Consider the following 52,662-nt stretch of genomic DNA (forward strand, 5'->3'; position numbering starts at 1 on the left):
ACGATTCCACCGTCACTCCGGGCCACGCGCGACTGCCCACCATCACGGCGGAACGTTGCCCGCGATCACGATGGAACGCTGCCCGCCATCGCGTGGAATGGGTGCCCGCGATCAGTGGAATAGGCAAACTCGGCCAAGAAAGCTCCTCCTATAACGAAAAAGGGTAGCCACGGGACACCAGGAGAACGGATGACACCGGGATCGCATTCGAAGCGTCGGCGCCCCGCCGCATTCGGTCGGGTCACCCTCGTCTCCGTGCAGAGCACTCCCCAGTCGCTCGCCTACGGCGAGTACGCCCGGGGCGAGTTGAAGCCCGTGCGGGCCGGGAGCCCGAGCGCGCTGGAATCCGGCCACGCCTGGAAGGTGGCCCCTGCTGGACCGTTGACGCTCTCGTACGCATTCACGCCACGCAGCCTCGGCGGTGTCGCGCCCGTGTGGATCGCCTTCGGCGATCGCGACAGGGAGGTGGTTCGCACGGTCCTCGACCACGTCGAAGCGGTCGCGAACGTGAGATTTGTCGAGGCGTCCGCGGGCCAGCCCGCCGCCATCAACTACACGTATTCGCCGGAACTGGACGACAAGAACATCGGCGGCTGGGCGTTCTACCCGGGCAGCGCCCGAGGTGGCGAAGTCGAGATCGCGACATTCATCGCATCGCCACAGTGGGACTTCTACCGCAGTGGCCTCTTCCTGCACGAGACACTCCATGCGCTCGGTCTGAAGCACCCGTTCTCGGACACGCCGCAACTGGCGGACGCCGACGACACGATCCTCAACACCGTCATGAGCTACACCGGGATCGCGGGGGTGGAACACGCCAGCCTCTCGGTCTACCCCGACGAGCCCATGCCGCTCGACATCGAAGAACTCGCCGCGCTGTACGGGCCCGCCACCGCATCGCCCGGCGACACCCTGTACGACGCGTCTCAAGGGCCTTGGGCGAAGAACTTTCATGCGATCTGGGACAGCGGCGGTATCGACACCCTCGACGCCAGTCGTTCGAAGGCAGCCGTCATGCTCGATCTGCGGCCCGGATTCGCAAGTGACGTCGGCGCGCGGGTTTATGCCTCGGGCATCGATTCCGTGACCCGGGCACCCGTCTTCGTAACGTATTCCCGCACCGTGGACATTGCACAGGACACGACCATCGAGAACGCGACCGGCTCGCCATTCAACGATCTGCTCGTGGGCAACGAGCGCGCGAACCTTATCCTGGGCGGCGCCGGCGACGACATCATCGACGGCCGAGGCGGCTCCGACACGATCGTGGGCGGTCCCGGCATCGACGTCGTGCTCTTCGACGGCGCGGCGTCGATGTACGTAGTCGCGAACAAGGGCAACACCTGGCAGGTGAGAGTCGCCGCCGACGTGGACGAGCTCACCAGCGTGGAACGTCTGCTCTTCGACGATGGCGCGCTGGCGCTCGACGTTGCCGAAGCCGCTGGAACGGCGGCGCGGCTCCTCTCGACCGTGCTCGGCCCCGAGTCCGTCCGCAACCCCACCGCCGTAGGCATCCTCATCGCAGCTCTGGACTCGGGAAAGACCGCTCATGACACCGCGCTGCTCCTGCTCAACGTCGTGGCAAGGGGCGAGACGAATGTCGCTTTCGTCGAGCGTGTCTTCGCCAATGTCACCGGGAGCGCGCCCTCCGACGCGACGACGGCCGCGCTCGCGAGCCTGATCGACGGCGGGGTGTTCACTCAGGCCACGTTCGCCGAGCGGGTCGCCGATCTGCCGCTGACCGCGGATCGCATCGATCTCGCGGGATTGGTGGAACACGGTCTGCCCTACTTACCTTTCGCCTTCTAAGGAGCACATATGCCGCGAACCCTCGACACCGAATCGACCGAAGAGACCTGGGAACCCCTGCCACCGCAGGCGTTCGTCGCGAGCGACGTCGGCTCCGCCTTGCTGGGGACTCGCGGCGCCGACCTTCTCTTTGGCGGGAAAGGCGACGACACGCTCGTTGCCGGCGATGGCGACGACCGGCTGGTCGGCAGCGGCGGCGACGACCGGATCGACGGCGGGGATGGACTGGACCACGCCGCCTTCGCGGGGCCACGCGCCGCGTACGTTGTCGCCTCCAGCGCCGGCGCGCTGCGCGTCGCCGATGCCTCGGGCAGGGACGGCGCCGACGTGCTCTCGGGGGTGGAACGGCTGGTATTCGGGGATTCGAAGCTCGCCTTCGACCTCGACGGCAACGCCGGAAGCGCCGTCCAGATCCTGGGCGCGGTGCTTGGACGGGAGTCGATCCGCGATCCGGCCATCGTCGGCGCCGGGCTCGCGATGGTGGACCAAGACATGCCGCTGGCGCAGATTGCGCAAAAATTGCTCGACGTACGGCTGGGAGCGGACGCCGGCCATGCCGAAATCGTCGCCCTGCTCCTGGGCAACCTCGCAGGTACCGACTACTCACCGGAGCTCGCGGCAAGCCTCGTGCAGATGCTCGACGAGGGCCAGGCGAGCGCTGCGGCGCTCGCCGTCGCGGCGGCGCAAACCCCCTTGAACAAGTCGAATATCGATCTCATTGGCCTGGCCGTGCATGGCGTCGGCTATCTCTGAACCGAATCCCAGATGTCTCTCATCCCGTCTCCCGACACGCTCGACGTACCGACCCGCCCCGTGCCCGAGCCTTCGCCGCGCTGGCCCGCGCCGCACCACATGCGCGTGGTCGACGAACGTGCCACCGACGAGCCAGAGCGATGCCTTGTCACTCTCCTCGGCGGCGACCGGATACAGGGGACGGTACTGACCATCGACTTCGACGGCGGACGGTTGCGATTCCAGCCCGAGCGGAGCGGCCCCCGTGAACTCCTGTTCGGCGCGATCCGGTCGCTGTTTCTGTCCCGCTCGGTCGGCCTCGAACCGGTGCCGCTCGACCTGCCCGTCGGCGGTCTGAGGCGCAAGCCCGTGAGCGAGCGGCGTCCATGCGAACTGCATTTCGCCGACGGCGCGACTTCGCAGGTCGACGTCGTCGCGCTGCTGCCGCGGCGTGCAGGGCTCTTCCTGTTCGTCGCGCATTACGCGGACGAGGTGCTTCGATGGTTCATTCCCGCGTCCAGCCTCGTGCAGTACACGGTTGCCGGCTCACCCCCGATGACGCTGTCGGACGCCGTCGAGCCCCGGGCCGAGCCCGTGCCGCCGGAAGCGCCGCCCACGGGGGCCGCATTGCAGACACGCGACGACGTCGAGGACGCGCTCGAGCGCCGCAGGCGCAGCCGCCCGCCGCTGCTCGAGGAGGTGCTGCTGCGCGAAGGTCTCATCGATCGAGAGCAACTGCTCGCGGCGACGCAGGCGCAGGCGCAGGCGAAGCAGCCGCAGAAGCACATCGGCGAGTTGTTGGTGGACGCCGGTGCGATCAAACGCGAAACCCTACGCGAAGTGCTCGTCAGCCAGCTCGGTCTGCCGAGCGTGCGGCTCAATCGCTTTCCTGTGGATTTCTCGGCGGTTAAAAGCCTCTCGCCCGAGCTCGCACGAAGGTACACGGCGGTGCCGCTCTACCGCGAAGGCCGACGCTTGGTCGTGGGGATCGAGGACCCGCTGTCCTGGCAGGCGCTGCGCGAACTCGAGTTCGCCACCGGCCTCAAGGTGGAGCCGGTGCTTTGCGCAGCGGACGACCTGCAGCGTGCATTGAAGCAGTTCTACGACAGCGACGCTCCTGCCGAGAAGGTCGCGCAACTCGTCGCCGAGCTGGGGGAGGAAAGCTCGCCCGCGCCCGCGCAGCAGGACGAGCGAAACAGCGAAGCGGACACGACGCTCGTGCGCCTCGTCAACAAGATCATCGCGGATGCCTACGACCAAGGCGCGTCGGACATCCACATCGAATCGCGGGGCGAGGGCCGACCGAGCCAGGTCCGCCTTCGCATCGACGGTGTGTTGCGTCCCTACATCGAGATCCCGGCTGGCTTCCGGTCGGCCTTGATCTCGCGCATCAAGATCATGGCCGAGCTCGACATCTCGGAGCGCCGCAAGCCGCAGGACGGCAAGATCCGCTTCGCCGAGTTCTCCACGCTCAGGATCGAGCTGCGGGTGCTGGTTCTCCCGACCTTCGGCGGCTTCGAAGACGTCATCTTGCGGATCCTCGCAGCGCCGAGGGCACTCACGATGGAAATGCTCGGCCTCGCCCCCAGGGAGCTGCAGGCCCTGCGGACCGCACTCCACCGGACCTTCGGACTCATCCTCGTCTGCGGTCCTACGGGATCGGGCAAAACCACGACGCTGCACACGATGATCGGCGCGATCAACACGCCCGACCGGAAAATCTACACCGTCGAGGACCCGGTCGAGATCACGCAGCCGGGGCTTTCGCAGGTGCAGGTGAACGCGAAGCTCGGTCTGACTTTCCCGGAGGTCCTGCGCAGTTTCCTGCGCGCGGACCCGGACGTCATCATGGTCGGCGAGACACGCGATCAGGAGACCGCCCGCACCGTCGTCTCCGCGGCGCTCACGGGGCACCTTGTCATGACGACAATGCACACAAACAGCGCCGCAGAAAGCGTGACCCGTCTGTTGGACTTCGGCCTCGATCCTTACAACTTCTCGGACGCCCTGCTCGCAGTGGTCGGACAGCGGCTGGTTCGCAAGCTTTGCGCCTGCAAGAGTGCCTACGCCGCCTCGGACGAAGAACTGGAAACCATGGCGCAGGAATATGGCCGCAACGCGGACCCGTGGCCGGAAGCGACGATCGAGCGCTGGAAATCGAGGTATGCGCAGGCGGACGGCACCGTGCGCCTTTTCGCCCCCAAAGGCTGCGCTACGTGCGAGAACACAGGCTACAAGGGCCGGCTCGGCGTGTACGAAGTCATGATTGCGACGCCGCGACTCAGGTCCGCCATTCAAGCGCAGGCCCCCACGCGAGAACTGCTGAAGATCGCCCAGGAAGAAGGGACGTGCTCTTTAGAACAGGACGGTATCGAAAAAATTCTTCGGGGGGAGTTCGATCTTAAACAGGTCCTCGCCGCGTGCCGCTAGTGGAGCGGTCTCGTCGGGGGGCACCGAAACGTTGCGGCGCCTGGGCAGCGAACCGCTACAACATCGCGCGAATACGGCTCGCCAACTGCTCCATCGCGAACGGCTTGGTGATCAGTTCCATGCCGGGGTCGAGGAACCCCTTCGACAGCGCCGCGTTCTCGGCGTAGCCGGTCATGAACAACACCTTCAGGCCGGGTCGCCGGCTCGCGGCCGCATCGTAGACCTGCCGGCCGTTCATGCCGGGCAGTCCGACGTCGCTCACGAGCAGGTCGATGCGCTGTTCCGACTGCAGGATGCGCAGCGCCGAAGGCCCATCCACCGCTTCGATGACGCGAAAGCCCAGGCTCTCCAGCACGTCCACGACGAGCGTGCGCACCACCGGTTCGTCTTCCACGACGAGCACGATTTCGCTGCGGCCCTCATGGTCCTCGGCGCGCAAGGTCGCGTTCGGTTCGAGTTGCACCGGCTCGGCATGGTGCCGGGGAAGATAGAGCTTCGCGGTGGTGCCGTGCCCGGCTTCGCTGTACAGCTTGACGTGGCCCGACGACTGCTTGGCGAAGCCGTACACCATCGACAGGCCCAGGCCGGTGCCCTGCCCGATGGGCTTGGTGGTGAAGAAGGGTTCGAAGACGCGCGACAGCACGTCGGCCGGTATGCCCTGGCCGCTGTCGGTCACGCTGATGCACACGTACTGGCCCGGCACCAGGTCTTCCTTGGCGGCATACGCCGCATCGAGCCAGGCGTTGGCCGTCTCGATCGTGAGCGTGCCGCCGTCGGGCATGGCGTCGCGCGCGTTGATGCACAGGTTCAGCAAAGCGCTCTCGAGCTGGACGGGGTCGCACAGCGTCGTCCACAGTCCGCCCGACAGCACGAGCTCGATGCGGATGTTCTCGCCGACCGTGCGGCGCAGCAGTTCCTCCATCGGCGCGATGAGCTGGTTGGCCTTCACCGGCTTGGGGTCGAGGGGCTGCCGCCGCGAAAACGCCAGCAGGCGGTGCGTGAGGCCCGCGGCCTTGTGCGCCGACGACAGCGCGCCCGTGATGAGCCGGTCGATGTTGTCCAGCTTGCCCAATTGCAGCCGCAGCTTGAGCAGGTCGAGCGAGCCGGTGATGCCTTGCAGCAGGTTGTTGAAGTCGTGCGCGATGCCGCCCGTGAGCTGGCCCACCGCCTCCATCTTCTGCGCATGGCGAAGCGCTTCCTCGATCGCCTCGCGTTCCCGGGATTCGGACCGCAGGCGCTCGAGCGCCTTGGCGAGGTCGTTCGTGCGCTGCGCGACACGCGCCTCGAGTTCCGTGTTGAGGTGCTTGAGTTCCTGCTCCGCCCGGAACTTCTCCGTCACGTCGTGGCCTTCGACGAAGATGCCCGAGGTGCGGCCGGTGCTGTCGAGGATAGGCTGATAGACGAAATCGAGAAAGCGCTCGGTGGGCGGTGCGCCCGGCTCGGTATGCAGGGTGACCGGAACGCCCGAACCGACATACGTCTCGCGCGACGCATACACCATGTCGAGCAGCTCGAAGAAGCCCTGCCCGCGGATCTCGGGCAAGGCCTCGCGCACGCTCTTGCCTTCGACCTCGCGGTGCCCCACGAGGCGCAGGTAGCTGTCGTTCGCCAGCTCGAAGACATGCTGCGGCCCGCGCAGGATCGCGATGAAGCTGGGCGCCTGCAGGAACATGTTGCGCAGGCGGTCGCGCTCGGCGATGCGCGCTTCGTAGTCCTCGGCATTGGAGAGGCTCGCCGCGATCTGGCCGGCGAGCAGCTGCACGAAGCCGATGAAGTCCTGGTCCGTGGGGCGATACGGGTTGACCGCGCACGCCAGGAAGCCCGCCGGGCCGCCCGCGCCCTGCCGCGCCAGCGGCACGACGATCGCTCGCGCCGCGGGCTTGTCCCAAGGGCCGCAGGGCACGCCTTCCAGGGTGGCGAGCGGCACGACGAAAGTGCCGTCGCCCGCGCGCACGCGCTCTGCATCCCAGTTGCCGCCGCGCTGCGCGGGGGCCGGCGCGAGCGGGACGCCGGCATCGATGCCGGCCGAGGCGGCGAGGCGCGCCTCGCCCTCGTCGTCGAACAGGTAGAGCACCGAGAACGGCAGGTCGCGCATCGCGAGACGCAGGCCCTCGACGGTGGCGGCGAGCACGGCCGAGAACGAGTACGCCTTCGCGAGGCCGCGCGCCAGTTCGCGCAGCGCACCCAGCCTCCGCTCGCCGAGCACCCGGTCGGTTTCCTCCACCACGGCACAGAACAGGCCCTCGACCGCGCCCGTGTCGCCGATCAGCGGGCTGTACGAGAACGTGTGATACGTCTCCTCGGAATAGCCCGCGCGCTCGAGGATGAGCAGCAGCGCCTCGTCCCACGTCGACTCGCCGCGCTCGTACACGGTGGCGATGCGGTCCTTGATGTCGTCCCAGATCTCCGGCCAGAGCTCGCGCGTGGGCATCGCGAGCGAGCGCGGATGCTTCATCCCGAGCGTGGGCCGGTACGCATCGTTGTAGAAGAAATGAACGTCCTTGCCCCAGCCCAGCCACATGTCGAAGCGGGAGGTGAGAAGGATGCGCAAGGCGACTCGCAGCGTCTGCGGCCACTGCTCGGCCGGACCGAGCGGGGTTTGCGACCAGTCGTGGCTGCGCATGAGCTGCGCCATTGCACTGTCGCCGACGAAGATGTCATGGGAAGACCTGGGCTGCTCGGCAATTTCCGTCATCGGCACCGATCATAGGGATTCGACGCTCTGCTGAGTTGCGATTCCCGATGGAAATTCGACAGTGCCGGAGCGTCCCGCGACCGGGGCGCGAAGCGTTCCTACACCAGCTGGACCGCAGCGTCCGTAGAGTGGTCTACGAACGGAGAAACCACCCATGCCCCATCCCAAGCGCCACCTGAAACTGAGCGGCGACATCCACCTGCCCGATGTCGACGAAGACCTCGACCCCGATATCGACGGGCGCCCTGTCGCGTCGCGCCCGAGCGACACATCGCTCGAGGCGGAGAACGGACGCGAGCCGGCGGCCAACGATCTCGCCATCCTCGCGGTCCGACGCGACGACAAGCCTTTCTGGCACCGCGACACGTCGATGAAGACGATGGCCGCGTTCGGCCTGGCCATCGTGCTGCTGAGCATGTTGGCGGGGGGTCGGCGCAGGCGCTGACGAGGATCGCGAAGACCGGATAATCCGGGGGCCTCTCACGAACAAGAAGATGTGATGGACCCCCAGCCGACCCCGCCGACCCCGCCCGCCCAGCCCCTCCTGCCCCGCGTCGCCTACTTCTCGATGGAGATCGCGCTCGACGCGGCGATGCCCACCTACAGCGGCGGCCTCGGCATCCTCGCAGGCGACACGATGCGCAGCGCCGCGGATCTCGCGATCCCCGTCGTCGGCATCACGCTGGCCAGCCGCAGCGGCTACTTTCGCCAGGGCATCGTCGATGGCGCCCAGGTCGAGCAGGCGCAGTCCTGGCAGCCATCGCAGCACGCCAAGGCCGTGTCGGCGAAGGTCCCGGTGCGCATCGGCCAGCGCGACGTGTGGGTGACCGCATGGGAATACACGGTAACGAGCCGCGTCGGCTCCTCGCGGCCCGTGCCCGTCTACCTGCTCGACACCGACCTGCCCGAGAACCACGCCGAAGACCGCGCGCTCACCGGCACGCTCTACGGCGGCGACAACGACTACCGGCTGCGGCAGGAGATCGTGCTCGGCGTCGGCGGCGTGCGCCTCCTGCGCGCGCTCGGCGTGACGATCGAGAAATATCATCTGAACGAAGGCCATGCGGCGCTGCTCACGCTGGAGCTGCTGCGCCAGCACATGAGCGAAGGCGCGACGGCCGAGGAAGCTCAGAAGCGCGTGCGCGCGCACTGCGTCTTCACCACGCACACGCCGGTGCCGGCGGGGCACGACCAGTTCGAGTACGAGGCGGCCCTGCCCTGCCTCGATGGGCTCGTGCCCCCCGCGCTCGTCAAGCAGCTCGCCGGCGCCGAGCGCCTGAACATGACGCTGCTCGCCCTCGGCTTGAGCGGCTGGGTCAACGGCGTCGCGCAGCGCCATGCGGAGGTGTCGCGCGACATGTTCCCCGGCTACGAGGTGCATGCGATCACGAACGGCGTCCACCCGTGGACCTGGGCGTCCGATGCGCACCGCGCCCTGTACGACAAGCACTTTCCGCACTGGTGCAGCGAGCCGGAGGCGCTGGTGCATGCGCGGCGCATCCCGATCGAGGAAATCGCGGCCGCGCACGTTGCGGCGAAACGCGATCTGCTCGCGCACGTGTCGAGGGCGATCCCTTCGATGGCGCTGCGCCCCGACCGGCTCACCATCGGCTTCGCGCGGCGCATGACGAGCTACAAGCGCGCGGGACTGCTCTTCAGCGACATCGAGCGGCTGCGCAAACTGTCGCGCAAGTACCCGCTGCAGATCGTGCTGGCCGGCAAGGCGCACCCGAAGGACATGCCCGGCAAGGAACTCATCCGGAACCTGCATGCGTTCGCGAAGGAGCTCGCGCCCGACGTGGCGATTGCCTACCTGCCCGACTACGCGATGGATGCCGCGCGTTTCATCGTGAGCGGCGTCGACGTGTGGCTCAACACGCCGCAGCGCCCGCTGGAAGCGTCGGGCACGAGCGGCATGAAGGCCGCGCTCAACGGCGTGCCGAACCTGAGCGTGCTCGACGGCTGGTGGCTCGAAGGCTGGGAAGAAGGAATCACCGGCTGGGCCGTCGGCCCGGACGGTCCGCACGACCCGGACATCGACGTCGAGTCGCTCTACGACAAGCTGGAGCGCGTGGTCGCGCCGCTCTACTACGACGACCCGCAGGGCTGGCAGCAGGTGTGCGTGAATGCGATCAGCGACAACGCTTCGTTCTTCAATACCCACCGCATGCTGCGGCGGTATGTGCTGGAGGCGTATTCGCAGGCTTGACGCCGCGCGGCTTCAGTACGTCTCCAGGTGCAGGCGGCCCTGCGCCTTCAGCGTGGGCCCGACGGCGCTCCAGGACCGGCCCGATTGCTCGGCGATGTCCTTGAGCGCGAGCACCACGCCCTCTTCCATCGCCTTCAGCCCGCACACGAAGAAGTAGGCATTGGGGTCGTCGAGCAGCGGCGCGAGGTCGGCGGCGCGCTCGCGCAGCAGGTCCTGCACGTAGCGCCGGGGCTGGCCCGCCACGCGGCTGAACGCGAGGTTGATGTCGATGAAATCCTTCGGCAGGCTTTGCAGCGGGCCGAAGTACGGCAGCTCTTCCTTGCTGCGCGCGCCGAAGAACAGCATGAGCTTGCCGCCTTCGAACTTGCCGCTCGCGCGCAGGCGCCGGCGCCACTCCGTCATCGCGCGCATGGGCGCGCTGCCCGTGCCGGTGCAGATCATCACGATGTGGCTGCGCGGATGGTTGGGCATCAGGAAGCTCGCGCCGAACGGCCCGATCACCTGCACCTTGTCGCCGACGGCGAGGTCGCACATGTAGTTGCTGGCGACGCCGCGCACGGGCTGGCCCTGGTGGTCCTCCAGCACGCGCTTGATCGTGAGCGAGCAGTTGTTGTAGCCGGGGCGCTCGCCGTTGCGCGGGCTGGCGATGCTGTACTGGCGCGGATGATGCGGCCTGCCGTTCGCATCGGTGCCCGGCGGGATGATCGCGATGCTCTGCCCTTCGAGCAGGGGAAACGGCATGGGTCCGAAGTCGAGCACGACGTGGTGCGTGTCGTAGTCCTTGCCGACTTCGGTCACGCGAAAGTTGCCGGTGACGGTGGCGAGCAGGAATTTCTCGGCCGCCTTCGGGCCGTAGAGGTTGGTGTATGCATGCGCGGCCGACCAGGGCGGAAGCGTCGATCCGAACTGCGTGGCGCCGAATGCCTCCGCCTGCGCCACCGGCGCGACCTGCGGCGCGAGGTCGGGCACGGGCGGAGCCGCCACTTCGCCCTCGACCCCGGCCGCCTGCGCCAGTGCCTCGGCGCTCAGCTCGTCCGGCAGCACGTCCCAGGTCAGCTGCTCGTCGACCGTATACGCCTTCACGCGCGGCATGCTGCGCCAGTTGTCGATGCTGCCCGTGGGGCAGGGCGGCACGCAGGCCATGCAGAAATTGCACTTGCTCGCATCGACCACGTAGTTGCGCGAGTCGTGCGTGATCGCACCCACGGGGCACGTGGCCTCGCAGGTGTTGCACCGGATGCAGATCTCCGGGTCGATCAGGTGCTGCTTGATGACGGTGGCGGTGTCGTTGCTCACAGGCGAAGTGTCACGCAGAAAATCGGTCGCCGGCAATCAGGCAAAGCGCACGTACTCGAAATCGACCGGCTGGCGGTTGATGCCGATCGGCGGCGGCGCGATCCAGTTCGCGAACTTGCCGGGCTCGGAAACCCGCCCCATCAGCGAAGTGACGAACGCGCGGTCTTCCGCCGTCGGCAGCCATTCGCCGACCTTCGCATTCCACTCGGCTTCGCTTACGACCTTGCCCTCCGGCGACACCTTCAGGCCCGCGAGCCCGCCGATGTTGCGGTGGAACGCCTTGTGCGGCACCTTCAGGCGGAAGGGGATGCCGGCCTTCTCGATCACCTTGTTCCAGCGCTCGACGCCGGCCACGCTGTCGCGGATGTAGTCGTCGCGCAGCACCTCGTTGAGCGCGTTGAGCATCGGCACTTCCTTCTCGACCAGCTGGCCGTCCTTCGCGACGAGGATGCGATAGGTCTGGCCCTTGAGCTGGTGGTCGTCGGCCCGCTTGCCCTCTTCGAACCGGCCCTTGAGGCCGGTGTTGTAGAAGGTGGCGGCATTGCTCGACTCGTCGGCGCCGAACAGGTCGACCGTCACGCTGAAGTGGAAGTTGAGGTAGCGCTGCAGCGTCGGCAGGTCGATCACCCCCGCTTCGCGCAGCGTCTTCGGGTCGTCGGTCTTGAGCTGGTTCATCACCTGGCAGGTGCGGTTGATGACGCGGCTCACGCCCGACTCGCCCACGAACATGTGGTGCGCTTCCTCGGTCAGCATGAACTTCGTCGTGCGAGCGAGCGGATCGAACGCGCTTTCCGACAGGGCCGCGAGCTGGAACTTGCCGTCGCGGTCCGTGAAGTAGGTGAACATGAAGAACGACAGCCAGTCGGGCGTCGGCTCGTTGAACGCCTGCAGGATGCGCGGGTTGTCCTGCTGGCCGCTGCGCCGCTCGAGCAGGCCTTCGCCCTCCTCGCGTCCGTCGCGGCCGAAGTACTTGTGCAGCAGGTACACCATCGCCCAGAGGTGGCGGCCCTCCTCCACGTTCACCTGAAAGAGGTTGCGCAGGTCGTACTGGCTCGGCGCGGTCAGCCCGAGGTGGCGCTGCTGCTCGACCGACGCGGGTTCGGTGTCGCCCTGCGTCACGATGATGCGGCGCAGGTTGGCCCGGTATTCGCCGGGCACGTCCTGCCAGGCCTTCTCGCCGAGGTGGTCGCCGAAGTGGATCTTGCGATCGGCGTCGCCGGGGTTGAGGAAGATGCCCCAGCGGTACTCGGGCATCTTCACGTAGTCGAAGTGCGCCCAGCCCTGCGGGTCGACGCTGGTGGCGGTGCGCAGGTACACGTCGAAGTTCTGCGAGCCGTCCGGGCCCATGTCGTCCCACCACGACAGGAAGTTGGGCTGCCACTGCTCGAGCGCGCGCTTGAGCGTGCGGTCTTCTCCGAGGTTGACGTTGTTGGGGATTTTTTCGCTGTAGTCGATGCTGCTCATGGCTGTGTCCCTCTTGTTCAGGTTCAGACGCGGTTGAAATCGAATGCGGCGCGCTCGCCCTTGCCGTACACCTTCAGCGCGCCCTTGTCGCCGACGGCGTTGGGCCGCTGGAAGATCCAGTTCTGCCATGCCGTGAGGCGGCCGAAGACGCGGGTGAACATGTTCTCCGGGCCGTTGAAGCGCAGGTTGGCCTCCATGCCCGTGAGCGCGTCGGGGCTCATCGCCACGCGCTCCTCGATCGCCAGGCGCGTTTCGTCGGCCCAGTCGATGTCGTCGGGGTTGCTGGTCACGAGTCCCAGCGCGAACGCGGCGTCGGCGTCGAGCGGCTGGCCCGCCTTCGCGCGCACCGCGTCGAGCGCGGGCTGCTCGTCGTAGAAGCGGCGCTGCAGGCGCGACTGGCCCGTGACCATGGGATAGAGGCCGAAGTTCGCATCGCCCACCGCGATCTTCGGCGCCTTCGCCTCGTCGTCCGGCAACGCAAGGTGATAGCTGCGGTCGCAGGCAAGCGCGAGTTCGAGAAACGTGCCGGCGAAGCACGAGCCCTCGTCGATCAGCGAGAACAGGCTGCGCGAGGACACGTCGAGCCGGCTGAAGGTGCGGCGCAGGTAGCCGATGGTTTCGCGCACGAGCCAGTGGTCCTGGTTCGCGAGCAGCACTTCATCGCTCGCCAGCACGGCCGCGGCATCGCCCGAGGTCTTCAATAGCCAGGTGCCGATGTCGAGCTCGTTCGTGCGCATGGAGAGGATCGCGTCTTCGAGTTCGCGGGCCAGCGTCAGCGGAAACCAGTCGGTGCCGAGCGCTTCGATGGCTGCGATGTCCTTCGGCTGCGCCCCCTGCGGCGACTTCACCGTGAACGTCGCGACGCGGCGGGCGCGGTCGATCTCCACCTCGACATGCGAATAGCGCAGCGCATCGGCTTCGTCCGTGCGCTTCAGGGGCGTGAGCGCCACGCCCTTCCCATCGGCGGGCCGGTCGCTCTGCTTCGCGAGTTCGAGCGCGCGCTCCTGCACGCGCGCCGCGAATTGCGCGGGCTTCACGCTTTCGTCCACCAGCCGCCACTCCTTCGCTTTCGGCCCGCGCACGCCTTCGGCCGTGGTGCAGAAGATGTCGGCGAGGTCATGGCGCACGTGGCGCTTGTCGGTCACGCGCGTCAGGCCGCCGGTGCCGGGCAGCACGCCGAGCAACGGCACTTCGGGCAGGCTCACCGAACTGCTGCGGTCATCGACCAGGATGATCTCGTCGCAGGCCAGGGCCAGCTCGTAGCCGCCGCCGGCGCAGGCGCCGTTGACGGCAGCGAGGAATTTCAGGCCGCTGTGCTTCGAGGAATCCTCCAGGCCGTTGCGCGTCTCGTTGGTGAACTTGCAGAAGTTCACTTTCCAGGCGTGGCTCGACACGCCAAGCATGAAGATGTTGGCTCCGGAACAGAACACCTTTTCCTTCGCGCTCGTGACGATGACCGTGCGCACTTCGGGATGCTCGAAGCGGATGCGGTTGATGGCGTCGTTCAGCTCGATGTCGACGCCGAGGTCGTAGCTGTTGAGCTTGAGCTTGTAGCCGGGACGCAGGCCGGCGTTCTCGTCGAAGTCGGCGGTGAGAGTGGCGACGGGGCCTTCGTAGCGCAGCTTCCAGTGACGGTAGCGGGCGGGCTCGGTCCGGTAATCGACGGGGGTGGGTTCGCTCACGATGACAGTCTCCACAGTTCTGTGTGCATGCATCATAGTGCATGTTTCTGTGGCCGACAACCCCCTCGCTGCCACTCCAGTCCGGCTGGAGCGGCAGCGCGTCAATGCAGTTTATTGCACATCAGCGGCATTTTTAGTTCGGGCCGCCTTTCATCATGGCTTCGACGTCGGACCAGGCGGCCATGCCCTTCTTGTCGCGCTTCATGCGGGTCCAGGCCTTGCGGTGGTAGGCATCCCATTCCTTCTGGGACACCATGCCGTCGCCGTTGGCATCCATCGCCTTGTGGCCCATGGCCGTGGGGGCATTGGCGCTCATCGGCGAGGCGGCGGCATTGGCTTCGGCGGTCATGCCGGCCTTCGCCTGCGGTGCGCCGCCCGACTTGAGCGGATCGGTCTGCTGCGAAGGACGCGTCTGCGTTCCGGGGGGCGCCTGCGCGAAGGAAGCGGAGGCGACGACGCAGAGGGCCGCCACGAGGCCGAGCTTGAATTTCATTTGTTGTCCTTGGATGATGCGATCGATTTCGCACCCCCATTGACTCCGCGTCACGTACTCGACCTTGTAGGAAGCGGGATGACCCGGCCGTGGGAGGAAGTCGGCGACCCGGGCATGTGCATGTTCAGCCGCGATGATGTGCGCACAGCACATCGACCAGCGCCTGCGCATACGCCGGGAGCTCCTCGCGGTCGCGCATGAGGATGTAGCGCTCGCGCACGCGCCACGCATCCGCCAGTTCCACCTGCGCGAGGTTCATCGCCGCGAGGTTGCGGCGCGCGGCGCTCTCGGGCACGACGCCGATGCCGACGCCCGCGCCGATGATGCGGCACACCGCATCGAAGCTGGAAATCTGGATGCGCATCTTCATGCTGCGCCCCAGCGCCTCGGCCTGCTCGTGCAGGAAGCTCTGAAGGGTGCTTCCGTCGTGCATGCCGACCATGTCTTCGTCCAGCGTCTCGACGAAGGCGATCTGCCTGCGCCGCGCGAAGCGATGCCTGCGCGGCATGACGAGCACGAGCCGGTCGGTGCTGAAGTGGATCGCCTCCAGGCCCATCGTGTCCACGGACGTGGAGACGATGCCCAGGTCACAGCGCCCCTCCAGCACGCCCCGCGCGATCTCCGCGTTCGGTTTTTCCTGAAGGTCGACGTTCACGCGCGGATTGGCCGCAAGGTATGCGGGCAGGATCTCCGGGAGGAAGCCCGACACCGCCGTGGTGTTGGCGAAGACGCGCAGGTGTCCCCGCAGCCCCCCGCCGTAGTCGTGCAGGTCGCGCCGCAGATGGTCCGCCTGCCGCAGCAGCTCGCGCGCATGGTGCGCGAACGCCTCGCCCGGCGGCGTGAGGCGCACCCCGCGCGCCTCGCGGTAGAGCAGCGGCAGGCCGGCCTGCGCCTCCAGCGACTTGATGCGCGCGCTCGCCGCCGCGAGCGAGATGTGCTGCCGCCCGGCCGCGCGCGTGAGGTTGCCCTCCTCCGCCGCGAGGACGAAGAGGCGCAGGTCGGTCATGTCGAATTGCATCGGCGAGTCCTCATCAGCCTTCGGCCATTCCGAACGCTCGATATGGAATTGGCGCATTGTGCCGCGCTCCGCTTCGCGCCACCATCGCGGCATGGCCGCCGACACACCGACAACCGCGCTCACGCCGGACATTCTCGCCACGCTGAAGGGCTGGGTCGGCAAGACCGAGACCCTGCACGACCGGATCACGCCGACGCCCATGCGAGCGCTCATCGCGTCGCTCGACCGCGACGACCCTGCGCCGCAGGCCGGCACGGTGCTGCCGCCGCTGTGGCACTGGCTCTACTTCCTGCCGACCGTGCCCGCCAGCCAGATCGGCGAGGACGGCCACCCGAAGCGCGGCGGCTTCATGCCGCCCGTGCCGCTGCCGCGCCGCATGTGGGCGGGCGGCCGCCTCGAATGGAACAACGCGAATCCGCTGCGCGTGGGCGATGACGTCCAGCGCGTCTCCAGCATCGCCTCCGTCAACCCCAAGAGCGGCCGCAGCGGCGAGATGGTGTTCGTCACCGTGCGCCATGAAGTGAGCAACGCCGGCGGCATCGCGGTGACCGAAGAGCAGGACATCGTCTATCGCGAGGCCGCGAAGCCCGGGGACCCGGCCCCCGCGCCGACGGCCGCCGAAGACGGCGCGGTGTGGCAGCGCGAACTGACGCCGGGCGAAGTGCTGCTGTTTCGCTACTCGGCGCTCACGTTCAACAGCCACCGCATCCACTACGACCGCGGCTATGCCATCGACGTCGAGGGCTACCCCGGCCTCGTGGTGCATGGCCCGCTGATCGCATCGCTGCTGGCGGACCTCGTGCGCCGCCATGCGGCGAAGCCGCTGAAGAAGTTCGACTTCAAGGCGGTTCGCCCCTCGTTCGACGGCCGCACGCTGCGCGTGAACGCGAAGACGGCGGCCGACGGCAAGACCCTTTCCCTCTGGGCCCAGGACAACGAAGGCTGGCTGACGATGAAGGCCGGCGCGGAGATCGAAGAATGAAACACGACACCAACGACAAGTTCCAGGACATCCGCGATGCGGTGCGCGACCTCTGCGCGCAGTTCCCCGACGAGTACCACCGCAAGGTCGACGAGAAGCGCGGCTACCCCGAGGAGTTCGTCGACGCGCTCACCAAGGCGGGCTGGATGGCCGCGCTGATCCCCCAGGAGTACGGCGGCTCCGGCCTCGGCCTCACCGAAGCGTCCGTCATCATGGAGGAGATCAACCGCAGCGGCGGCAACTCCGGCGCGCTGCACGGGCAGATGTACAACATGAACACGCTGCTGCGCCACGGCTCGGACGCGCAGAAGAAGAAGTACCTGCCCAAGATCGCCGCGGGCGAATGGCGCCTGCAGTCGATGGCCGTGACCGAGCCCACCACCGGCACCGACACGACGAAGATCAAGACCACCGCCGTGAAGAAGGGCGACAAGTACGTCGTCAACGGCCAGAAGGTGTGGATCTCGCGCGTGCAGCACAGCGACTTCATGATCCTGCTCGCGCGCACGACACCGCTCGCCGACGTGAAGAAGAAGTCCGAGGGCATGTCGATCTTCATGGTCGACCTGAAGCAGGCCACGGGCAACGGGCTCGACGTGCGCCCGATCCCCAACATGGTCAACCACGAGACCAACGAACTCTTCTTCGAGAACCTCGAGATTCCCGAAGAAAACATGATCGGCCAGGAAGGCCTGGGCTTCAAGTACATCCTCGATGGGCTGAACGCCGAGCGCACGCTGATCGCCGCGGAGTGCATCGGCGACGGCTACTGGTTCATCGACCGCGTGTCGAAGTACGCGAAGGACCGCGTGGTGTTCGGCCGCCCCATCGGCCAGAACCAGGGCGTGCAGTTCCCTATCGCCGAAGCGTTCATCGAGGTCGAAGCCGCGAACCTGATGCGCTGGGAAGCCTGCCGCCTGTTCGACGCCCACCAGCCCTGCGGCGCGCAGGCCAACATGGCCAAGTACCTCGCGGCCAAGTCGAGCTGGGAAGCGGCAAACGTCTGCCTGCAGTACCACGGCGGCTTCGGCTTCGCATGCGAATACGACGTCGAGCGCAAGTTCCGCGAGACGCGCCTCTATCAGGTCGCGCCGGTGTCGACGAACATGATCTTCTCGTACGTCGCCGAGCACATCCTAGGCCTGCCGCGTTCATTCTGAAGTGAAACAGCCCCCACGCTCCCCCGCTTCGCGCGGTCCGCTGCCCCCCGAGGGGGCGTCTCAGTGCCTTCGGGCGGCCGGGCGGCACTGAGATGGCACGCCCTCTCGACGGCATCCTCGTCGTCTCGCTCGAGCACGCCATCGCGGCGCCCTTCTGCACGCGGCAGCTCGCCGACCTGGGCGCGCGCGTCGTCAAGGTCGAGCGGCCCGGCGCGGGCGACTTCGCCCGCGCGTACGACACGCGCGTGAAAGGCCAGTCCTCCCACTTCGTGTGGACCAACCGCTCCAAGGAAAGCCTCGCGCTCGACCTGAAGGACGACGGGTCGCTCGCGGCGCTGAAGAAGCTCATCGCCAGGGCGGACGTCCTGGTGCAGAACCTCGCGCCCGGCGCCGCCGCGCGCATGGGCCTCTCCTTCGAGGCGCTGCACGAGGAAAATCCGAAGCTGATCGTCTGCGACATCTCCGGCTATGGCGACAACGGCCCATATCGCGACAAGAAGGCCTACGACCTCCTGATCCAGGCCGAGGCCGGCCTGCTTTCCGTCACCGGCACGCCCGATGCGCCGAGCAAGGCGGGCAACTCGATGGCCGACATCGCGGCGGGCATGTACGCGTACAGCGGCATCCTCGCGGCGCTGCTGCAGCGAAAGCAGACGGGCGAAGGCAGCCACATCGACGTGTCGATGCTCGAATCGCTCGGCGAGTGGATGAGCTTCCCGATGTACTACGCGTTCGAAGGCGCCGCGCCGCCGCCGCGCACCGATGCGTCGCATGCGTCGATCTACCCGTACGGTCCGTTCACGACGAAGGATGGCGCGGTGATCCTGGGCATCCAGAACGAGCGCGAGTGGGCCGTCTTCTGCGACAAGGTGCTCGCGAACGCGGCACTCGCGAGAGATCCTCGCTTCGACGCCAACGCACGCCGCAACGAGAACCGGGCGGCGCTGCGCAAGATCATCCTGGAGACTTTCGCGTCGCTGTCCACCGCGCAGGTGGAGGAACGCCTCGACACCGCGCAGATCGCGAACGGCCGCATGAACGACATGGCGGGCGTCTGGGCGCATCCGCAGCTGAAGGCGCGCGGGCGCTGGCGCACCGTGGGCTCGCCGGCCGGCGAGATCCCCGCGCTGCTGCCGCCGGGGCGCAACAGCAGTTTCGACTACCGCATGGACCCTGTGCCCGCCGTCGGCGAGCACACCGAGGCCATCCTGAAGGAACTCGGAGTGTCGAAATGACGTCGCCCCTGATTCGCGCGCGCAGTTTCCTTTTCGTTCCGGGCGACCGGCCCGAGCGGCTTGGCAAGGCGCTCGCCAGCGCGGCGCATGCGGTGATCGTCGACCTCGAGGACGCCGTCGCGCCGGAGCACAAGTCGTCCGCGCGCGTGGAAGTCGCGGGCGCTTTCGGCGCGCTCGCGCCCGAGCTGCGCGCCCGCACGCTGGTCCGCATCAACTCGGCGGGGACGCCGTGGCACGACGACGACCTCGCGCTGCTGCGCGAACTCGGCGCGCAGGGGCTCGGTGCGGCGATGCTGCCCAAGTCGGAGAACGCGGCCGACATCGGCCGGTCCGCGGAGGCCGCGAACACGGCGATCGTTCCCCTGGTTGAAACGGCGCTGGGCCTTCATTCCATCGACGCCATCGCGCGCGCGCCGCGCGTGCTGCGCCTGGCCTTCGGCAACCTCGACTTCCAGGCCGACACCGGCATCCAGAGCGGTGACGAAGAGCGCGAGCTCGACCCCGTGCGGCTCGCCTTCACCCTGGCCTCGCGCCTTGCGAACCTGCCGCCGCCCATCGACGGCGTGACCGGCGCGCTCGACGACGAGACGAGGTTGACCGCCGATGCGCGACGCAGCCGCCGCTTCGGCTTCGGCGCGAAGCTGTGCATTCACCCGAAGCAGGCCGGGCCGGTCAACGAAGCGCTGGGCCCGACCGCCGCCGAGCGCGAGTGGGCGCGCCGCGTCGTCGAAGCGAGCGCGGCGGCCGGCTCGGGCGCGTTCCGCCTCGACGGGAAGATGGTGGATGCGCCCGTGCTGCTGCGGGCGAAGCGGCTGCTCGACGACTGATATCGGCCATCGCCTCGATCGCGAAGGTGCAAGGCTTCATGCTGGCGACGCGCAACGCGAAGGACTTCCGCGGCACGGTCATCGAGATCATCGATCCGTGGAAGGCGTGACCCCAGCCGCATCGCCGTACACGCTCACCCGCACCGCCGGCACGGCGAGGTCGCGCCCCACCATCGCCCGCGCGTAGAGGTAGCTGGCGCGCGCCTTCTCGCTCAGGCCGTCGAGGTCGACCACGCCGCGCTCGTCGCACGGGAACGCATAGCCGCGCCCCGCTTCGAACAGGGACTGGAAGCACAGCTCGAACCGGCGATGTTGCATGACGTTCATTGCGATACCCCTCGACTGCAGGTACCTCCATAACGTCCCGCGACCGCGAGGGGACGACGACCCGAGGGTTTGTGCGGTAAAGCTGCCGTGAAGGAGCGCAAGAAATCGTGCGCGGCGATCGCAGCGGCAGGCTCAGAAGATGTACGACGCGTCGAAGTCCCCGGGCTTCACGCCTTCGAGCGAGACGAGGATGTCGGCGACGCGGTCGCCGTCGGCGTCGAGCGAGAGCAGCGACCCGGCATAGCGGAGTTCGCCCGCGAGTCCGCTGAACGCCGCGTCGCCGATGAAGATCGGCTTGCGCTCGCCGGGGAGCACACCGGCATCGAGCGCGAAGGCCACCTTGTCGCCGGCGGCGCCGTTGAAGTCGACGATGGTGTCGCGCGCGACGAGGCCGCCGACGGCCGCATCGACGCCGAAGAGGAATCCATCCGCGCCGGCCCCGCCGCGCAGCCGGTCGGCGCCGCTGCCGCCGTAGAGAACGTCGTTGCCGTCGCCGCCATGGAGGATGTCGTTGTCGTTGCCGCCCACCAGGACGTCGACGCCCGCGCCACCTTCGAGCGAGTCGGCTCCGTTGCCGCCATTGAGGTAATTGTCGGCGGCGTTGCCGACGATCCGGTCGCTGCCGTTGCCGCCCATGGCCCGCTCGATCGTCACGCCGTGCGCGATGGTGAAGCCGCCCGCGATTCCCGCGACCCGCGACACCACGCCGCCCGCATTCGCGCCCTGCAGCGTGGCGGCCGTGAGATCGATCGTGCTGCCGAAGGCCGATCCCTCGTTGCTGATCGTGTCGATGCCGCCCGCGTCCCAGAGGCAGGTCCAGCCGGTGCCGGCCCCGTTCAACTGCGGCAGCCGGTAGACGGTGTCGCCCGTCGCCGTCGTCATGTTCGCGCCGTAGCGCGCCTGCAGCGCAGCGATGTCCAGCGCCATGAGACCCGCCTCGGCGCCGAACACCTTCGAGTTCGTCGGCGCGCCGCTCCACCCCTTGTGATGGCTCATCACCGTCCACACGCCCTGGTCGAGCGCGTCGTTGTCGAAAGTTCCGAGACCATCGGGATGGCCCAGCCCCAGTGCATGGCCGAGCTCGTGCAGGACGGTCGCGTAGCCCCGCCCGCCGGGCGCGAGGTGCGACCAGCCGGAAGCCTCGTAATTGAAGAATCCCTGGGCGCTGCTGTAGTCGCCCGTAGGGAGTTCGTGGGCGCCGACGGCGTCCTTGTCGATCTTGTCGAGCGTGGAATCGGGCGCAAGCCACCACGCGAAATTGGCGGATGCGGGCGTGGCGGCTTCGCGGAACTCCAGTTTGCAGACTGCCGCATACTGCGCCAGCGCGAGTTCGAACGCGGCTTTCTCATGCGCTTGCCAGGTGCGTCCGGTGAAATCGCCGAAGGTGGCATGCCGGGCGGCACCGTTGCCGAAGGTGTAGGTCAGCGGACCGCCGGTCCAGCCGGCATCGGACAGCACACCGTCGACCAGCGAGTTGCCGGTCCTGGAATCGAAAGTCGTCTGAGTCGCCACTGCAAACCTCGCAATGAATTTGTTAGTTCATTTGAGTTCACAAAGCGCGCAAATACTGTGTACCTAGGTACAAGACAAAGGTCGAAGGACCACGCATTGCTCGCCCGCGCCGTGGCACGGGCGCCCCGGCCCTTCCGCATGCCCGCGCTGCCGTCGGATGCGTCGGTGGCCATCGGTCTGGGTCCCGATATGGCGGTCGCGTTTGCGATGGAGGCCGCGCGTCGAGGACGCGATGAACGCGAGGTCTTCGTCGACGCGCTCGCCGCGCTGATCCGGGAAGCGTCCGTGCCGGACGCGGGCGATCCGGCGTTCCAGGCGCTGGTGATGAAGGCGAACGAACCCCTGGTTTCCGAGCACGTGCGGCTCGCGGCGCAGCGCATCGTGGACGAGCGCGCCGTTCGCGCGGTGGTCGACGCCTTCGCGCATCCGGGCAAGCTGCGCGGCCATGCGGACGCCGGAAGGCGCGAATCGCTGGCGACGCTTCATGCCCTCGCGATGGCACAGGACTGGATTGCGCTTGCCGCGTCGCTCGATGGTTTGCCCCCGCTGGCGACGCTCGCGTCGAGGGATGCCTTGCAGCGCCTGGTGCGCGCCCAGGCGCTGCGAACGCAGCCGGCCGTGCAGCGCTACATCGCGCTGTGCGAACGACGAGGGCCTGCCGCCGGCACCGCGGCGGCGAGCGAACAGGGCCGCGCATCGGCACGCGTCGGCGTCGCCGCGGAACACGCGACCGCGTTGGCGTTCGACGCCATCGCGGCGATGCTCGCGCAGCACGGGCGGGACACCTCCGAAACGAATGCATCCACATGGCGCGCCGTCCGCGGCCTTCGCATGCCGCGCGGCTTCCCCGGCGACGCGGCGAAGGCCAAGGACGAATGGGATGCGGCCCTGCTCCACGGCGACGACGTCGCACTGCTCGCCGAGGTCAAGGCGACGCCCGCCGCCGCCACGCCCGACTTCGCGCGGCTGCATCGCGGGCTGCTGCGCTTCGCGCAGGCCGATGACGCGCTCTACGTGTTCGCGACGCAGGAGGGGGAAGTCGCGGTCTCCGGCGAATCGCTGCGGGCGCTCGCGCCCGCGAGCCACGCGCTGCCGGCCGAAGTCATCTACTGCTGCTCGGCCCCGCCGGAGACGCGTCCGCCCGTGCTCGCCGCGTCGAGCAAGGCCGTGCTGCTCGCCGAGCCCGCGAGCATCGCGTTCGCGCACCGGCTCGCGCTGGGCGACACGCCCTCGCCTGCCCCACTGGCGCAGGTGTGGGAGGACCTGCGGACCGCGCCGCGCCTACGCTCCGCGCTGCACCAATATGACACCGCCCGCGCCGTGCGCGAGGCGATGCTGCGTCCGCAGGAACTCGCGGACGCGGTGCGCGAACTCAGCGCTGCCCGTGGGTCGCCGACTTGAACAATCCCTTGAACTCCGCCGGGTGCGAGCGGAAATACTGCTTCGGCGCGCTGACCTGCGCGCCAAGACGCGCGGCCGCGTGCCACGGCCAGCGCGGGTCGTAGAGCATCGCGCGCGCGAGCGCCACCGCATCGGCCTGCCCGCTCGCGACGATGGCCTCGGCCTGCGTCGCATCGGTGATAAGGCCGACCGCGATGGTGGTCATTCCCGTGGCCGCCTTCACCTGTTCGGCGAACGGCACCTGGAAACCCGGAGAGAGCGCGATCTTCTGATTCGGCGACAGACCGCCCGTGGTCACGTGGATGGCGTCGCAGCCGCGCGTCTTCAGCGCCTGCGCGAACGCGATCGTCTGCGCCGGATCCCAGCCGCCTTCGACCCAGTCGGTCGCGGAGACGCGCACCCACACCGGCTTGCCCGGCGTGAATGCGGCTCGCACCGCGTCGAACACTTCGAGCGGGAAGCGCATGCGGCTGGCGAGCGAGCCGCCGTATTCGTCGTCCCGCGCATTCGACAGCGGCGACAGGAACTCGTGCAGCAGGTAGCCGTGCGCCATGTGGAGCTCGATGCCGTCGAGCCCCAGGCGGGCGGCACGCTTCGCGGCGGCCGCGAAATCGTCGCGCACGCGCTTCAGGCCCTGCGCATCGAGCGCGGCGGGCGGAAGCTCCCCTTCGGTATGCGCGATGGCCGATGGCGCTTCGGTGAGCCAGCCCGTCGGCGCGTCCGGCGCGATCTGCTTGCCACCATCCCACGGCGCCTGGCTGGAGCCCTTGCGACCCGCATGCGAAAGCTGCACCGCGAGCGCGATGGGCGAGTGCCTGCGCACCGCGTCCACCACGCGACCGAGCGCGCGCTCGTTGTCGTCGGAGTAAAGGCCGAGGTCCGCCGGCGAGATGCGGCCCACGGGGGACACCGCCGTCGCCTCGGCGATCAGCAGGCCCGCGCCCGACAGCGCGAGCTGGCCGAGGTGGATCATGTGCCAGTCGGTCGCGCTGCCTTCCTCGGCGGAGTACTGGCACATGGGCGCGATGACGATGCGGTTGGCCAGGGTCAGCGCGCCCAGCTGCAGGGGCTCGAACAGGCGGCTCATCGCGGGCCTACTTCGCGAACAGCTTCGTGATGTCGGCGAACGCCTTCACCTCGATCGCATTGCCCGACGGGTCGAGAAAGAACATCGTGGCCTGCTCGCCGGGCTCGCCCTTGAAGCGGATGTAGGGCTCGATCACGAACTTCGTGCCCTGCGCGCGCAACCGCTCGGCCAGCGCTTCCCAATCGGCCAGCGGCAGCACGATGCCGAAGTGCCGCACCGGCACGCCGTGGCCATCCACGGCATTGCGCGCGGCGCTGCCCGCCTCGCCCGGCGCGAGGTGCGCGACGATCTGGTGGCCGTAGAAATTGAAGTCGATCCACTCGTCGGAGCTGCGCCCCTCGGAGCAGCCCAGGGTTTCGCCATAGAAGCGCCGCGCGGCGGCGAGGTCGTCCACCGGAAATGCGAGGTGGAAGGGCGACAGCGGATACGGATTGGTGGTGGGGGACGGCATCCCGGCATCGTAACCAGCGACGAAAGACCACGCTTTTCGTCCGTGCAGGCCGGCGAGCGCCCCGGCCTGCGAAAGCCGCCTACATGCGGATGAGGCCGAGCGCACATGGCTTGGACCGCGTGCGTCCGTAAGCTCCTCTTCCATGCGAAAACTCATCGTGCTGGGCGGGCTGGTGGCGGTATTGGCCGGCGTCGTCCATTGGCAGCTGCGGGATGCGGACGAATTCGGCCCCCTCGCCCAGGGGCCGGAATCCACCGCACCGGCCGAGCAGGCGGCCTCCGCCCCGGTCGCCGGCGCATCCGGCGCGGCCCAGCCCGAGCAGCCGCAGGCCGAGGTCGTCCAGGAATCGAACGACACCGAGACCACGCTCGAGAGCTTCATCCCGCGCCGCTCCGAAGGCCACGCGCAGAACCTGCACAAGACGCCGTCGCCCATCCTGCTGGGCTCGAGCGCCGTCTACGTGATGGATGCGTCCGACCGCAAGGTGCTGCTGGAGAAGAATCCCGACGCGGTGCTGCCGATGGCCTCGATCACCAAGCTCATGACGGCGATGGTGGTGCTGGAGGGCAGGCAGGCGATGGACCAGCCGCTCACGATCACCGAGGACGACATCGACCGCGCGCGCATGAGCCGCTCGCGCCTTCGGGCGGGCACCGTGCTGTCGCGCGACGAGGCGCTGCACCTCGCGCTGATGTCGAGCGAGAACCGCGCCGCGCATGCGCTCGGCCGCACGTATCCCGGCGGCATGCCCGCGTTCGTGGCCGCGATGAACCGCAAGGCGAAGCAGCTCGGCATGGCAAGCACGACGTACATCGATCCGACCGGCCTGTCCGAGAAGAACCGCACCACCGCCCGCGATCTCGCGACGCTGGTGCTGGCGGCTTCGGAGTATCCGGTGCTGCGCGAATACTCCGTAACCCAGAACCGTCGCGTTCAGTTCGGCAAGCGCGCGCTGATCTACGTGAACTCGAATGCCCTCGTGCGCGACGATTCCTGGGACATCACCCTGCAGAAGACCGGCTACATCGTGGAGGCCGGCCACTGCGTCGTGCAGCGCGCCCGCATCGGCAGCCGCGACGTCGTGATGGTCCTGCTCGACGCGGGCGACAACAGGACCCGCAACGGCGATGCCCGCCGCATCCGCAACTACGTGGTGCCGGGCTTCGAGGAGGCATGGGCGAAGGCGCATCCGCCCGCGACGAAGGCCCAGGCGAAGGCGAAGGCAAAGGAGAAGAACGCCCGCGACAAGGACACGAAGACCGCGGCCGCGAAGAAGGGCGACAAGAAGGAAGACAAGTCGTCGAAGTCCGCCGCGGCCTCGAGCCGCGACGACAAGCCGGCGAAGTCGCGCGCCACCGAGAAGGCCCGAGCGAAGGACGACGACAAGCCCGCGCGCGTGACCAAGACCTTCAAGAAGGATGGCGAGGACACCTGAGCCGACACCGGACGCGGCGTCTTCGCCTACATGGACGTAGGCATCGCGAGCGCCCCGACGTAGGACGAGGGCCCGACCGGGAACTTCCCTCGACATTCGCGAATCCGGCCGACGCTCGGCGGCGTATGCGCCTACAGGATCGGCGACGCCGGTCCGACAACGATGAAACACCTTGTATCGGGAAACGGTTTCCCGATGCAGGTGCTCATCCAACGACAAGGAGCATCCCCATGAGATTCCGCTCGCCGCTCAGCGGCGCGATCCTGCTCGCATTCGCCGCCACGGCCGCGATGGCGTCCAGCCACCGCGAGGGCCCGTTCATCGCGACCCAGCGCCACGTCGACGCGACCGATCTCTACATGTTCCGAAGCTACGAGGCGGGCCGCCAGGACTACGTGACGATCCTCGCCAACTACATCCCCTTCCAGGATCCGCAGGGCGGCCCCAACTTCTACCAGTTCGACAACAACGCGCTGTACGAGATCCACATCGACAACAACGGCGACGCGGTCGAGGATCTCACCTTCCAGTTCCGCTTCAAGAGCACCTCGAAGGACGCGGCGCTCAACGTCGGCGGCAAGTCGGTCAAGGTTCCGCTCATCGCCGCCGGACAGATCACCTCGGTCAACGCCGCGACGCTCAACGTTCGCGAGACCTACTCCATCGACGTCGTGCGCGGCAACCGCCGCAGCGGCACGCGCGCGGGCGCCGTGACCAACACCGTCACCGGCGGCGCGGCCTTCGACAAGCCGGTGGACAACATCGGCGAGAAGACCTTCCCGTCGGGCTACGCGGCCTACGCCAACCAGCACATGTACAACGTGACGATCCCCGGCTGCGCCACGCCGGGCCGCGTCTTCGTGGGCCAGCGCAAGGAGCCGTTCTACATCGCGGTCGGAAAGACCTTCGACCTGTTCAACCTCAATCCGCTCGGCCCGGAGTCCGCCGGCAACAACAACGACCTCGAAGGCAAGAACATCAGCACGATCGCGATGGAACTGCCCATCGCCTGCCTCACCGCGGGCGGCGATCCGGTCATCGGCGCGTTCACCACGGCCAGCCTGCGCCAGGGCCGCATCGTCAACGGCGCGCCGGCATCGGGCATCAACAACGCAACCCGCGAGGGCGGCGCGTGGGCGCAGGTCTCGCGCCTGGGCATGCCGCTCGTCAACGAAGTCGTGATCGGCCTGGCCGACAAGGACCGCTTCAACGCGGGCAAGCCGACCGGCGATGCCGCCCTGCTCGACTATGTGACCAACCCGGCGCTGCCCGCGCTCATCGAGTCGCTGTTCCCGTCCGCCAAGGCGCCGACGAACTTCCCGCGCACGGACCTGGTGGCCGCGTTCCTCACGGGCATCTCGGGTCTCAACCAGCCGCGCACGGTGGTTCCTTCGGAGATGCTGCGCCTGAACACGTCCATTGCCGCGACGCCGGCCGCGACGCAGAACGCGCTCGGCGTGGCCGGGGGCGACCTGGCCGGCTTCCCCAACGGCCGCCGTCCGGCGGACGACGTGGTCGACCTGTCGCTGCGCGTCGCGATGGGCGCGCTGTGCGTGCTCACCGGCACGGCCGACACGTTCAAGGTCGGCTGCAAGCCGGGCGATGCACCCGCGGGCGCCCTGGCGCTCACCGACGGCGTGCGCAAGACCGCGGCGAATTTCGGCAACGCGTTCCCCTACCTCACGGCGCCGCTGCCGGGCAACAGCAACCCGGCCGTCGCGGCGGGCACGACCTTCCCCTGAGCCCGGAGCACCGTTCATGAAACCGAAGATCGCAATGACGATACTCGCGGCCGCGCTGCTCGCGGCCGGGTGCGGCAGCGGCGGCGGCGACGATGGCGTCGCCACCGTGCCGCCCACCACCACGCCGCCGACGACGACACCGCCGACGGCCACCACCGACGTTCCCGCGTCGGCGATGGCGAGCGTCGACGGCTTCATCGCCTACCTGCGGCAGGTGCTCGCGTCCTCGAACGAAGTGTCCGAGCCGCTGCTGGTCGGCACCGCGGTCGCGCCGACCGACGAGACGAGCGAGCCCGCGCCGTAGATGCGGCTCGGGCGCCTTTTCGCAGGGCTCCTGCTTCTCGTGGGCGCGGCGCTTCCTGCCGTGGCCCATGAGTTCTGGATGCTGCCTTCGAGCTTCCAGCTGCAGCGACCCGGCCGCGTGCCGGTGTCGCTGTGGGTCGGGGAGCAATTCGAAGGCGAACGCGTGGGCATCCACGCCGGGCTCGTGGCGTCCCTGCGCCGCCACGACGCCGCGGGCGCGGTGGATCTCGCGGCGGCCGTGCCCGACCACGCCGTCGCCGACTGGCCGGTGATCGTGCGGCGAGCCGGCACGTCCCTCATCGCACTCGACACGCATCCCAGCAGCATCGAGCTGCCGGCCGACACGTTCCATGCCTACCTGCGCGAAGAAGGTCTGGAGTTCATCGTCGAGGCCCGCAAGAAAGCGGGCACGGCCGCGAAGCCCGCGCGCGAACGCTATCGCCGCAACCTGAAGGCGCTGGTGCGCCTCGGCAACCAGCGCGATGCGGTGGCGATGCAGCGCATCGGACAGAAGCTGGAGATCGTGCCGCTTGCCGACCCGCAGCGGCTGCCGGCCGACGGGAAGGTCGAGATGCAGGTGCTGTTCGACGGCGCGCCGCTGCCCGCCGCGCTGGTGAAGCTATGGCATCGTCGCGACGGCCAGCTGCTGACGATTCGCGCCCGCACGCGAGCCGACGGGCGCGTGACGGCCACCCTCCCCTGGACCGGCGTGTGGATGGCGAGCGTCGTGCATATGGTGGCCGCGCCGGATACGCAGGATTTCGACTGGGACAGTTATTGGGGGAATTTGATGTTTCAGGCGGGGCGCTGATCCAGCTTTGCTGTAATTCTTCTTTTCTGCAAAAATACAGCATGCAGACCACCGTGACCATCACGCCCCGAGGGGTCATTACCTTGCCGGCGCCGCTTCGCAAGGAGCTGGGACTCAAGGGCAATGACTTGCTCATTGCCGAGACGACCTCCGAAGGGCTTCTGCTTCGGCCGGCCGTTACCTTGCCGATCGAAATCTACACAGCGGAACGCGAGCGAGAGTTCGACGCTGCCGAAACCGAACTCGCGCAAGTACTGGCGAAGAAGAACAAGCGGTGACGCGGGGCTCGCGCGTCTTTCTAGACGCGAACATCCTGCTCTCCGCCGCGCGCAGCGACGGTGCGATCCGCGCGCTGCTCAGGCTGCTGCGCGAGGCCGGGCACCAACTCGTCGTCGACGCGTTCGTGATGGAGGAAGCCCGGCGCAACCTCGAACGGAAGGTGCCCGACGCCCTGAGTTCCCTCGAGCGGCTCACGACGGTACTCGAATGCGCATCGATGCGCGCCATGCCCGACCCGGAAGCTGCATGGCTCGCATGGCTCCCCGCCAAGGACCGGCCGGTTCTGGCGTCCGCCTCGCTTCTGCGCTGCGACTTCCTCATCACGGGCGACAGGACCCACTTCGGCGCGGGCTATGGCCGAAACTTCGAGGGGGTGGTACTGCTTTCGCCCGCCATGGCAGGGGACACGCTGCTGACCGATTGATCCGCGCGCCGCAAGGATCAAGTCGCCCCCTGCACTTCAACCGTCAACGCATACAGCGAATGGCTCGCCGCCATGTAGAGGCGATTGTTCTTCGGCCCGCCGAACGTGACGTTCGCGCAGCGCTCGGGCAGTCGGATGAAGCCGATGGGTTTGCCGGCCGCGTTGAAGATCTTCACACCGTCCAGGTCTTCGGGCCGGCCGCGAGGCAGATAGACCTGGCGGCCGTGCATTTCCGTCGGCGTGTCCTGCAGCGCGCCGCCGCTGCCCCAGCCGCACCAGAGGTTTCCGTCCGTGTCCACGCGAAACCCGTCGGGCGCGCCGTGGTCGTCGGCCGAGACCAGCTTCTTCTTGTTCGAGAGCGTGCGGCCATCCGCGGCCACGTCGTACGCCCAGATCGCGCGATGCGGCTGCGCGCGGCTCTCGACGACGTACAGCCTGCGCTCGTCGGGTGAGAAAGCGAGTCCGTTGGGCTGCTGCAGGTCGGTGATGACCGCTTCCACGGCCCCGGAGGGATCGACGCGGTACACGTTCGTCGTCGCCTGCTCCGGCGTCGCCTTCTCGCCCTCCCAGTTGCCGAGGATGCCGAAAGTCGGGTCGCTGAACCAGACGCTGCCGTCGGACTTCACGATCACGTCGTTGGGCGCATTCAGCCGCTTGCCTTCGAAGCCGTCCGCGATGACCGTGAAGCTGCCATTCGCCTCCGTGCGCACGACACGGCGCGTGACCGAGTGTTCGCAGGTGACGAGAAGCCCCTGCCGGTCGCGCGTGTTGCCGTTGGCGAAGTTCGACGGCGAGCGGTACACGGTGAAGGCACCGGTGCGCTCGTCGTACTTCATGATGCGGTTGTTCGGAATGTCGCTCACGAGGACGTAGCCGCCCTCGGGGAAATACACCGGCCCTTCGGCCCAGCGCATGCCGCTCGCGACCTGCTCGAGCGTGGAGCTCATGATGCGGTAGCGGACGAACGACGGATCGAGGATCTCGATCGCGGGGTCGGGATAGCGCTGGTTCGGCGTGTAGGGGAAGACGGTGTCGGCGGGTGTCATCCCGCCTTTTTACCTTACGAGGCAGGGCCGCTTGGGGTCGAACTTCCAGTTGGGCGAGAGGAACTGCATCGCGATGGCGTCGTCGCGCGCGCCGAGGCCGTGCTGCAGGTACAGCGCATTCGCCTTCATCAGTTCGGCCTCGTCGATCTCGATGCCGAGGCCGGGCTTCTTCGGCACGTTCACATACCCGCCTTCGATCTTCAGCGGATCGCGAGTGAGCCGCTGCCCGTCCTGCCAGATCCAGTGCGTGTCGATGGCCGTCACCTTGCCCGGCGCAGCCGCGCCGACGTGCGTGAACATGGCCAGCGAGATGTCGAAATGGTTGTTCGAGTGCGAGCCCCAGGTGAGGCCCCAGTCGCGGCAGGTCTGCGCGACGCGCACCGAGCCCGCCATCGTCCAGAAGTGCGGATCGGCCAGCGGAATGTCGACGGCCTGCAGCGCGAGCGCATGCGCCATCTGCCGCCAGTCGGTCGCGATCATGTTCGTCGCCGTCGGCAGGCCAGTCGCGCGGCGGAACTCCGCCATCACTTCGCGGCCGGAGAAGCCGTCTTCCGCGCCGCAGGGATCTTCGGCATACGCGACGATGCCGCGCATCATTTCGCCCAGTCGGATCGCATCCTTCAGCAACCACCCGCCGTTGGGGTCGAGCGTCACGCGCGCCTGCGGGAATCGTTCGTGCAATGCGCGCACCGCCTCGACCTCCTCGTCGCCGCGCAGCACGCCGCCCTTGAGCTTGAAGTCCTGGAAGCCGTATTTCGCCTGCGCCGCTTCGGCCAGGCGTACAACGGCTTCAGGCGTCAGCGCCTCTTCGTGCCGCACGCGCGACCATGCATCCGCCGCGTCCGGCTCGCTCGCATAAGGCAGGTTCGTCTTCGACTTGTCGCCCACGAAGAACAGATAGCCGAGCATCTGCACCGCGTCGCGCTGCTGCCCTTCGCCGAGCAGCGCCGCGACCGGCACGCCCAGATGCTGGCCCTGCAGGTCGAGCAGCGCCGACTCGACCGCGGTCACGCAGTGGATCGTCGTGCGCAGGTCGAAGGTCTGCAGGCCGCGCCCGCCCGAGTCTCGGTCGGCGAACTTCGCGCGCATCGCGTTCAGGATCGCCTGCAATTTGCCGATGGGCTGGCCTTCGACCAGCGCGCGCGCATCCTGCAGCGTCTGCCGGATCTTCTCGCCGCCGGGCACCTCGCCCAGTCCGGTATGGCCCGCGTTGTCGGTGACGATCACCACGTTGCGCGTGAAGAACGGCGCGTGCGCGCCGGAGAGATTGAGCAGCATCGAATCCCGGCCGGCGACCGGGACTACGCGCATGCTCTGGATGATGGGGGCGTTCATCTCGTCGACGTCATCCCCGCGCAGGCGGGAATGACGGTATTCGTCAGTCCGCCGTGATCTTGCGCGTCTCGATCAGCTGCTTCCAGCGCGCGTACTCCGTCGCCTGGAAGCGGCCGAACTGCTCGGGCGTGTTGGCCACGATCTCGAAGCCCTGCGCGAGCAGCTTTTCCTTCACCGACGGATCGTTCAGCGCCGCCGCGATCTCCTGGTGCAGCTTCGCCTTCACGTCGGCGGGCAGGCCTTTGGGTGCCGCCACGGCCTGCCACGACTGCACTTCCGCGCCCTTCACGCCCTGCTCCTCGAGCGTCGGGATCTCGGGGATCAGCGGATTTCGCTTGAGCGACGCGACGCCCAGCGCGCGCACCTTGCCGCTTTTGATGTGCTGGATGATGCTGTTGATGTTGACGAAGGCCGAGTCCACCTGACCGCCGAGCAGGTCGTTGATGGCCGGACCGCCGCCCTTGTACGGAATGTGCAGGCCCGAGGTGCCGCTTTGCTGCCAGAAGAGCTCGGCCGAGAGATGGTCCGACGAGCCGTTGCCCGACGAGGCGAAGCTCACCTTGCCCGGCGTCTTCTTCAGGCCGCCGAGAAGGTCGGCGACGGACTTGTACGGCGAGCTCGCCGGAACCACGAGCACGTTGGGCGCCTGCACGGCGACCGTGATCGGGTCGAAGTCCTTCAGCGCGTCGTACTGCACGCCCTTGATCAGGTGCGGCGCGATCACGAAGGGGCCGAGCGAGGACACGAAGAGCGTGTAGCCATCGGCCGGGGCGCGCTTCACGTACGCGGCGCCGATGGTGCCCGTGGCGCCGGCCTTGTTGTCGATCACGAAGCTCTGGCCCAGCTTCTCCTGCAGCTTCTGCCCGATCACGCGGGCGATGGCGTCGGTGGAGCCACCCGGCGGGAACGGCACGACCAGCGTGACCGGCTTGTCCGGGTAAGCGGCGAACGCGGGCAGCGTGGTGGCCACGGCGAGCGCGGCGGCGATAAGGATCTTCTTCATGGCGCTTTGTCTCCTGGCTTCGAATCGGAACTCGACGTGTTCACGCGGTCGCAGGGTTGCGAAACGCGGCCCGCCGTCTGCACAGACGCTCGATCTTGAAGTATGACATCGTATATCAGCAAATGTGCAGCGGATCGCGTTTTCAGCCGCCGCGCCGCGAGCGCCCGCTCTGCCGCTCGCGCCGGTCTTTGCTGTTCGCGAGGTGCGTGCGCATGGCGGCGCGCGCACCCTCGGCATCCTGCCGCTCGATGGCGCGCAGGATGTTCTCGTGCTCGGCATGCACGCCGCGCAGGTAGGCCAGGCGTTCCGGCGTGACCGGCTGCTCGCCCTCGAGCCGGGCGCGCGGGATCATGCCGCCGCCGAGCGTCGTCACGAGGTCCTCGAACCGCCGGTTGCCGGTGGCGCGCGCGATCTCCAGATGGAACTGGAAGTCGGGGCCGACGGCGTCGCGGCCTTCCTCCATCGCGGCAGAGAAGGCCTCGAGCGCCGAGCGCAGCGCTTCCACCTGCGCAGGCGAGCGCCGCATGGCCGCGAGCGCGGCGCTTTCGGTCTCGACGCCGATGCGAAGTTCGAGCACTTCGATGACTTCATGCAGCGTCGCGAGCCGGGCGGTGTCGATGCGGAAGGCGCTGCCGTGGCCCTGCCCCAGCACGAAGGTGCCGACGCCGTGGCGCGTCTCGAGCACGCCGCCTGCCTGCAGCCGCGAAATCGCCTCGCGCACGACGGTGCGGCTCACGCCGAACTCCGCGATGATCTCGCCTTCGGTCGGCAGCTTCGCGCCCGCGGCCCACCGGCCATCGCGCACGCGGTCGCCGAGCGCCTGCACGAGGTCGGCGGTGAGCGACCGGCCGCGCTTGGCAGGTGTTGCGGTGGGCATAGTCATATTATGTCCGAGCGGTCTGCGCTTCGCGCAGGCGCGCGGCCAGGCCGGAACGCCGCGCCGTGCGCTCGCCGATGGCGGGGCGCAGCGATTCCTCGCTCGCGACGAGCGTCACGCGCTCGCGGGCGCGCGTGACCGCCGTGTAGAGCAGTTCGCGCGACAGCACGCGGCTGGCATGGCGCGGCAGCACGACGAGTACCTCGTCGAACTCGGAGCCCTGGGACTTGTGGACGGTCATCGCGAATGCGGTCTCGTGCGCGGGCATGCGCTGGGTCGGCACGGCCCGGAAGCCCTCGCCTTCCGGGAAATGCACGACGAGTTCGCCCGACGCATCCGGCAACGCGATGCCGATGTCGCCGTTGAACAGCTTCATGACGTAGTCGTTGCGGGTGACCATCACAGGACGACCCGGGAACCACGGCGAGGGACCGGTGGCGAAGCGCGCGCGCGCGTGGCGGGTCACGGCGTCGTTGATCGCATCGACACCCTCCGGTCCCTCGCGTGTGGCGCACAGCGCGCGGAACGCGGAGAACGCCCGAGTGACGGCGTTCGAACTTCCGCTCTCCTCTGGGCTGAGGGGCACGGCGAGGCACTGCCCCAACACCTCGAAATACGGCGCATACGATTCGATCGCCGCGGCGGCGCCCTCGCCCTCGCGCCAGACGACGCTCTCATCGTCGCCATTCGCGAGCCACTCGACCGCTTCATCCACCCGCCCCGCGTTCACGTCCGCGGCGAGCCGTCCGATGCCGGAGTCGGCCGCGAACCGGTAGTTGCGCGTGAGCCAGACCACCGCATCGCTCAAGGCACCGTGCTGCGAGGCGGGCGGAGCCTCGATGTGCCCCGGATCGATGCCGCACAGCAGCGCGAGTTCTTCGCGGCATGCGCTCGTGAGCGACGGGTCGGCGCCGAGCTCGGCGAAAACGGCCCCCGCCTCCACCGCCGCGAGCTGGTCCTTGTCGCCGAGCAGGATGATTCGCGCGTGCTCGGGCACGGCTTCGAGCAGCTTCGTTGCGAGCGCGATATCGAGCATCGACGCCTCGTCGACGATCAGCGCATCGATAGCGAGCGGGCGCGCTGCATCGTGGCCGAAGGCGTTGGCCTGCGGGTTGTAGCGCAGCAGCCGGTGGATCGTGGACGACGTTTGCGGCAGCTTGTCGCGCAGCGCCTCCGGCAGATGCTGCGCTCGGGCACGGATGGCTTCGGTCATGCGCGCGGCCGCCTTGCCGGTGGGCGCGGCGAGGGCGATGCGTGCGTCGGGGTCCTGCTCCAGCAGGCATGCGAGGAGGTTGACCACCGTGGTCGTCTTGCCCGTGCCGGGGCCGCCGCTCACGATGGTGAGGCGGCCGCGCAGCGCGAGCGCCGCGGCGATCTTTTGCCAGTCCACCTCCGTGGATGGCGGAAAGAGCGAGGCGAGGCGCTCTGCGAGGACACGGAAGCCCTGGGTCCCCGCCTGCGCGGGGACGACGGCTGAAGCCACGATCAGCCTTCTCGCCAGCCGCCGCTCGTAGTCGAAGTACCGGTGCAGATACAGCCGCCCCTCGTCGTCGACGATCAGCGGATTCGCGCCCGCCGCATCCGGCGTCCCGACCACACCCGATGCGAGCAGCGCCTCGCGCGACACCCCCACTTCATCGAGCAGCGCGCACACATGCCCATTGCTCGTCGCCTCGCTCACCCGCTGCGCGGCGACGCGCACACCCTCGACGGCCTCGGGGCTCGCCCCCCGCCGCGCCGCCCACTTCGCCACTTGCCCGGCGAACGCCTGCGCCAGAATTCCGGCGTTCATCCTCGCCCCCCGTCCAGCAATGCATCGAGTTGCTCGACGACCTCCAGAGACGGCTTGTGGAAGAACACGCCCGCCGCACCCCACGCCGGCCGCACGCCGCGCACGAAGAGGTAGTACACGCCGCCGAAGTGCCGCTCGTAGTCGTAGGCCGCATGGCGCTGGCGCAGCCAGCGGTGCAGCGCCACCGTGTAGAGCAGGTACTGCAGGTGATAACCCTGTTCGTTCATGGCGCCCATGAGACGTTCGGCCGAATACGCGCGCGCATCGTGGCCGAGGTGGTTCGACTTCCAGTCGAGGATGTGGAAGCGGCCTTCGTGCTCGAACACGAGGTCGATGAAGCCGCGCAGATACCCGTGCAGCACGCCCGCGCTCACGGACGGCGGCGCGTAGCCGTGTCGCTGCAGCGCGGCCACGAGCCGCTGCGGCGCGAGGCCGCCGGCGCTCAGGCTGAACTCGAGTTCGATCAGGCGCTTCGCCGGCTTCACGTCGCTCAGCCTGAAGCCCCCGGGCAGCGGCGTCGCGAGCACGTCGCCCAGCATGCGCAAGGCCATGGCGCCCTGCTGCGCATCGCGCGCGGCAGCCTCCGGCGGACGCGCACGCAGCGCGGCATCCACGGCTGCAGGCCACGATGCCGCATCGGCGAAATCGGCGCGCTCGAAGACCGCGTGCAAGGTCTCGCCCGCGCGCGCGCCACGCGGAAAGCGCAGGATGTCGTCGTCGGCGACCGCTTCGGGCACCGCGCCCGAGCGCGCCGCGCGCTCCACCCGCGCATCGTGATCAACCGCCGCGCGCTCGCTGCGCGCCGCGTGCGCGAGACTGCTGTAGCTCGCGATGCGCCAGCCCGGCGCCAGGGTCGCGGGCAAGACGACGGCCAGCGCGGATTCTTCATCGCCCGGCGCGGGCGGCAAGGCCACGCCTGCCTCTTCGGGCAATGCGGACAATGCCACCTCCGGCGCATTCGCGCGGGCCAGCGCTTCCCAAGCGGCGACGACGTCCGCCGCCTCCAGCTTGCTCTCGCTCCACTGCCCGGGCAACAGGCCCGCGCCGGCCACGAGCCAGTTCAAGGGGTTGCGCGTGCATTCCGCGGTGCTCATCCCTCGCCCGGCCTTCACCGCATAAGCGCCGACCACCAGATAGCAGCGATGCACCGCGCGCGTGAGCGCCACGTAGATCAGGCGCACGCGCTCCGCGTCGCGCTCCAGCGCCATGCGCGCCTTGATGTCGGCCTTCTCGTCGTCGGGCGGATCGCGGTAGTCGACGACGGGCGTGCCGTCGGCATCGTGGTACTCGCGCCCCAGCCCTTCGGCGGCCCGGCCGGGATGCCCGTCCCACAGCATCGGGCAGAAGACGACCGGATACTCCAGACCCTTCGACTTGTGGACGGTCACGATCTGCACGAGGTTGCGGTCGGACTCCAGGCGCAGCTGGTTCACCTCTTCCCCGCCCGCGTCCTCCCTCCGCTGGCGCTGCAGCCAGCGCAGCAGCGTCTCGGGGCCGGGGTGCGTTTGCGCGGCCTCGTTCAGCAACTCGCCGAGGTGCCGCAGATTCGTCAGCCGTCGCTCGCCATCGGCACGCTCGAGCATCCGTTGCTCGACGCCCTCGTCCACCCACAGCTCGCGCAGCATCGGCCCGATGCCGCGGTTCGTCCACGTCGCCAGATGCTCGCCGAAGCGTTCGATGCGCGCCAGCATCGCGCGCTCGTCCAGCGCCGCGATCGCGACGGCATCGAGCCCCATGATCTCCGTGGCGAGCGCCGCGCGCAGCAGCGACTCGCGCGCCGGATGCAGCACCGCGAGCAGGATGCGCTCGACCTCCTCCGCGTCCGGCGACTGGAACACGCTCGCCTGCGAAAGCTCCACGCTGCCCACGCCCAGCGCCATCAGGGCCTGGCGCATCACGCTGCCCTGCGCATGGCTGCGCACGAGTACGGCGATGTCGCCCGCGGCGAGCGGACGCCCGTCGAGCGTCACCTCCCCGCGCAAGCCCGCGGCAAGCAGGCGCGCGATCTCCGCGGCACAGGCCTGCGACGCCGCGCGCCTGGCTTCGTTCTTGGACAGCGGCGCGCCCTCTTCACCCGTCGGCAAGGTCCACAGCTGCAAGGCGCCACGGGGCACCGTCGAATCGGCGAACGCGGGCCGCGGCTTGCTGCCCGCCGTGACCGGCCGATACGCCAGGCCGTCGAGCATGAAGGCGCGCGGATTCACGCCGAAGAGTCCGTTCAGGCCGTGCAGCAGCGCCGCCGTCGAACGCTGGTTCTCCGCGAGCGTGTACTCCTCGCGTGCGATGTCGCGCGCGCGAAGATAGGTATGCAGATCCGCGTTGCGGAAGCTGTAAATCGCCTGCTTGGGGTCGCCGACGAAGAAGAGCGGCAGGCCGCTGCCCTCGTAGATGCCGCGGAAGATGGCGAACTGGAGGGGGTCCGTGTCCTGGAACTCGTCGATCAGCGCGGCGGGGAAGCGCTGGCGCAGCGCGGCGGCGAGCGTGCCGTCGCCGGTGCCGAGGCGCTCGTGCAGGTTGAACAGCATGTCGTCGTAGCCGATCAGGCGGCGCTCCCGCTTGAGTTCGCGCAGGGCCGGCGGGCATTCGTCGACCATGCGCCGCAGAAGATGGAAGCGCGCGCGCTCGAGATCGGGTTCGAGCGCCTTCCACGCATCGAGCAGCGCCTGCGCCGCGTCGAAGAAGGGGTGCTTCTCGCACGGCGTCATCTTCGCCTTGGTCTTCAGCGCGCCGGGCGTGAACAGAGCGAGCTTGTCTTCGCACGGGGGCGTCGCCATCGCGTCGGGCGCGCGCAGCACGGCGTCCCATTGCTCGGCGGCCTTGCGGATCGTCGCTTCCTTGTAGCGTCCGGCATGCAGGCCGGGCAGCGCCGCCATGACGCAGGACACGACCTTGTCGCGCGCCGCGGGCCAGATCGAGCGCGCATGCGCATGCGCATCGCGCAAGGCGGTCGCGTCCACCCGCGGCGCACTCTCCGTCCCGTCGGGCCACTTCACCCGCGACAGCGGCTTGCCCGCATGCCGCTTCAGCAGGCCCGCAAGGCGATCGGGCGAATCCTTCTTCTGCAGCAGCCACGCGGCGAGCTCCGGCGCGAGGTCCGCGCCCGCGACGTTGCGCCGCCAGAAGTCGTTGACGACCTCGTGCCGCAGATCGCCATCGTCCGCGGTGAGCTCCTGCACGAGCGGCAGGCGCGCGGCGAAGGGCGCGTCGTCGAGCGCACGCTTGCTGAAGCCGTGGATCGTGAAGATGGCCGCCTCGTCGAAGTGGCGCAGCGCCTGCGTGAGCCGCGCCTTCATCGACGCGTCGTCGATGCCGAGTGCGCGCGTGGTCGCGAGCAGCGTTTCGACAAAGGGGTCGCTCGACGTCCCGCCGTGCTCCACGCCCTCCAGGCGCGTGCGAACCTGCGCGATGCGGTCGCGGATACGTTCCCGCAGCTCGGCCGTGGCCGCATTCGTGAAGGTGACGACGAGAATCTGCTGCACCTGCAGCGATGCCTGCAGGACGAGGCGCAGGTAGAGGCCGCAGATGTTCCAGGTCTTGCCCGTGCCGGCCGACGCCTCGATGAGCTGCGTGTCGGCGAGCGGAACCCGGAAGACGTCGAGCGGCTGCGCGCTCATGGCGCCGCCTCCGCGAAGATCGGCGCGAACACCGCATCCGCCACGCGCTCGAACGCGGCATCGAGCGGGTCCTGCACGCCGCGAAACGCGAGCCGGTACGCGACGTCGCGCGATTCGCCGCCGAACTGCGGGCTGCCGATCCACGCCTGCCGCGCCTTCGACGCCGAGCCGTCGTTCGACACATAGGCCCACGAGGCCTTGGGAAAGAATGGCAGCGGCGCGACCAGCCCGTCGCGGTAGAGCCGCAGCAGTTCGGCCAGCGCCTGTGTCGCGTATGCCGCGGATCGCGGCGCGAACTCGCGCCGTCCGCCCAGCCCGATCCACAGCGTGCAGGGCGCGACCCCCTCGAGCCCCGACGCGCACAAGGCGAGATGGCGCAGCCACGACTGCAGCACGTCGCGCGCATGTTCCTTGTCGTAGCGCCATCGCACGAGCCCCGTCGGTCGCAGGTCGGGCCAGCTCGCGTGGACGCGCCACGCCTCGCCGTCGACCTCGATCGCTATCGTCGAGTTCACCGGCGCCATCGCCGGCCCGCCACAGGCCTCGCGTACCTCGCGCGCGAATTCGGCGAGCGACGTCACCTCGCTCTCGCGGTCGGCATCGCCGAGCGCGCCGACGGGCAGCTCGGTGCCCGCCCGCGCGAGCGGCCGCACGGCATCGGCCTGCGCGCCGGCGAGGAGCAGGGGCAGCAGGCGTTGCGCCAGCGCACTGCGCGCCGGCACGGTCGGCAGGAAAGGCTCGTCGTCGTCGAGCGTGTCCTCCTCGCGCGGCAGTTCGACGCCCAGCCGCTCCTTGAGCAGATAGCGGCTCGGGTTGCGGAAGAAGCGGATCAGGGTGTCGAGCGAGACCTCGCGCCACTCGGGGCCGGGCGGCGCGAGCGGTGCGGCGAAGAAGGCGAGCGAGGGCTCGAACACTTCCTCTTCGCCCTCGCCCTCCTCGATCTCCGGCGCGGGCTGCACCTGCACCTGCACCTGCGCTTCAACGGCGCGCGGCGCGGGTCTGAACGGTTGCAAGGGATGCGCGGTGACGAGCCGCGCGCGCGCCTCGCGCGCATCGCCAGCCATCGCGGGCAGGAGCACGTCCAGCAGCTCGGACACCATCACCGACGGCGGCAGCGGCGCGTTGTCGCGGATGCTGCGGCCGGTATAGCTCAGATAGAAGCAGTCGCGCGCCGCGAGCAGCAGGTCGAGAAACAGCGTGCGCTGGTCGATGCGCCGCTGCCGGTCGCCCAGGCGCGGCCGGTGCGCCATCAGGTCGAACTCGGGTGGCCGGTCGGGCGTGGGAAACGCGCCGTCGTTCATGCCCAGCGCGCAGACGATCCGGAACGGAAGGTTGCGCAGGCTCGTCATGCTCGTGAAGGTCACGCGCCCCGTCGGAACCCCGCCCATCGCCGCGACATCCAGCGCCGACTTCAGCGCGGCCCGCACGACCGTCGCACCCACCGCGCCATCGACGCCGCCGCGCACCATGGCCTGCGCGACCGCATCGAACGCGGCATGCAGTTCGACATGGTCTTCGAGCTCGTCGTCGTCGGGTTCGAGAAAATCGTCCGCGGCCTCGTGCAGGAACGCGCCCCATGCCACCGCGCCCCGCGGCTGCGACAAGCCATCGCGCAAGGCGCGCAAGCGATCGACGAACTGCCGGAACGCGCCCAGCGCAAGGGCGGACGACCCCTCCGCATCGCCCTGCGGCAGCAGCGTGCCGTCGAAGGGCACGTCGACTTCGGTCGGAAGCGCGTAGCCGAGGAACAGCCGGTCGAGCCCGTCCTCGAAGGTGTGCGACGCATGGCGCGGCAGGGCGAACCCGTCGACGTGTTCCGCATCCAGCGCCCAGTGAATGCCCGCACCGGCGATCCAGCCGTGGATGCGTTGCAGGGCTTCGGCATCGAGCCCGAAGCGGCGCGCCACCACCGGCTGCTGCAGCAGGCCATGCACCTGCGTGGCCGTGCAGCGCGACGATGCGATCGACAGCAGTTCGAGGAACGCACGCACGGGCGCATCGACCTCGCTGCGCGCGCGGCCCGTGATGGCGAAGGGGATGTGGCGCGGCCCGGAGGCCGTTCCGAACACCGCCTCGACGAGCGGCGCGGCGCGTTCGAGATCCGGCGTCACGACGAGCACGTCGGACGGCCGCAGCGAGGCATCGGCCGCGAAGCGGCCCAGCAAACAGTCGTGCAGCACTTCGAGCTCGCGCGTTAGCGAATGCGCGGCATGGATCTGCACGCTGCGATCGTCGTCGGCCAGCACGACGCTTGCGGGTTCGAATTCCCTCAGGTCCAGAATTCCGTCCTGCAGACGCGCGAGCAGCGAGTCGCTCCCGCTCTGCACATAGCGCTCGTCCTCGTTCGCGCCCGCGCCTGCATCGGCCAGCAGGGCGAGGTGCGATTGCGACTGGCCGCCCCAGGCCGCCAGCAGGCGGTGCCCGACTTCGTGCGCATCCGCGCGCCCTTGCGCTTCGAGCCGGCTCAGCCGGCGCTCGTCGACGATGTCGTGCCAGAACTCGCGGCAGGGACTCTGCACGTACAGATGCACGTCCATGCACCGGCCCAGCACCTGCAGCGCATGCAGATGCAGCGGCGGCATCGCCGAGGGCGCGAAGACGTGGACGCAGCCGGGCAGGCCCGCATCGCGCGCAAGCGCCTCGCCGCCCTCGGCGAGCCGTTGCGCCATCGCCGCGATCGGGTGCGTCGTGCCGAGGCCGAGCTCGGCCGCGATGCGATGCCACAGCGCAGCCTGCCAGGCCTCGTCGGGGGAATCGATGCCGGCAAGCGCGCCCGCCTGCCAGGTCTCGAGCCAGTCGGTGCGATAGGTGACGTACTGCTCCAGCAGGCCCGCGGCGCGCGTGGCCAGGTCGAAACGCATCACCTCGTCGGCCTCGGCCAGGTAGGCGGCGAGGCGGGGATGCGCAGACACGAAGGCCGGATCGCGCAGGATGTCGTACACGCGCCAGGCCAGCGCTTCGGGGTCGAAGGGGGACTCCGCCTGGACCCCCGGCACCACGCGGGCGACCTGCGTCCAGAGCCAGCGCGCGAGGAACAGGAAGTCGATGTTGGCGCAGACACCCTCGCGGTCGGCGATGCCGAGGGTCAGCGCGCGCCGGATGGCCGCGCTGGGCACCAGCACCGCATCCGGCTCGAACACATTGGCGCGCGGTCCGGCAAGGCGCGCGAACAGCTGCTCGGCCAGCGATTCGTAGCGGTTGGAAAAGTGGAGGTGAAGCATGTCGCGAACCGTCATGGTGCCAGAGCGGAACGCCGCGAGCGCCAACGGGCGCCGTGCGCGCCCCACCGCACGGGCCTGCGCGCGAAGACGTCTACAATCCGCTCGCCGTGAAGCCTTCCGCCCTGCGCCAGCGTCTGCGCGTTTTCTTCGTCATGCTTGCATGGCTCGCGCAGGCATGGATGCCCGTGGCGCACGCAACGGTCATGGGCGGACACACGTCCGGCAGCATGCCCTGGTGCGGCGACGCCGCCTCCGCCGCTGCGGCCTGGGACGTGCTGCCCGCGGAACTTCGCGCGGCGCTCGACGAAGGCGCGCCGAACGCCGAGCAGCTCGCGAATTGCACGCTGCTCTGCGCGCTCTCCGCAGGCTCGCCTGCACCGGCGGAACTCGCACCCACGGTTGCCCTGCGCGCCGCCGGGCTCGAACCGGCGGCGGTGGCCCCCAGGCGAGCGCCGCCGGCTCGCTCCCAGTCGCCCACGCCTCCTGCACACGCGCCTCCCGCGCGCGGCTGATCCCCTCTCGACGTGCCCCGCCAGGGGCACGCATGGCCTTTCGCGTCGCACTTGCGTGACGACGAAGGGACGATCCAGCCCGTTTTGTCAGGAGTTTTCCGTGTTTCAGAAATCATGCATGGTGGCGACAGCGCTCGTCGCCCTTCCCTGGACGACCGCACAGGCCCAGAACACACAGCCGACCGCCTTGCCGGCCGTCACCGTCTCGGGCGAACGCGACGGCGACCAGTCGCGCAAGCAGATCGAGGCCGAACGCAGCCGGACGCCCGGCGGCGTCACGGTCGTCGAAGGCGAGGAAATGCGCCTTCGCAGCGTGACCAGCCTGACCGACATGTTGCGCTTCACGCCCGGCGTGTGGGCGGCCAGCGGATTGACGGGCGACTCCAGCTTCCTGTCGATCCGCGGCTCGAACCTCGACGCCACCAATTACGACGGCAACGGCGTGAAGCTGCTCGTCGATGGCCTGCCCGTGACCGCGGCCGACGGCAACAATCACAACCGCGACGTCGATCCGCTGTCGATGCGGCGCGCCATCGTGGCCCGCGGCGCCAACGCGCTCACCTACGGCGCGAGCACCCTCGGCGGCGCGATCGACTTCATCTCGCCCACGGCCAGGGATGGCGAGCCGTGGGAAGCGCTCGTCCAGGCCGGCAGCCACGGCCAGCGGCAGGCGCGCTTCAGCGTCGGCGGCGTCTCGGGCAATTTCGATGCGCTGGTCTCGGGCGAAGTCAAGCGCAGCGACGGCTTTCGCGCGCACCAGAAGCAGGAAAGGCAAGGCATCTATGCGAACGCCGGCATCCAGCTCGGCGAGTCGTTGAGCACGCGCTTCTACCTGAGCGGCATCGACAACGAGCAGCAGCTGCCCGGCGCGCTGACCCGCGCGCAGTTCGAGGCCGACCCGCGTTCGGCGGAAGCGGCGGCCGTGGCGGGCAACTACCGCCTGAACGTGCGCACGTCGCGCATCGCCAACCGCACCGTCTGGGACATCGACGCCCATTCCAGCCTGGTCGCGGGCCTCTCGTTCGAGGAGCAGCGTCTCTACCACCCGATCGTGTATTCGCCGCCCTTCTTCTCGCTCCTGATCGACACCGTGCAGCGCAATCTGGGCGCGACGCTGCGCTACGAGCGCCGCGTGGGCGAGCACGACGTCCTGGCCGGACTGAACTACGGGCGCACGCGCGTGAGGGGCGGGAACTTCGGCTACGTGCCGGGCGGCGCGCAGACCCTGAGCACGGGCGTGGACAACGGCGCCGACAACCTCGAGCTGTTCCTCGTCGACCGCTGGAAATTCGCCCCCCGGTGGACGGCGGTGTACGGCGCGCAGGCCGTGACGGGCAGCCGCGAAGTGCGCAACACCGACGCAAGGACCGGCGCGCTGCGCAACCCGAAGGCCGACTTCGACAGCATCAATCCGCGCGTGGGCGTGATCCACGAGCTGTCGCCGACCCGGCAGGTGTTCGCGAACCTGAGTCGCCTGTACGAAGCGCCGACGCTGTACGAACTCGACGACGACGTTCGCGGCAACAACGCCACGCTCGATGCGATGCGGGGCGTGGTGGTGGAAGCGGGCACGCGCGGCTCGCACAGCTTCGAGCGTCACCGCATGCACTGGGACGTGGCCGTGTACTACGGACGATTGCACGGCGAGATCCTGTCGCGCGACGACCCGTCGTCCCCGGGCACCAGCCTGTCGACCAACGTCGGCCGGACGATCCACGCGGGCGTCGAAGCGCTGCTCGGCGGCAGCATGGCGCTCGATGCCGCGGGCGCGCATCGGCTGGAGCCGCGCGTGAACATCACCCTGAACCGCTTCAAGTTCGACGGCGACGCCACCTACGGAAATCGCCGGCTCCCGGCGGCGCCGCGCTACGCGATCAAGGGCGAACTGCTGTACCGCCACGCGGGCGGCTTCTTTTTCGGCCCCACGTTCGACCTCGTCGGCCGGCGCGACGTCGACTTCGTCAACACGTACGCGGTCGACAGCTACACGCTGTGGGGACTGCGAGCCGGCTACACGCGCAAGCACTGGGAGGTGTATGGCGAGCTGCGCAACGCGGGCGACCGGAAGTACGTCTCGTACTTCAGCGTGCGCGACGTCGCCGCCGCGAATGCAGCGATCCTGAATCCGGGGGCGCCGCGCTCGCTGCACGTGGGCGCGCGGCTGAAGTTCTGACATGACTTCTTCATCCGCCCAGGACCCGCCCATCGCGGACTCGTCGCTGTACCGCCGGGTCTGGCGATGGCACTTCTATGCGGGCCTGGTCTGCCTGCCGTTCCTCGCCCTCATGGCGGCCACGGGCGCGGTCTACCTGTTCAAGGACGAGATCGAGGCGCGGGTCTACGCCCACCTGCGCACGGCGAGCACGGCCGCGTCACCCGCGCTGGATGCCGAGACCTTGATCGGCCGAGCGCTCCAGGCGCGAGCCGGCCAGCCCGTTCGCTACATCGCGCCGCCCGAGCCCGGACGGAGTGCGGAAGTCGGCATCCTCACGAGCGAAGGCATCGTCGGCGTCTACCTCGACCCCGCCACGGGGCAGCCGCTCGGCGAGTTGCCGGACGCGCTGCGCCTGGCGGAAGTGGTCAAGGGTCTCCATTCGCTCGCGATCGTGGGCGAATGGGCAAACTACGGCGTTGAGATCGTGGCGGGTTGGGCCATCGTGCTCGTCGTCTCGGGCCTCTTCCTCTGGTGGCCGCGCGGCCGACGCGATGGCGTCGTCACCGTGCGGGGGCGACCCGCGCAGCGCACCTGGTGGCGGGACGTGCACGCGGTGACGGGCGCACTGGCGTCGGCCGCGATCCTGTTCCTGGCGACGACCGGCATGCCGTGGTCGGCGTACTGGGGCCAGCAATTCGGCCGCATCACCGGGGAGCTGGGAGTCGGCTTGCCGAAGCACCTGTTCGGGCCGGGGCCGGATTCATCGGTGCCGCCCGCGACCGGCGGCACGCGCGTGCCGTGGGTGGTGTCGCACGCGCCGGTGCCGCGATCGGCCGTGCCGCCTTCGGCGCACGGAGGACACGCGCCGGCAGGCGCTTCCGCCGATCCGGCGCCACCGGAAGCGCCCTCCCTCAGCGTCAACTCCGCAGTGCAGATTTTCGAGCGCCTCGGCCTGCCCGGCGGCACCCCCATCGCGTTGCCCAAAGGTCCTCGCGGGACTTACTCGGCGATGCTGTTCCCCGACGACGTGCGTGGGCAGCGTGTCGTGCACCTCGACCGGTACACGGGGGCCGTGCTGTCCGACGTGGGCTATCGCGACTACGGTGCGGCGGGCCGCGTCGTCGAATGGGGCATCAATATCCACACCGGCGTGCAGTTCGGCTGGATCAACCAGCTCGCGATGCTGGCGGCCTGCCTCTCCATCATTGCGCTGGCCGTGTCGGCGGCCGTGATGTGGTGGAAGCGGCGACCCCGGGGCCGCCTCGCGGCGCCGCCGCGTCGCGAGGGCGATCGCGCGGCGGCCGGCGCCATCGCGATTGCCGCCGTGCTCGGGCTGGTGTTCCCCTTGCTGGGAGCGTCGATGCTCGTTGCCTTGCTGGTGGATCGGATGATGCCGCGGCGATGGGGCGAGCGGTACGGCCTGTGAGCCCGGCCCCCGGACCTGCGCCTGCCCCGCTGCGGGGCGGCGCACTTCACTTCGGGGCGCGCACGGGCTGAATCGGTGCGCGACGGCACCCCCGCGCCTCCCCGCAAGCGGGCACTGTGCTTGCAAAGGGTCTGCATCCACTCCACGAGGTTGCACATGCCCCCGCCCAACGATGCCTACGATGCCGACCGCCCCCTGATGCTGCGTTGCGCCTGCGGACGCGACCACGCGCCCGACCAGCACGCCACGGCGGCGTCGGAAGAAGAGCTCTCGGCCAACTTCGTCGAGGCATCGCTCGTCAAGGCATTGTTCCCCGTCGACGCGGTGCGCCGCGGCTTCCTGAAGGCCGTGGGCGCGAACACCGCGCGCGCCGCCATCGCCTCGGTGCTGCCCATCTCCGCCCTGCAGGCGATGGCGCAGGCCCGCGGCACGCCGGAGAAGAAAGATCTCAAGATCGGGTTCATCGCCATCACCTGCGCGTCGCCGCTGATCATGGCCGACCCCCTGGGCTTCTACAAGAAGGAGGGGCTCAACGTGCAGCTGAACAAGACAGCGGGCTGGGCGCTCATTCGCGACAAGATGATCAACAAGGAGCACGACGCTTCGCACTTCCTGTCGCCGATGCCGCTGGCCATGAGCATGGGCCTGGGCTCCAACCCGATCGCGATGAATGTCGCGAGCATCCAGAACACCAACGGCCAGGCGATCACGCTGCACGTGAAGCACAAGGACAAGCGCGACCCGAAGACGTGGAAGGGCTTCAAGTTCGCGGTGCCGTTCGAATACTCCATGCACAACTTCCTGCTGCGCTACTACCTGGCGGAGCATGGCGTGAACCCCGACACCGACGTGCAGATCCGGGTGACGCCGCCGCCCGAGATGGTGGCGAACCTGCGCGCCGGCAACATCGACGGCTTCCTCGGCCCCGATCCCTTCAACCAGCGCGCCGTCTACGACGAAGTCGGCTTCATCCACATCCTCTCGAAGGAGATCTGGGACGGCCACCCGTGCTGCGCGTTCGGCGTGAGCGACGAGTTCATCCGCCAGAACCCCAACAGCTTCGCGGCACTCTATCGCGCCGTGCTGACCGCATCCTTCATGGCCAGCCAGCCCCGGGACCGCGAACTCATCGCCAAGGTAATCGCACCGGCGCAGTACCTGAACCAGCCCGAGACCGTGATCGCGCAGGTGCTCACCGGCAAGTTCGCCGACGGCCTGGGCAGTATCAAGAACGTGCCGGACCGCGCCAACTTCGACCCCGTGCCGTGGCAGAGCATGGCCGTATGGATGCTCACGCAGATGAAGCGCTGGGGCTACGTGAAGGGCGACGTCAACTACAAGCAGATCGCCGAGAAGGTGTTCATGCTCACCGACGCGAAGAAGTACATGTCCCAGGCGGGCTTCAAGCCGCCCGAGGGCGCGTACCGCAAGTTCAAGGTGATGGGCAAGGAGTTCGATCCCGCGAAGCCCGACGAGTACGTCAAGGGCTTCGCGATCAGCAAGATGGGCGCGGCGTGAAGTCGCTCGACTTCAAGGCGGCGCTGGTCTCGCTGCTGCTGCTCGGCGTCTTCCTCGGCATCTGGTTCGCCGCCACGCAGCCGTCCGGCGGCGCGGCGGCGCAGTCGGCAGGCGGAGCGGCGGGCATGACGGCGGAGCAGATCGAGTATCAGAAGATGATGGGCAAGGACCCGGGGTCGCAGAAGACGACGGGCTTTCCGACGCTCGGGCAGATGGGCGCGGCGATGGCGAAGCAGTTGTCGGACCCCTTCTACGACAACGGCCCCAATGACAAGGGCGTCGCGATCCAGCTCGGGCACTCGCTCGGCCGCGTGGCGCTCGGCTTCCTCATCGCCTGCGCCGTGGCCGTGCCGCTCGGCTTCGTCATCGGCATGAGCCCCCTGCTGCACAAGGCGTTCGACCCTTTCATCCAGGTGCTCAAGCCGATCTCGCCGCTCGCGTGGATGCCGCTGGCGCTCTACACGATCAAGGACTCGTCGGTCTCCGGCGTGTTCGTCATCTTCATCTGTTCGGTGTGGCCGATGCTGATCAACACCGCGTTCGGCGTGTCCTCGGTCAAGCGCGAATGGCTGGCGGTCGCGAGCACGCTCGAAGTGCGGCCGCTGCGCCGGGCGCTGCGCGTGATCCTCCCGGCGGCCGCGCCGACCATCCTCACCGGCATGCGCATCAGCATGGGCATCGCGTGGCTCGTGATCGTCGCCGCCGAAATGCTGGTGGGCGGCACGGGCATCGGCTACTTCGTGTGGAACGAGTGGAACAACCTGTCGCTCACGAACGTGATCTTCGCGATCCTCGTGATCGGCGTCGTCGGGATGATGCTCGACCTCATGTTCGCGCGGCTGCAGAAGATGGTGACGTATGTGGAGTGAGCGCGTGGACCCTGCCGTCGTTTCCCCCGCCGAGCATCGTCCCCCGGCCAGCGAAGCGAAATTCCTGAGCGTCGAGGCGCTGGGCAAGTCCTTCGTTCCCGGCAAGCCGGTCTTCGACAACGTCCACTTCACCATCGCGCGCGGCGAGTTCGTGTGCATCATCGGCCACTCGGGCTGCGGCAAGACGACCATCCTCAATGTGCTTGCGGGTCTCGACACGGCCACGTCGGGGCACGTCTTCATGGACGGCCGGGAGATCGCGGGTCCGGGCCTGGAGCGCGGGGTCGTGTTCCAGAGCCATGCGCTCATGCCGTGGCTCACCGTGCGCAAGAACATCGCCTTCGCGGTGGAGTCGCGCTGGCCGCAGTGGTCACGGGCGCAGGTCGACGCGCAGGTGGAGCAATTCGTCGCGATGGTGGGACTGCACGCCGCCATCGACAAGAAGCCCTCGCAGCTGTCGGGCGGCATGAAGCAGCGCGTGGGCATCGCCCGCGCGTTCGCGATCCAGCCCAAGATGCTGCTGCTCGACGAGCCTTTCGGCGCGCTCGACGCGCTCACGCGCGGCACGATCCAGGACGAGCTGATGGCGATCGTGCGCGAGACGCGCCAGACCGTCTTCATGATCACGCACGACGTGGACGAGGCCATCCTCCTGGCCGACCGCATCCTGCTGATGCGCAATGCGACCGACACCTCCTCCGGCGGCATCGCCGAAGAGGTCGTCAATCCCCTGCCCCGCACGCGCAAGCGCGCCGGGCTCCACCACCTGCCGGGTTACTACGACCTGCGCAACCACATCGTGGACTTCCTCGTCCACAGGAGCAACGCATGAACCGCAACGACGTCACCGAAAAGATCATCGCCACCAAGGTGTCCCGGGGCCTGTCGTGGGCCGACGTGGCCGCGAAGGTCGGCCAGTCGAAGGAATGGACCACCGCGCTGTGCCTCGGCCAGATGACCGCGAGCGCCGAACAGGCGCGCGTGCTGGGCGACATCTTCGCGCTGAGCGAGGACGAGCAGAAGTGGCTGCAGGTCGTGCCGTACAAGGGCTCGCTGCCGACCTCCGTTCCGACGGACCCGCTGATCTATCGCTGGTACGAGATCGTGAACGTGTATGGCGCGACGATCAAGGAACTGATCCACGAGGAGTTCGGCGACGGGATCATGAGCGCAATCGATTTCTCGATGGACATCGCGCGCGAGCCGAACGAGAAAGGCGACCGGGTGAAGGTCGTGCTCTCGGGCAAGTTCCTGCCGTACAAGACCTTTTGACGCTGCGGCCTCGGCAGGCGGCGATCCCCGTCCGCCCCGTCCCGCACCTCACGGCGGCATCGGATACGGCTGATCGTCCGGCGTTTCAAGCTGCAGATCCCGATACCGCTTTTCCCACCCGGCCGGGAAGCTCGCGGGATCGCGCGGCGCAAGGTAGGTGACCAGGTCGAAGTGATTGATGTTGTGCAGGACCGGATCCAGCCCCAGGTCCGCCGTGCCGCGGATGTGCGACATGATCGAGCGGCACGACAGCGAATACGCGAACGATGTCGACCCGACGCCGTCGAGGCCGACGGCCGGAAGGAACAACTGCGGCGCGTCGAGGCTGCGGAATGCACCACCGCAGCGCCGCCGCAGGTCGTGCGTGTTCCGCACCGTGGCCAGTGCAGGCACGTCGAGCCACGACAGGTCGGTGGTGTACCCGGTGCCCCAAAGCACGAGGTCCGTCTGGAGCTGCGTTCCGTCGGTCAGCGTCACCGTTTTTCCCTCGATCAGTTCCGGCCCCGCGGCGATGCGGCGGATCGATGCAAAGTGCTCGATCATGCGGTGCCTCCCGGGTACCAGCTGCTGCTGCAGGATATCGAAAGCGTAAGCGGGCATGATCGACTGCAGCCCCATCTTTGCGTAGCGGCCGCGCAGATCGCCCTCGATCGCGGCGCTTTGCTGCGCATGCGTCATGCCCGCGGCCTGCAGGCGCGAGAGGTCTCGCACGCTGCCGGCGACTGCCTTCGGCTTGCGGGTGGGCGTGAACCAGCGCAGGCCGCGATGCGCCCAGGCGATCTCGCGCGCACCGTGCTGCACGGCCAGGTCCAGCAGGTCGAGCGCCGAGGCGCCCGCGCCGATGACCAGCACCGACTTGCCCGCGAGCACGCCGGGATCCTCGAGTGCCGACGAGTGAAGTTCCGCCACTTCGCTGCCGACGCGCCGCACCGGCGGAATGAACGCCACGTTGTGCGCGCCGGTTGCGGCAAGGAGGTTCGCGGCGGCCACATCGCCCTCGGGCGTCGCGACCGTCCACCCGCCGGGCCGCGGTGTTGCCCGCACGGGGGTGGACAGCGCGATGTCGTTCGCCATGTCGAAGCGCTCGACCCATGCTTCGATGTTCGCCACGATGTGCGGCTGGAACGTGCCCGCGAGGGGAATATCCCCGATGGTCCAGTCGGCGGCGGCGATCTGGATGTCCTGCCAGGCCGGCAACTGCCGCCACAGGCCGCCAACCGTGGGTTGCGCATCGAACACACGGGCATGCAAGCCAGCCCGACGGGCGTAGTGGAGGGCGATGACGCCGCAGATGCCCGCACCGACGATGGCGAGATCGAGATCGAGGGGGGTCTTCGGGTGCGACATGGCGGCTCCTCTGGAGTGGCAAGTGCGAGGCACCGCGCAATCGTTGTGAGCGCGACAGTCCACCCTGCGAGAGCGAAGCGTACTCGCTGTGCGCCGCTGCGGCAACCGGCGTGTCGACGCGCAGGACCGTGCTCGAGGCGCTACCGACGTCGCGGCTTCAGAAGGCCGCGATCCCCGTCTGCGCCCGCCCCAGGATCAGCGCGTGGATGTCGTGGGTGCCTTCGTAGGTGTTCACGACTTCCAGGTTCACCAGATGCCGCGCGACGCCGAATTCGTCGCTGATGCCGTTGCCGCCCATCATGTCGCGCGCCACCCGCGCGATGTCGAGCGCCTTGCCGCACGAGTTGCGCTTCATGATCGAGGTGATCTCCACCGATGCCGTGCCCTCGTCCTTCATGCGGCCCAGGCGCAGGCAGCCTTGCAGCCCCAGCGTGATCTCGGTCTGCATGTCGGCCAGCTTCTTCTGGATCAGCTGATTGGCGGCCAAGGGCTTGCCGAACTGCTTGCGGTCCAGCGTGTACTGGCGCGAGCGGTGCCAGCAGTCTTCGGCCGCGCCCAGTGCGCCCCAGGCGATGCCGTAGCGCGCGGAGTTCAGGCAGGTGAACGGACCCTTCAGGCCGCGCACCTCGGGGAAGGCGTTCTCCTCGGGGCAGAACACGTCGTCCATCACGATCTCGCCGGTGACGGAGGCGCGCAGGCCGACCTTGCCTTCGATCTTCGGCGCGCTCAGGCCCTTCCAGCCCCTCTCCAGCACGAAGCCGCGGATCGCGCCCTCGTCGTCCTTCGCCCACACGACGAAGACGTCGGCAATGGGTGAATTGGTGATCCACATCTTGCTGCCGGTCAGCTTGTAGCCACCCTCGGCCTTGCG

General features: G+C 68.6%; 42 protein-coding genes. 23 read left to right on the forward strand and 19 right to left on the reverse strand.

The window, feature by feature from the left end; translation table 11 throughout:
* Window positions 1–255: 255 nt before the first annotated feature.
* The 3 genes from AB7E83_RS20335 to AB7E83_RS20345 all read left to right on the forward strand — a co-directional run bounded on the left by AB7E83_RS20335 (window position 256) and on the right by AB7E83_RS20345 (window position 4,971).
* Window positions 256–1,809, forward strand: coding sequence for a hypothetical protein (locus tag AB7E83_RS20335; protein ID WP_428572623.1), 1,554 nt, complete (start codon window positions 256–258; stop codon window positions 1,807–1,809).
* A 9-nt stretch (window positions 1,810–1,818) separates the two neighbouring features.
* A complete protein-coding gene (locus tag AB7E83_RS20340) occupies window positions 1,819–2,562 on the forward strand; it encodes a hypothetical protein (protein WP_428572624.1) in 744 nt (247 codons plus the stop codon).
* Between the two features lie 99 nt (window positions 2,563–2,661).
* Complete coding sequence (locus AB7E83_RS20345) at window positions 2,662–4,971, forward strand: GspE/PulE family protein (RefSeq protein ID WP_428572625.1); 2,310 nt, start codon at window positions 2,662–2,664, stop codon at window positions 4,969–4,971.
* 55 nt (window positions 4,972–5,026) lie between these two features.
* On the opposite strand, the gene AB7E83_RS20350 is transcribed toward AB7E83_RS20345, so the two are convergent.
* Window positions 5,027–7,666, reverse strand: coding sequence for a response regulator (locus AB7E83_RS20350; protein WP_428572626.1), 2,640 nt, complete (start codon window positions 7,664–7,666; stop codon window positions 5,027–5,029).
* Between the two features lie 154 nt (window positions 7,667–7,820).
* Here AB7E83_RS20350 and AB7E83_RS20355 point away from each other — a divergent pair, with 154 nt between their 5' ends.
* Complete coding sequence (locus AB7E83_RS20355; RefSeq protein ID WP_428572627.1) at window positions 7,821–8,111, forward strand: hypothetical protein; 291 nt, start codon at window positions 7,821–7,823, stop codon at window positions 8,109–8,111.
* A 54-nt stretch (window positions 8,112–8,165) separates the two neighbouring features.
* Window positions 8,166–9,875, forward strand: coding sequence for an alpha-glucan family phosphorylase (gene glgP / locus AB7E83_RS20360; protein ID WP_428572628.1), 1,710 nt, complete (start codon window positions 8,166–8,168; stop codon window positions 9,873–9,875).
* 12 nt (window positions 9,876–9,887) lie between these two features.
* On the opposite strand, the gene boxA is transcribed toward glgP, so the two are convergent.
* The 5 genes from boxA to AB7E83_RS20385 form a co-directional block, all read right to left on the reverse strand.
* Window positions 9,888–11,171, reverse strand: coding sequence for a benzoyl-CoA 2,3-epoxidase subunit BoxA (gene boxA, locus AB7E83_RS20365; RefSeq protein WP_428572629.1), 1,284 nt, complete (start codon window positions 11,169–11,171; stop codon window positions 9,888–9,890).
* 36 nt (window positions 11,172–11,207) lie between these two features.
* Entirely contained in the window at window positions 11,208–12,635 is a 1,428-nt protein-coding gene (boxB, locus tag AB7E83_RS20370) for a benzoyl-CoA 2,3-epoxidase subunit BoxB (RefSeq protein WP_428572630.1), read from the reverse strand.
* Between the two features lie 23 nt (window positions 12,636–12,658).
* On the reverse strand, window positions 12,659–14,350 hold the full coding sequence (gene boxC / locus AB7E83_RS20375) for a 2,3-epoxybenzoyl-CoA dihydrolase (RefSeq protein WP_428572631.1): 1,692 nt from the start codon (window positions 14,348–14,350) through the stop codon (window positions 12,659–12,661).
* A 100-nt stretch (window positions 14,351–14,450) separates the two neighbouring features.
* Window positions 14,451–14,810 (reverse strand): hypothetical protein, encoded by a 360-nt coding sequence (locus tag AB7E83_RS20380; RefSeq protein WP_428572632.1) that lies wholly within the window; start codon window positions 14,808–14,810, stop codon window positions 14,451–14,453.
* 124 nt (window positions 14,811–14,934) lie between these two features.
* Window positions 14,935–15,828 (reverse strand): LysR substrate-binding domain-containing protein, encoded by an 894-nt coding sequence (locus tag AB7E83_RS20385; RefSeq protein ID WP_428572633.1) that lies wholly within the window; start codon window positions 15,826–15,828, stop codon window positions 14,935–14,937.
* A 91-nt stretch (window positions 15,829–15,919) separates the two neighbouring features.
* Between AB7E83_RS20385 and AB7E83_RS20390 the strand changes: the two genes are divergently transcribed.
* The 4 genes from AB7E83_RS20390 (at window position 15,920) to AB7E83_RS20405 (ending at window position 20,032) form a co-directional block, all read left to right on the forward strand.
* Window positions 15,920–16,810, forward strand: coding sequence for an FAS1-like dehydratase domain-containing protein (locus AB7E83_RS20390; RefSeq protein WP_428572634.1), 891 nt, complete (start codon window positions 15,920–15,922; stop codon window positions 16,808–16,810).
* On the forward strand, window positions 16,807–17,970 hold the full coding sequence (locus AB7E83_RS20395; RefSeq protein WP_428572635.1) for an acyl-CoA dehydrogenase family protein: 1,164 nt from the start codon (window positions 16,807–16,809) through the stop codon (window positions 17,968–17,970). The genes AB7E83_RS20390 and AB7E83_RS20395 overlap by 4 nt, the downstream gene beginning before the upstream one ends.
* A gap of 92 nt (window positions 17,971–18,062) precedes the next feature.
* Window positions 18,063–19,205: a CaiB/BaiF CoA transferase family protein gene (locus AB7E83_RS20400; RefSeq protein ID WP_428572636.1), complete on the forward strand. Its 1,143-nt coding sequence runs from the start codon at window positions 18,063–18,065 to the stop codon at window positions 19,203–19,205.
* Window positions 19,202–20,032 carry an HpcH/HpaI aldolase/citrate lyase family protein gene (locus AB7E83_RS20405; protein ID WP_428572637.1) on the forward strand — a complete coding sequence of 277 codons (831 nt, stop codon included), beginning with the start codon at window positions 19,202–19,204 and terminating at the stop codon, window positions 20,030–20,032. The genes AB7E83_RS20400 and AB7E83_RS20405 overlap by 4 nt, the downstream gene beginning before the upstream one ends.
* Before the next feature lie 87 nt (window positions 20,033–20,119).
* On the opposite strand, the gene AB7E83_RS20410 is transcribed toward AB7E83_RS20405, so the two are convergent.
* Both AB7E83_RS20410 and AB7E83_RS20415 read right to left on the reverse strand, forming a co-directional pair.
* Window positions 20,120–20,359 (reverse strand): hypothetical protein, encoded by a 240-nt coding sequence (locus AB7E83_RS20410; RefSeq protein ID WP_428572639.1) that lies wholly within the window; start codon window positions 20,357–20,359, stop codon window positions 20,120–20,122.
* A gap of 132 nt (window positions 20,360–20,491) precedes the next feature.
* Window positions 20,492–21,871 (reverse strand): M10 family metallopeptidase C-terminal domain-containing protein, encoded by a 1,380-nt coding sequence (locus AB7E83_RS20415; protein ID WP_428572640.1) that lies wholly within the window; start codon window positions 21,869–21,871, stop codon window positions 20,492–20,494.
* 96 nt (window positions 21,872–21,967) lie between these two features.
* Here AB7E83_RS20415 and AB7E83_RS20420 point away from each other — a divergent pair, with 96 nt between their 5' ends.
* A complete protein-coding gene (locus tag AB7E83_RS20420) occupies window positions 21,968–23,272 on the forward strand; it encodes a hypothetical protein (protein WP_428572641.1) in 1,305 nt (434 codons plus the stop codon).
* Here the strand turns inward: AB7E83_RS20420 and AB7E83_RS20425 are convergent.
* Complete coding sequence (locus AB7E83_RS20425; RefSeq protein ID WP_428572642.1) at window positions 23,244–24,359, reverse strand: NADH:flavin oxidoreductase/NADH oxidase; 1,116 nt, start codon at window positions 24,357–24,359, stop codon at window positions 23,244–23,246. The genes AB7E83_RS20420 and AB7E83_RS20425 overlap by 29 nt on opposite strands.
* A 7-nt stretch (window positions 24,360–24,366) precedes the next feature.
* A complete protein-coding gene (locus AB7E83_RS20430; protein ID WP_428572643.1) occupies window positions 24,367–24,810 on the reverse strand; it encodes a VOC family protein in 444 nt (147 codons plus the stop codon).
* A 142-nt stretch (window positions 24,811–24,952) separates the two neighbouring features.
* Here AB7E83_RS20430 and AB7E83_RS20435 point away from each other — a divergent pair, with 142 nt between their 5' ends.
* The 6 genes from AB7E83_RS20435 to AB7E83_RS20460 all read left to right on the forward strand — a co-directional run bounded on the left by AB7E83_RS20435 (window position 24,953) and on the right by AB7E83_RS20460 (window position 29,804).
* Entirely contained in the window at window positions 24,953–26,245 is a 1,293-nt protein-coding gene (locus AB7E83_RS20435; protein ID WP_428572644.1) for a serine hydrolase, read from the forward strand.
* 230 nt (window positions 26,246–26,475) lie between these two features.
* Window positions 26,476–27,987 (forward strand): DUF4331 domain-containing protein, encoded by a 1,512-nt coding sequence (locus AB7E83_RS20440; RefSeq protein ID WP_428572645.1) that lies wholly within the window; start codon window positions 26,476–26,478, stop codon window positions 27,985–27,987.
* Between the two features lie 16 nt (window positions 27,988–28,003).
* A complete protein-coding gene (locus AB7E83_RS20445; protein WP_428572646.1) occupies window positions 28,004–28,291 on the forward strand; it encodes a hypothetical protein in 288 nt (95 codons plus the stop codon).
* Complete coding sequence (locus AB7E83_RS20450) at window positions 28,292–29,101, forward strand: DUF4198 domain-containing protein (protein ID WP_428572647.1); 810 nt, start codon at window positions 28,292–28,294, stop codon at window positions 29,099–29,101.
* A gap of 41 nt (window positions 29,102–29,142) precedes the next feature.
* Window positions 29,143–29,379 (forward strand): AbrB/MazE/SpoVT family DNA-binding domain-containing protein, encoded by a 237-nt coding sequence (locus tag AB7E83_RS20455; RefSeq protein ID WP_428572648.1) that lies wholly within the window; start codon window positions 29,143–29,145, stop codon window positions 29,377–29,379.
* Window positions 29,376–29,804, forward strand: a complete 429-nt coding sequence (locus AB7E83_RS20460; RefSeq protein ID WP_428572649.1) for a PIN domain-containing protein — start codon at window positions 29,376–29,378, stop codon at window positions 29,802–29,804. Before AB7E83_RS20455 ends, AB7E83_RS20460 begins: the two co-directional genes overlap by 4 nt.
* 17 nt (window positions 29,805–29,821) lie before the next feature.
* On the opposite strand, the gene AB7E83_RS20465 is transcribed toward AB7E83_RS20460, so the two are convergent.
* The 7 genes from AB7E83_RS20465 to recC all read right to left on the reverse strand — a co-directional run bounded on the left by AB7E83_RS20465 (window position 29,822) and on the right by recC (window position 42,692).
* Window positions 29,822–30,850 (reverse strand): SMP-30/gluconolactonase/LRE family protein, encoded by a 1,029-nt coding sequence (locus tag AB7E83_RS20465; RefSeq protein ID WP_428572650.1) that lies wholly within the window; start codon window positions 30,848–30,850, stop codon window positions 29,822–29,824.
* Window positions 30,851–30,859: 9 nt separating this feature from the next.
* The gene (gene gudD, locus AB7E83_RS20470) at window positions 30,860–32,185 is read right to left on the reverse strand and encodes a glucarate dehydratase (RefSeq protein ID WP_428572651.1); all 1,326 of its coding nucleotides are present in this window, start codon (window positions 32,183–32,185) and stop codon (window positions 30,860–30,862) included.
* Window positions 32,186–32,228: 43 nt separating this feature from the next.
* Window positions 32,229–33,188, reverse strand: coding sequence for a Bug family tripartite tricarboxylate transporter substrate binding protein (locus AB7E83_RS20475; RefSeq protein ID WP_428572652.1), 960 nt, complete (start codon window positions 33,186–33,188; stop codon window positions 32,229–32,231).
* A 142-nt stretch (window positions 33,189–33,330) separates the two neighbouring features.
* On the reverse strand, window positions 33,331–34,071 hold the full coding sequence (locus AB7E83_RS20480) for a FadR/GntR family transcriptional regulator (RefSeq protein ID WP_428572653.1): 741 nt from the start codon (window positions 34,069–34,071) through the stop codon (window positions 33,331–33,333).
* Window position 34,072: 1 nt separating this feature from the next.
* A complete protein-coding gene (gene recD / locus AB7E83_RS20485; protein ID WP_428572654.1) occupies window positions 34,073–35,857 on the reverse strand; it encodes an exodeoxyribonuclease V subunit alpha in 1,785 nt (594 codons plus the stop codon).
* Complete coding sequence (gene recB, locus AB7E83_RS20490; protein WP_428572655.1) at window positions 35,854–39,471, reverse strand: exodeoxyribonuclease V subunit beta; 3,618 nt, start codon at window positions 39,469–39,471, stop codon at window positions 35,854–35,856. The genes recD and recB overlap by 4 nt, the downstream gene beginning before the upstream one ends.
* The gene (recC, locus tag AB7E83_RS20495) at window positions 39,468–42,692 is read right to left on the reverse strand and encodes an exodeoxyribonuclease V subunit gamma (RefSeq protein ID WP_428572657.1); all 3,225 of its coding nucleotides are present in this window, start codon (window positions 42,690–42,692) and stop codon (window positions 39,468–39,470) included. The genes recB and recC overlap by 4 nt, the downstream gene beginning before the upstream one ends.
* A 107-nt stretch (window positions 42,693–42,799) precedes the next feature.
* On the opposite strand from recC, the gene AB7E83_RS20500 reads away from it, so the two are divergent.
* The 7 genes from AB7E83_RS20500 (at window position 42,800) to cynS (ending at window position 50,444) form a co-directional block, all read left to right on the forward strand.
* Window positions 42,800–43,204, forward strand: a complete 405-nt coding sequence (locus AB7E83_RS20500) for a hypothetical protein (RefSeq protein ID WP_428572658.1) — start codon at window positions 42,800–42,802, stop codon at window positions 43,202–43,204.
* A 100-nt stretch (window positions 43,205–43,304) separates the two neighbouring features.
* A complete protein-coding gene (locus AB7E83_RS20505) occupies window positions 43,305–45,377 on the forward strand; it encodes a TonB-dependent receptor family protein (RefSeq protein ID WP_428572659.1) in 2,073 nt (690 codons plus the stop codon).
* 1 nt (window position 45,378) lies between these two features.
* Window positions 45,379–46,785, forward strand: a complete 1,407-nt coding sequence (locus AB7E83_RS20510; RefSeq protein ID WP_428572660.1) for a PepSY-associated TM helix domain-containing protein — start codon at window positions 45,379–45,381, stop codon at window positions 46,783–46,785.
* 156 nt (window positions 46,786–46,941) lie between these two features.
* Window positions 46,942–48,303, forward strand: a complete 1,362-nt coding sequence (locus AB7E83_RS20515) for a CmpA/NrtA family ABC transporter substrate-binding protein (RefSeq protein ID WP_428572661.1) — start codon at window positions 46,942–46,944, stop codon at window positions 48,301–48,303.
* Window positions 48,300–49,172, forward strand: a complete 873-nt coding sequence (ntrB, locus tag AB7E83_RS20520; RefSeq protein WP_428572663.1) for a nitrate ABC transporter permease — start codon at window positions 48,300–48,302, stop codon at window positions 49,170–49,172. The genes AB7E83_RS20515 and ntrB overlap by 4 nt, the downstream gene beginning before the upstream one ends.
* The gene (locus AB7E83_RS20525; RefSeq protein ID WP_428572664.1) at window positions 49,162–50,004 is read left to right on the forward strand and encodes an ABC transporter ATP-binding protein; all 843 of its coding nucleotides are present in this window, start codon (window positions 49,162–49,164) and stop codon (window positions 50,002–50,004) included. The genes ntrB and AB7E83_RS20525 overlap by 11 nt, the downstream gene beginning before the upstream one ends.
* The gene (cynS, locus tag AB7E83_RS20530) at window positions 50,001–50,444 is read left to right on the forward strand and encodes a cyanase (protein WP_428572665.1); all 444 of its coding nucleotides are present in this window, start codon (window positions 50,001–50,003) and stop codon (window positions 50,442–50,444) included. Before AB7E83_RS20525 ends, cynS begins: the two co-directional genes overlap by 4 nt.
* Before the next feature lie 48 nt (window positions 50,445–50,492).
* Here cynS and AB7E83_RS20535 read toward each other — a convergent pair whose 3' ends face one another.
* Window positions 50,493–51,791 (reverse strand): FAD-dependent oxidoreductase, encoded by a 1,299-nt coding sequence (locus AB7E83_RS20535; protein ID WP_428572666.1) that lies wholly within the window; start codon window positions 51,789–51,791, stop codon window positions 50,493–50,495.
* A gap of 157 nt (window positions 51,792–51,948) precedes the next feature.
* Window positions 51,949–52,662, reverse strand: a 714-nt coding sequence (locus AB7E83_RS20540; protein ID WP_428572667.1) for an acyl-CoA dehydrogenase family protein, incomplete at its 5' end; no start/stop codon positions are given.

It is taken from the genome of Ramlibacter sp., from assembly GCF_050250995.1.
Lineage (GTDB): Bacteria > Pseudomonadota > Gammaproteobacteria > Burkholderiales > Burkholderiaceae_C > Ramlibacter.

Coding starts and splice junctions, on each gene's coding strand:
- AB7E83_RS20340 (WP_428572624.1), top strand. CDS start 1,819: ATGCCGCGAACCCTCGACACCGAATCGACCGAAGAGACCTGGGAACCC.
- AB7E83_RS20345 (WP_428572625.1), top strand. CDS start 2,662: ATGCGCGTGGTCGACGAACGTGCCACCGACGAGCCAGAGCGATGCCTT.
- AB7E83_RS20350 (WP_428572626.1), bottom strand. CDS start 7,666: ATGACGGAAATTGCCGAGCAGCCCAGGTCTTCCCATGACATCTTCGTC.
- AB7E83_RS20355 (WP_428572627.1), top strand. CDS start 7,821: ATGCCCCATCCCAAGCGCCACCTGAAACTGAGCGGCGACATCCACCTG.
- glgP (WP_428572628.1), top strand. CDS start 8,166: ATGGACCCCCAGCCGACCCCGCCGACCCCGCCCGCCCAGCCCCTCCTG.
- boxB (WP_428572630.1), bottom strand. CDS start 12,635: ATGAGCAGCATCGACTACAGCGAAAAAATCCCCAACAACGTCAACCTC.
- boxC (WP_428572631.1), bottom strand. CDS start 14,350: ATGCATGCACACAGAACTGTGGAGACTGTCATCGTGAGCGAACCCACC.
- AB7E83_RS20380 (WP_428572632.1), bottom strand. CDS start 14,810: ATGAAATTCAAGCTCGGCCTCGTGGCGGCCCTCTGCGTCGTCGCCTCC.
- AB7E83_RS20385 (WP_428572633.1), bottom strand. CDS start 15,828: ATGCAATTCGACATGACCGACCTGCGCCTCTTCGTCCTCGCGGCGGAG.
- AB7E83_RS20390 (WP_428572634.1), top strand. CDS start 15,920: ATGGCCGCCGACACACCGACAACCGCGCTCACGCCGGACATTCTCGCC.
- AB7E83_RS20395 (WP_428572635.1), top strand. CDS start 16,807: ATGAAACACGACACCAACGACAAGTTCCAGGACATCCGCGATGCGGTG.
- AB7E83_RS20400 (WP_428572636.1), top strand. CDS start 18,063: ATGGCACGCCCTCTCGACGGCATCCTCGTCGTCTCGCTCGAGCACGCC.
- AB7E83_RS20405 (WP_428572637.1), top strand. CDS start 19,202: ATGACGTCGCCCCTGATTCGCGCGCGCAGTTTCCTTTTCGTTCCGGGC.
- AB7E83_RS20410 (WP_428572639.1), bottom strand. CDS start 20,359: ATGAACGTCATGCAACATCGCCGGTTCGAGCTGTGCTTCCAGTCCCTG.
- AB7E83_RS20425 (WP_428572642.1), bottom strand. CDS start 24,359: ATGAGCCGCCTGTTCGAGCCCCTGCAGCTGGGCGCGCTGACCCTGGCC.
- AB7E83_RS20430 (WP_428572643.1), bottom strand. CDS start 24,810: ATGCCGTCCCCCACCACCAATCCGTATCCGCTGTCGCCCTTCCACCTC.
- AB7E83_RS20435 (WP_428572644.1), top strand. CDS start 24,953: ATGCGAAAACTCATCGTGCTGGGCGGGCTGGTGGCGGTATTGGCCGGC.
- AB7E83_RS20440 (WP_428572645.1), top strand. CDS start 26,476: ATGAGATTCCGCTCGCCGCTCAGCGGCGCGATCCTGCTCGCATTCGCC.
- AB7E83_RS20445 (WP_428572646.1), top strand. CDS start 28,004: ATGAAACCGAAGATCGCAATGACGATACTCGCGGCCGCGCTGCTCGCG.
- AB7E83_RS20450 (WP_428572647.1), top strand. CDS start 28,292: ATGCGGCTCGGGCGCCTTTTCGCAGGGCTCCTGCTTCTCGTGGGCGCG.
- AB7E83_RS20455 (WP_428572648.1), top strand. CDS start 29,143: ATGCAGACCACCGTGACCATCACGCCCCGAGGGGTCATTACCTTGCCG.
- AB7E83_RS20465 (WP_428572650.1), bottom strand. CDS start 30,850: ATGACACCCGCCGACACCGTCTTCCCCTACACGCCGAACCAGCGCTAT.
- gudD (WP_428572651.1), bottom strand. CDS start 32,185: ATGAACGCCCCCATCATCCAGAGCATGCGCGTAGTCCCGGTCGCCGGC.
- AB7E83_RS20475 (WP_428572652.1), bottom strand. CDS start 33,188: ATGAAGAAGATCCTTATCGCCGCCGCGCTCGCCGTGGCCACCACGCTG.
- AB7E83_RS20480 (WP_428572653.1), bottom strand. CDS start 34,071: ATGACTATGCCCACCGCAACACCTGCCAAGCGCGGCCGGTCGCTCACC.
- recD (WP_428572654.1), bottom strand. CDS start 35,857: ATGAACGCCGGAATTCTGGCGCAGGCGTTCGCCGGGCAAGTGGCGAAG.
- recB (WP_428572655.1), bottom strand. CDS start 39,471: ATGAGCGCGCAGCCGCTCGACGTCTTCCGGGTTCCGCTCGCCGACACG.
- recC (WP_428572657.1), bottom strand. CDS start 42,692: ATGCTTCACCTCCACTTTTCCAACCGCTACGAATCGCTGGCCGAGCAG.
- AB7E83_RS20510 (WP_428572660.1), top strand. CDS start 45,379: ATGACTTCTTCATCCGCCCAGGACCCGCCCATCGCGGACTCGTCGCTG.
- AB7E83_RS20515 (WP_428572661.1), top strand. CDS start 46,942: ATGCCCCCGCCCAACGATGCCTACGATGCCGACCGCCCCCTGATGCTG.
- AB7E83_RS20525 (WP_428572664.1), top strand. CDS start 49,162: ATGTGGAGTGAGCGCGTGGACCCTGCCGTCGTTTCCCCCGCCGAGCAT.
- cynS (WP_428572665.1), top strand. CDS start 50,001: ATGAACCGCAACGACGTCACCGAAAAGATCATCGCCACCAAGGTGTCC.
- AB7E83_RS20535 (WP_428572666.1), bottom strand. CDS start 51,791: ATGTCGCACCCGAAGACCCCCCTCGATCTCGATCTCGCCATCGTCGGT.